The sequence below is a fragment of the Nocardioides sp. Root240 genome (genome assembly GCF_001428825.1).
In the GTDB taxonomy this organism is placed as follows: domain Bacteria; phylum Actinomycetota; class Actinomycetes; order Propionibacteriales; family Nocardioidaceae; genus Nocardioides.
The window spans coordinates 146,698-202,372 of record NZ_LMIT01000015.1 but is presented as its reverse complement, the minus strand read 5'-3'; the positions used below and the strand labels follow the sequence as shown (position 1 = coordinate 202,372).

At 72.0% G+C, this 55,675-nt stretch carries 54 protein-coding genes and 1 tRNA gene (1 of these 55 cut by a window edge); 17 read left to right on the top strand and 38 right to left on the bottom strand.

Annotation, left to right across the window (positions count from 1 at the left end; translation table 11 throughout):
• Positions 1–104 carry the final stretch of a hypothetical protein gene (locus ASE20_RS22080; RefSeq protein WP_056896739.1) on the top strand. It extends 265 nt beyond the left edge of the window, so 104 of the gene's 369 nt are visible here — the last part of the coding sequence; its start codon lies beyond the left edge, outside the window; the stop codon is at positions 102–104.
• A 4-nt stretch (positions 105–108) separates the two neighbouring features.
• On the opposite strand, the gene ASE20_RS22075 is transcribed toward ASE20_RS22080, so the two are convergent.
• Positions 109–822 carry a GntR family transcriptional regulator gene (locus tag ASE20_RS22075; protein ID WP_225868947.1) on the bottom strand — a complete coding sequence of 238 codons (714 nt, stop codon included), beginning with the start codon at positions 820–822 and terminating at the stop codon, positions 109–111.
• A 117-nt stretch (positions 823–939) separates the two neighbouring features.
• Here ASE20_RS22075 and ASE20_RS22070 point away from each other — a divergent pair, with 117 nt between their 5' ends.
• Positions 940–1,560: an alpha-ketoglutarate-dependent dioxygenase AlkB gene (locus ASE20_RS22070; RefSeq protein ID WP_056896738.1), complete on the top strand. Its 621-nt coding sequence runs from the start codon at positions 940–942 to the stop codon at positions 1,558–1,560.
• 11 nt (positions 1,561–1,571) lie between these two features.
• Here ASE20_RS22070 and ASE20_RS22065 read toward each other — a convergent pair whose 3' ends face one another.
• The 6 genes from ASE20_RS22065 to ASE20_RS22040 form a co-directional block, all read right to left on the bottom strand.
• Entirely contained in the window at positions 1,572–1,964 is a 393-nt protein-coding gene (locus ASE20_RS22065; protein ID WP_056896737.1) for a VOC family protein, read from the bottom strand.
• Positions 1,961–2,698 (bottom strand): hypothetical protein, encoded by a 738-nt coding sequence (locus tag ASE20_RS22060; RefSeq protein WP_056896736.1) that lies wholly within the window; start codon positions 2,696–2,698, stop codon positions 1,961–1,963. Before ASE20_RS22060 ends, ASE20_RS22065 begins: the two co-directional genes overlap by 4 nt.
• 10 nt (positions 2,699–2,708) lie before the next feature.
• Positions 2,709–3,500 (bottom strand): 3'(2'),5'-bisphosphate nucleotidase CysQ, encoded by a 792-nt coding sequence (locus ASE20_RS22055; protein ID WP_056896735.1) that lies wholly within the window; start codon positions 3,498–3,500, stop codon positions 2,709–2,711.
• Positions 3,501–3,619: 119 nt separating this feature from the next.
• Positions 3,620–4,213, bottom strand: coding sequence for an aminoacyl-tRNA hydrolase (pth, locus tag ASE20_RS22050; RefSeq protein WP_056896734.1), 594 nt, complete (start codon positions 4,211–4,213; stop codon positions 3,620–3,622).
• Positions 4,214–4,347: 134 nt separating this feature from the next.
• A complete protein-coding gene (locus ASE20_RS22045) occupies positions 4,348–4,980 on the bottom strand; it encodes a 50S ribosomal protein L25/general stress protein Ctc (protein WP_056896733.1) in 633 nt (210 codons plus the stop codon).
• 210 nt (positions 4,981–5,190) lie between these two features.
• Positions 5,191–5,622, bottom strand: a complete 432-nt coding sequence (locus ASE20_RS22040) for a MarR family winged helix-turn-helix transcriptional regulator (protein WP_225868948.1) — start codon at positions 5,620–5,622, stop codon at positions 5,191–5,193.
• Positions 5,623–5,699: 77 nt separating this feature from the next.
• Here ASE20_RS22040 and ASE20_RS22035 point away from each other — a divergent pair, with 77 nt between their 5' ends.
• Entirely contained in the window at positions 5,700–6,335 is a 636-nt protein-coding gene (locus ASE20_RS22035) for a maleylpyruvate isomerase family mycothiol-dependent enzyme (RefSeq protein ID WP_056896732.1), read from the top strand.
• A 71-nt stretch (positions 6,336–6,406) separates the two neighbouring features.
• Positions 6,407–7,579, top strand: a complete 1,173-nt coding sequence (locus ASE20_RS22030) for an ATP-binding protein (RefSeq protein WP_157538320.1) — start codon at positions 6,407–6,409, stop codon at positions 7,577–7,579.
• A gap of 101 nt (positions 7,580–7,680) precedes the next feature.
• Here the strand turns inward: ASE20_RS22030 and ASE20_RS22025 are convergent, their stop codons facing one another.
• From ASE20_RS22025 to ASE20_RS22000, 6 genes are all read right to left on the bottom strand, one after another.
• Positions 7,681–8,661, bottom strand: coding sequence for a ribose-phosphate diphosphokinase (locus tag ASE20_RS22025; protein WP_056896730.1), 981 nt, complete (start codon positions 8,659–8,661; stop codon positions 7,681–7,683).
• Between the two features lie 33 nt (positions 8,662–8,694).
• Complete coding sequence (gene glmU / locus ASE20_RS22020; protein WP_056896729.1) at positions 8,695–10,173, bottom strand: bifunctional UDP-N-acetylglucosamine diphosphorylase/glucosamine-1-phosphate N-acetyltransferase GlmU; 1,479 nt, start codon at positions 10,171–10,173, stop codon at positions 8,695–8,697.
• Positions 10,174–10,344: 171 nt separating this feature from the next.
• Positions 10,345–10,986 carry a LuxR C-terminal-related transcriptional regulator gene (locus tag ASE20_RS22015; protein WP_082612820.1) on the bottom strand — a complete coding sequence of 214 codons (642 nt, stop codon included), beginning with the start codon at positions 10,984–10,986 and terminating at the stop codon, positions 10,345–10,347.
• A gap of 11 nt (positions 10,987–10,997) precedes the next feature.
• The gene (locus ASE20_RS22010; protein WP_056896727.1) at positions 10,998–12,227 is read right to left on the bottom strand and encodes a sensor histidine kinase; all 1,230 of its coding nucleotides are present in this window, start codon (positions 12,225–12,227) and stop codon (positions 10,998–11,000) included.
• Complete coding sequence (locus ASE20_RS22005; RefSeq protein WP_056896726.1) at positions 12,224–13,567, bottom strand: FtsX family ABC transporter permease; 1,344 nt, start codon at positions 13,565–13,567, stop codon at positions 12,224–12,226. Before ASE20_RS22005 ends, ASE20_RS22010 begins: the two co-directional genes overlap by 4 nt.
• Positions 13,564–14,325 (bottom strand): ABC transporter ATP-binding protein, encoded by a 762-nt coding sequence (locus tag ASE20_RS22000; RefSeq protein WP_056896725.1) that lies wholly within the window; start codon positions 14,323–14,325, stop codon positions 13,564–13,566. Before ASE20_RS22000 ends, ASE20_RS22005 begins: the two co-directional genes overlap by 4 nt.
• Before the next feature lie 166 nt (positions 14,326–14,491).
• Here ASE20_RS22000 and ASE20_RS21995 point away from each other — a divergent pair, with 166 nt between their 5' ends.
• Together ASE20_RS21995 and ASE20_RS21990 are read left to right on the top strand one after the other, a co-directional pair.
• Complete coding sequence (locus ASE20_RS21995) at positions 14,492–14,719, top strand: DUF5999 family protein (protein WP_321163739.1); 228 nt, start codon at positions 14,492–14,494, stop codon at positions 14,717–14,719.
• Between the two features lie 40 nt (positions 14,720–14,759).
• A complete protein-coding gene (locus tag ASE20_RS21990) occupies positions 14,760–15,668 on the top strand; it encodes an NAD(P)H-binding protein (RefSeq protein WP_056896723.1) in 909 nt (302 codons plus the stop codon).
• Between the two features lie 4 nt (positions 15,669–15,672).
• Here ASE20_RS21990 and ASE20_RS21985 read toward each other — a convergent pair whose 3' ends face one another.
• Positions 15,673–16,368 carry a type II CAAX prenyl endopeptidase Rce1 family protein gene (locus ASE20_RS21985; RefSeq protein ID WP_056896722.1) on the bottom strand — a complete coding sequence of 232 codons (696 nt, stop codon included), beginning with the start codon at positions 16,366–16,368 and terminating at the stop codon, positions 15,673–15,675.
• A gap of 26 nt (positions 16,369–16,394) precedes the next feature.
• Entirely contained in the window at positions 16,395–17,042 is a 648-nt protein-coding gene (locus tag ASE20_RS21980; RefSeq protein ID WP_056896721.1) for an enoyl-CoA hydratase-related protein, read from the bottom strand.
• Positions 17,043–17,100: 58 nt separating this feature from the next.
• On the opposite strand from ASE20_RS21980, the gene ASE20_RS21975 reads away from it, so the two are divergent.
• Positions 17,101–18,114, top strand: a complete 1,014-nt coding sequence (locus tag ASE20_RS21975) for a hypothetical protein (protein ID WP_056896720.1) — start codon at positions 17,101–17,103, stop codon at positions 18,112–18,114.
• On the opposite strand, the gene ASE20_RS21970 is transcribed toward ASE20_RS21975, so the two are convergent.
• From ASE20_RS21970 to ASE20_RS21955, 5 genes are all read right to left on the bottom strand, one after another.
• Positions 18,073–19,434: an MFS transporter gene (locus ASE20_RS21970; RefSeq protein WP_082612773.1), complete on the bottom strand. Its 1,362-nt coding sequence runs from the start codon at positions 19,432–19,434 to the stop codon at positions 18,073–18,075. The genes ASE20_RS21975 and ASE20_RS21970 overlap by 42 nt on opposite strands.
• Positions 19,427–20,242, bottom strand: a complete 816-nt coding sequence (locus ASE20_RS21965; RefSeq protein ID WP_056896718.1) for a PEP/pyruvate-binding domain-containing protein — start codon at positions 20,240–20,242, stop codon at positions 19,427–19,429. Before ASE20_RS21965 ends, ASE20_RS21970 begins: the two co-directional genes overlap by 8 nt.
• Positions 20,242–21,987 (bottom strand): PEP-utilizing enzyme, encoded by a 1,746-nt coding sequence (locus tag ASE20_RS21960; RefSeq protein WP_056896717.1) that lies wholly within the window; start codon positions 21,985–21,987, stop codon positions 20,242–20,244. Before ASE20_RS21960 ends, ASE20_RS21965 begins: the two co-directional genes overlap by 1 nt.
• A gap of 65 nt (positions 21,988–22,052) precedes the next feature.
• On the bottom strand, positions 22,053–22,229 hold the full coding sequence (locus tag ASE20_RS24870) for a hypothetical protein (RefSeq protein WP_157538321.1): 177 nt from the start codon (positions 22,227–22,229) through the stop codon (positions 22,053–22,055).
• A 132-nt stretch (positions 22,230–22,361) separates the two neighbouring features.
• Positions 22,362–22,439, bottom strand: a tRNA-Gln gene (locus ASE20_RS21955).
• A gap of 119 nt (positions 22,440–22,558) precedes the next feature.
• Between ASE20_RS21955 and ASE20_RS21950 the strand changes: the two genes are divergently transcribed.
• Positions 22,559–23,614, top strand: a complete 1,056-nt coding sequence (locus ASE20_RS21950) for a M36 family metallopeptidase (RefSeq protein ID WP_056896716.1) — start codon at positions 22,559–22,561, stop codon at positions 23,612–23,614.
• 207 nt (positions 23,615–23,821) lie between these two features.
• Here ASE20_RS21950 and ASE20_RS21945 read toward each other — a convergent pair whose 3' ends face one another.
• The 5 genes from ASE20_RS21945 to nrdR all read right to left on the bottom strand — a co-directional run bounded on the left by ASE20_RS21945 (position 23,822) and on the right by nrdR (position 29,907).
• Complete coding sequence (locus ASE20_RS21945) at positions 23,822–24,748, bottom strand: hypothetical protein (protein WP_157538322.1); 927 nt, start codon at positions 24,746–24,748, stop codon at positions 23,822–23,824.
• Positions 24,749–24,881: 133 nt separating this feature from the next.
• Positions 24,882–25,766, bottom strand: coding sequence for a GIY-YIG nuclease family protein (locus ASE20_RS21940; RefSeq protein WP_157538323.1), 885 nt, complete (start codon positions 25,764–25,766; stop codon positions 24,882–24,884).
• 156 nt (positions 25,767–25,922) lie between these two features.
• Complete coding sequence (locus ASE20_RS21935) at positions 25,923–26,198, bottom strand: hypothetical protein (protein ID WP_056896713.1); 276 nt, start codon at positions 26,196–26,198, stop codon at positions 25,923–25,925.
• Positions 26,199–26,422: 224 nt separating this feature from the next.
• A complete protein-coding gene (locus ASE20_RS21930) occupies positions 26,423–29,296 on the bottom strand; it encodes a vitamin B12-dependent ribonucleotide reductase (RefSeq protein WP_056896712.1) in 2,874 nt (957 codons plus the stop codon).
• 128 nt (positions 29,297–29,424) lie between these two features.
• Positions 29,425–29,907 (bottom strand): transcriptional regulator NrdR, encoded by a 483-nt coding sequence (nrdR, locus tag ASE20_RS21925; protein ID WP_056896711.1) that lies wholly within the window; start codon positions 29,905–29,907, stop codon positions 29,425–29,427.
• 444 nt (positions 29,908–30,351) lie between these two features.
• Here nrdR and ASE20_RS21920 point away from each other — a divergent pair, with 444 nt between their 5' ends.
• A complete protein-coding gene (locus ASE20_RS21920) occupies positions 30,352–30,681 on the top strand; it encodes a hypothetical protein (RefSeq protein WP_157538324.1) in 330 nt (109 codons plus the stop codon).
• A gap of 77 nt (positions 30,682–30,758) precedes the next feature.
• On the opposite strand, the gene ASE20_RS21915 is transcribed toward ASE20_RS21920, so the two are convergent.
• The gene (locus tag ASE20_RS21915; protein ID WP_056896709.1) at positions 30,759–31,142 is read right to left on the bottom strand and encodes a LysM peptidoglycan-binding domain-containing protein; all 384 of its coding nucleotides are present in this window, start codon (positions 31,140–31,142) and stop codon (positions 30,759–30,761) included.
• A 281-nt stretch (positions 31,143–31,423) separates the two neighbouring features.
• Here ASE20_RS21915 and lexA point away from each other — a divergent pair, with 281 nt between their 5' ends.
• On the top strand, positions 31,424–32,149 hold the full coding sequence (lexA, locus tag ASE20_RS21910; protein WP_056896708.1) for a transcriptional repressor LexA: 726 nt from the start codon (positions 31,424–31,426) through the stop codon (positions 32,147–32,149).
• Positions 32,150–32,204: 55 nt separating this feature from the next.
• Positions 32,205–33,851, top strand: a complete 1,647-nt coding sequence (locus ASE20_RS21905; RefSeq protein WP_056896707.1) for an MXAN_6640 family putative metalloprotease — start codon at positions 32,205–32,207, stop codon at positions 33,849–33,851.
• 28 nt (positions 33,852–33,879) lie between these two features.
• Here the strand turns inward: ASE20_RS21905 and ASE20_RS21900 are convergent, their stop codons facing one another.
• The 3 genes from ASE20_RS21900 to hflX all read right to left on the bottom strand — a co-directional run bounded on the left by ASE20_RS21900 (position 33,880) and on the right by hflX (position 38,166).
• Positions 33,880–35,844, bottom strand: a complete 1,965-nt coding sequence (locus ASE20_RS21900; RefSeq protein WP_056896706.1) for an ATP-dependent DNA helicase — start codon at positions 35,842–35,844, stop codon at positions 33,880–33,882.
• Between the two features lie 55 nt (positions 35,845–35,899).
• Positions 35,900–36,577, bottom strand: a complete 678-nt coding sequence (locus ASE20_RS21895; protein WP_056896705.1) for an SGNH/GDSL hydrolase family protein — start codon at positions 36,575–36,577, stop codon at positions 35,900–35,902.
• A gap of 77 nt (positions 36,578–36,654) precedes the next feature.
• Entirely contained in the window at positions 36,655–38,166 is a 1,512-nt protein-coding gene (gene hflX / locus ASE20_RS21890; protein ID WP_056896704.1) for a GTPase HflX, read from the bottom strand.
• A gap of 138 nt (positions 38,167–38,304) precedes the next feature.
• Between hflX and ASE20_RS21885 the strand changes: the two genes are divergently transcribed.
• From ASE20_RS21885 to ASE20_RS21875, 3 genes are all read left to right on the top strand, one after another.
• Positions 38,305–38,697: a hypothetical protein gene (locus ASE20_RS21885; RefSeq protein WP_056896703.1), complete on the top strand. Its 393-nt coding sequence runs from the start codon at positions 38,305–38,307 to the stop codon at positions 38,695–38,697.
• A gap of 70 nt (positions 38,698–38,767) precedes the next feature.
• The gene (locus ASE20_RS21880; protein ID WP_056896702.1) at positions 38,768–39,421 is read left to right on the top strand and encodes a vWA domain-containing protein; all 654 of its coding nucleotides are present in this window, start codon (positions 38,768–38,770) and stop codon (positions 39,419–39,421) included.
• Between the two features lie 161 nt (positions 39,422–39,582).
• The gene (locus ASE20_RS21875; protein ID WP_056896701.1) at positions 39,583–40,125 is read left to right on the top strand and encodes a hypothetical protein; all 543 of its coding nucleotides are present in this window, start codon (positions 39,583–39,585) and stop codon (positions 40,123–40,125) included.
• Positions 40,126–40,145: 20 nt separating this feature from the next.
• Here ASE20_RS21875 and ASE20_RS21870 read toward each other — a convergent pair whose 3' ends face one another.
• From ASE20_RS21870 to ASE20_RS21830, 9 genes are all read right to left on the bottom strand, one after another.
• Positions 40,146–41,759 carry an alkaline phosphatase D family protein gene (locus ASE20_RS21870; RefSeq protein ID WP_056896700.1) on the bottom strand — a complete coding sequence of 538 codons (1,614 nt, stop codon included), beginning with the start codon at positions 41,757–41,759 and terminating at the stop codon, positions 40,146–40,148.
• A gap of 75 nt (positions 41,760–41,834) precedes the next feature.
• On the bottom strand, positions 41,835–42,611 hold the full coding sequence (locus ASE20_RS21865; protein WP_056896699.1) for an SDR family NAD(P)-dependent oxidoreductase: 777 nt from the start codon (positions 42,609–42,611) through the stop codon (positions 41,835–41,837).
• A 71-nt stretch (positions 42,612–42,682) separates the two neighbouring features.
• Entirely contained in the window at positions 42,683–43,564 is an 882-nt protein-coding gene (gene dapF, locus ASE20_RS21860) for a diaminopimelate epimerase (RefSeq protein WP_056896698.1), read from the bottom strand.
• On the bottom strand, positions 43,554–44,183 hold the full coding sequence (locus ASE20_RS21855; protein WP_056896697.1) for a pyridoxamine 5'-phosphate oxidase family protein: 630 nt from the start codon (positions 44,181–44,183) through the stop codon (positions 43,554–43,556). Before ASE20_RS21855 ends, dapF begins: the two co-directional genes overlap by 11 nt.
• Before the next feature lie 3 nt (positions 44,184–44,186).
• Positions 44,187–46,007 carry a gamma-glutamyltransferase gene (gene ggt / locus ASE20_RS21850; RefSeq protein ID WP_056896696.1) on the bottom strand — a complete coding sequence of 607 codons (1,821 nt, stop codon included), beginning with the start codon at positions 46,005–46,007 and terminating at the stop codon, positions 44,187–44,189.
• 48 nt (positions 46,008–46,055) lie between these two features.
• Complete coding sequence (locus ASE20_RS21845) at positions 46,056–46,616, bottom strand: dihydrofolate reductase family protein (protein WP_056896695.1); 561 nt, start codon at positions 46,614–46,616, stop codon at positions 46,056–46,058.
• The gene (locus tag ASE20_RS21840; protein ID WP_056896694.1) at positions 46,613–47,521 is read right to left on the bottom strand and encodes a helix-turn-helix domain-containing protein; all 909 of its coding nucleotides are present in this window, start codon (positions 47,519–47,521) and stop codon (positions 46,613–46,615) included. The genes ASE20_RS21845 and ASE20_RS21840 overlap by 4 nt, the downstream gene beginning before the upstream one ends.
• 53 nt (positions 47,522–47,574) lie before the next feature.
• Entirely contained in the window at positions 47,575–49,203 is a 1,629-nt protein-coding gene (locus tag ASE20_RS21835) for an endonuclease/exonuclease/phosphatase family protein (RefSeq protein WP_157538325.1), read from the bottom strand.
• 102 nt (positions 49,204–49,305) lie between these two features.
• Positions 49,306–50,544: a PucR family transcriptional regulator gene (locus tag ASE20_RS21830; protein WP_082612768.1), complete on the bottom strand. Its 1,239-nt coding sequence runs from the start codon at positions 50,542–50,544 to the stop codon at positions 49,306–49,308.
• A gap of 204 nt (positions 50,545–50,748) precedes the next feature.
• Here ASE20_RS21830 and ASE20_RS21825 point away from each other — a divergent pair, with 204 nt between their 5' ends.
• From ASE20_RS21825 to ASE20_RS21815, 3 genes are read left to right on the top strand one after another with little or no spacing between them, the layout of a single operon-like run.
• Positions 50,749–52,218, top strand: coding sequence for a class I adenylate-forming enzyme family protein (locus ASE20_RS21825; RefSeq protein ID WP_056896691.1), 1,470 nt, complete (start codon positions 50,749–50,751; stop codon positions 52,216–52,218).
• 1 nt (position 52,219) lies between these two features.
• Positions 52,220–54,091, top strand: coding sequence for a DUF3556 domain-containing protein (locus ASE20_RS21820; protein WP_056896690.1), 1,872 nt, complete (start codon positions 52,220–52,222; stop codon positions 54,089–54,091).
• Positions 54,088–55,512: a phytoene desaturase family protein gene (locus tag ASE20_RS21815; protein WP_056896689.1), complete on the top strand. Its 1,425-nt coding sequence runs from the start codon at positions 54,088–54,090 to the stop codon at positions 55,510–55,512. The genes ASE20_RS21820 and ASE20_RS21815 overlap by 4 nt, the downstream gene beginning before the upstream one ends.
• The last annotated feature ends 163 nt before the right edge of the window (positions 55,513–55,675 follow it).

Genomic DNA, 55,675 nt, shown 5'->3' with positions numbered 1-55,675 from the left:
ACGCGCTTCACGTCGACCCTGACCTCGGGGGCCCGGACCCGCAGTGGGTCTGCGAGGAGTCGGGCGCGACCGTCGCCCCGCTGGGCGGTCTCGCGCCGCTCTGACCCGTCAGCCGCGGAACTGCAGGTGCAGCACGTGGTCCTCGCCGCGCAGCACCGACCGGGTCAGCTCGACGACGGTCTCGTCCCACAGCGCGCGGCGGGTCAGCCGCAGGGCCGGCGACCCGGGCGCGATCTCGAGCAGCGACGCCTCGTCGTCCGACGCCGGGGCCGCCGTGACGGTGTCCTCGGCCCAGGTGGGCCGGTGGCCGCGGGCCGCCAGCTCGTCGTACAGGCTGGCGGGGAGGTGCGCCGCGAGGTCGGGGACGAGCGCCTCGGGCAGGTAGGTGTCGGACAGGCAGACCGGGCGGCCGTCACCGAGGCGCAGCCGGACCCAGCGCACCAGCAGCTCGTCCGGCCGGACGCGGAACACGCCCGCGAGCTGCTCCCCCGCGGGCACGACCTCCGCCAGCAGCGTGCGGGTCTCCACGGCGCGTCCACGCAGGGCCATGTCCTCGGTGAAGCCCACGACCCCGGTCGCGCTACGACGAGGACCGGCCACGAACGTGCCGCGTCCCGGGTGCCGCTCGAGCACCCCCTCGCCCACCAGGGCGTCGAGCGCCTGGCGCACCGTCATCCGGGCGACACCGAACCGGTCGACGAGCTCACGCTCGGACGGGGCCGGCGTCCCGGGGGCACGGTCGCGGACCAGGTCCCGCACGTACTCCCGGATGGCCACGTGCTTCAGCGACCGCCCCGTCGTACTGCTCCGAACTGCTGCCACGAGGTGAGGCTAGGGACGCGCAGGACCGGCCGTCCCGCGAATGACGAAACATTTGCACGTCCGCGACACCTCTAAAACGATGCGAACACCTGTTCGAAGGCGGCGTAGGCTGAGTCCATGTCGGTCGACTTCCAGAGCAGCCTGTTCGACGCCCCCGCCACCGACCACGCGCCGGTCGAGCGACGCCCCCTGAGCGGCGGCGCCTGGGTCGACGTCGCACGCAACTGGTTGCCGGACGCCGACGACGTGTTCGCCACGCTCGTGCGCGACGTGCCCTGGCGGGCGGAGCGACGGGCGATGTACGACCGCGTGGTCGAGGTGCCGCGACTCGTCTACACCTACATGATCGGCGAGGAGCTGCCCCACCCCCGGCTGGCCGCGGCTCGTGACGAGCTCTCCACCCGGTACGCCGACGAGCTCGGCGAGCCCTTCCGCACGGCCGGCTGCTGCTACTACCGCGACGGGCGCGACAGCGTCGCGTGGCACGGCGACACCATCGGCCGCGGCTCGACCCACGACACCATGGTCGCGATCGTCTCGCTCGGCGACCCGCGCCGGCTGCACCTGCGCCCGCGGGACCCCGAGCGGCGCGCGGAGGCCTTCGCCGTCGAGATGGGCCACGGCGACCTGGTCGTGATGGGCGGCTCGTGCCAGCGCACGTGGGAGCACGCGGTGCCGAAGGTCGCGTCGGCCGGGCCGCGGATCTCGGTGCAGTTCCGCCCGCTCAACGTGTTCTGACGACGGCGGGACTACGCCTCGAGCTCGGCGATCGAGCGGACCACGCAGAACTCGTTGCCCTCGGGGTCGGCGAAGGTGACCCAGCCGCTGCCGGGCCCGTGGATGCCGCGGTGGTCGGCGACCTCGGTGGCCCCGTACTCCAGCAGCCAGGCGATCTCCTCGTCGCGCGTGCGCTCGCGCGGGCGGAGGTCGAAGTGCACGCGGTTCTTGACCGACTTGGCCTCCGGGACCTCGATGAAGAGGACCTGGTGGCCGGTGTGGGGGTCGCGGATCATGCACTCGACGTGGCCGGGCAGGTTGGGGTCGCCGTCGATGTCGACGTAGCCGAGCACGGGCTTCCACCACTCGGAGAGCTCGTAGGCGTTGGCGCAGTCGACCGTGGTGTGGGAGATGAACGACGTCATGGCGTCACGTTGTCAGACGGCCCGGGCGTCTCGGTAGCGGTTTGTTCCTCCGTCGGCGTCGCCGTGTCGGTGACGGACGGAGTCCCGGTCGGCGTACCGGACTCGGTGGGGGTGGCCTCCGACGTGGGTGCGGTGGTCGGCTCCGTCGGGCTGACGGACTCCGTCGGCGTCGGGGTCGCGGTGTCGGTCGTCGGGGTCCGCCGGGGCTTGTCGGAGTCGTCGGTGTCGCCGCCGAGGACGCCGCCGATCGACGTCCGGTCCTTGCCGTCGGTGCCGCCGGTGATCGACGAGACGCTCTTGCCGGCGAGCAGCTCGATGAGGCTGATCGCGACGAGCGCGATCACGAAGACGACGGCGGCCAGGAGGGCGAGGCGCCGCCACGGCAGCGCCGCCCAGCGGTTGCCGGGCGCGGCGACGGGATCCGGCGCCGCGTCGTCGCCGACCCCCTCGACCTCGGTCGCCTCGACGTGGCGGTGCCCCCGGGCGGCCTCGCGCTGGAGTGCGGCGGCCTGCACCTCGGCGACCCGGCGCCGGCTGGACTCGATGCCCTGCTTGTAGAGGGCGGTGCTGACGGTCGCGACCACGCTGCCGAGCGCGGCGCCGATCAGGGTGCCGGCGGCGCCGAGGGTCGACAGCAGCAGCGCGACGGTGACGGCGGCGCCCGCACCCGCGAAGGTCGCGGGCCAGTCGATGCCTGTCCCGCGCTGCTCCTCCTGCTCGATCCCCTCAGCCATCCAAGGTCCGTCAGTCGGTGCCGTTCGCGGCGATGAACGCGAGGATCTGCTCGGAGAGCTCGGGACGGCACACGATCACGTCGGGCAGGTAGACGTCGGCCTGGTTGTAGACCAGCGCGCTGCCGTCGACCCGGGAGGTGAACAGGCCCGCGGCGCGTGCGACGGCCACCGGAGCGGCCGAGTCCCACTCGTACTGGCCGCCCGCGTGGACGTAGGCGTCCGCCACGTCACGCACGACCGACATCATCTTCACGCCGGCCGAGCCCATCGGCACCAGCTCGGCGTCGAGCTCCTTGGCCAGCGCCTCGACGAAGGCCGGCGGGCGGGTGCGCGAGACGGCGATCCGCGGGCGCTCCGACGTCCGCGCCGGCACGACCGGCGGCCGGCCGGTGTTGAACGTCTCCCCCAGCTCCGGCTGGGCCACGGCGCCGGCGACCAGGTCGCCGTCCTGCCACAGCGCCACGTGGACCGCCCAGTCGTCGCGCGGCGGCTCGGAGAACTCGCGCGTGCCGTCGAGCGGGTCGACGATCCAGACCTTGGCCGCGCTGAGCCGGGCGTCCTTGTCGGCGGCGTTCTCGAGGGCCTCCTCGGAGAGCACCGCGTCGTCGGGGCGGTACGTCGCCAGCAGCTCGGTCAGCAGCACGTGGGCCGCGCGGTCGCCGGCGTCCTTGAGCTCCTTGCCCTCGAGGCCCTCGGCGCGGACCTCCAGCAGCCGGCGTCCGGCGGCCTCGGCCAGCCAGGCGGCGAACAGGTGGTCGTCGGCGACGACGTCGGGAGCGGGGGTACCGGGCTCGAAAGTCACCGGCTCAGACTAGCGATGCGCCGCGTCCGCCGACGCAGGTCTCCCTCGGGTGACACAGGACGGTCGGGTCGGCGGAGTCGGCCGGCGCGGCGCGAGGAACGAGCGACGGGCTCGCGCCATCAGGAGTTGAAGCGCTGCTGGGTCTTCTCGAGGCCGTCGGCGATGAGCGACTCGACCGCGTCGGCGGCGGAGTCGATCTGGAAGGGCAGCTCCTTGCGCTCCGTCGTCCCGTAGTTCGACAGCACGAAGTCGGCGACGTCCTGGCGGCCCGGGGGGCGGCCGATGCCCGCGCGGACGCGGAAGAAGTCGCCGGTGCCGAGGGAGGAGCGCATCGACTTCAGGCCGTTGTGGCCGTTGTCGCCGCCACCCTTCTTGATGCGCAGGGTGCCGAAGTCGATGTCGAGCTCGTCGTGGATCGCGATGACCCGCTCGGCGGGGACCTTGTAGAAGGTCGCCAGGGCCTTCACGGGGCCGCCGGACTCGTTCATGTAGGAACGCGACTTCGCCAGCACGACCCGCGCGCTGCCCACCCCGGGGGCGCCGAGGCGGCCCTCCACCACGTCGGCGCGGCCGGTCTTGTGGGCCCGGAACCCGCTGCCCATGCGGGACGCGAGCTCGTCGACCACCAGGTAGCCGATGTTGTGGCGGTGCCCGGCGTACGACGGCCCGGGGTTGCCGAGGCCGACCACGAGCCAGACGTCGGTGTCGGTCACGTCGTCGCTCCAGTCGTCGGGTTCGGCGGATTCGGCAGATCCATCAGATTCCGCGGGAGACGCGGAACTCCCCGGCGCGGAGGACCGCGCCGGGGAGATCAGTCGGCCCAGGAACCACCTGAGCCGGCTGAGGGTCACTCGCTGTCGCCACCCTCGGCGGCCTCGCCGGCGTCAGCGGCCGGAGCCTCGGCGTCGCCCTCGGCGGACTCAGCGGCGGGCTCCTCGGCCTGCTGCTCGGTGACGTTGACGACCAGGGTCTCGGGGTCGGTCAGCAGGGTCGTGCCCGACGGCAGCTCCAGCTGGCCGGCGAGGAACTGGGTGCCGGCCTCGGCGCCGTCGAGGTTGACCTCGAACTGCTCGGGGATGTGGGTGGCCTCGGCCTCGACCTGGACCGTGGTGTTCTCGGTGACGACCAGGGTGCCGTTGGCGGCCTCGCCCACGATGACGACGGGGACGTCGACGGTGACCTTCTCGCCACGGACGACGGCGACGAAGTCGACGTGCTCGAGGACGCGGCGCACGGCGTCGACCTGGACGGCCTTGGTCAGCGCGAGCTGCGAGGTGCCGTCGATGTCGAGCTCGAGGAGCGCGTTCGCGCCACCGTGCTTGATCGCCATCATGGTGTCGTGGCCCGGGAGGGAGACGTGGATCGGGTCGTTGCCGTGGCCGTAGATGACGGCGGGGATCTTGCCCTCGCGGCGGGTACGGCGGGCGGCGCCCTTGCCGAACTCGGTGCGCAGCTCGGCGGTGATCTTCTCGGTGCTCATGGGGAAACTCCTGGCTCGTCTGTGTCGGGTACGCGGCCCCGGAGACAGGAGCGCCGCGCTTCCCTGGCCCGATGATCGGCAGGGCGCGCGGCGGTCAGAAGACGTGCCGGCCCAGTCGATCACGGAGTCACAGAAGCGGGAGCTCCCTCGCCGAGGCAACCTGAAGAGACTACTCGCGGAGCCGTCGCTCGAGGAAATCGTCGCCGAGCGTCACGCGAAGGGATCGGTGATCTCGCGCAGCGCGAGCAGGGCGTCCTGGAGTGCGGCCATCCGCTCGGGCCCCAGGTGCGCGGCCCACTCCCGCTCGATCGCGCGTTCGGTACGTCGCGCGACCTGCTGCACGGCCCTGCCCCGCGGAGCGATCACCACCAGCCGCGCGCGGGCGTCGGACGGGTCGGGGACGCGCTCGACGTACCCGGCCCGCTCGAGCTGGTCGACCAGCACACTGGCGCTCTGCTTGGTGATCCGCGCCTGCTCGGCCAGCTCGGTGACGCGGATCCCGTCGTCGCTCAGCCGGGCGGCCGCACGGCCCATCGCGGGGGTCAGGTCGTCGTAGCCGGCGGCGAGGACGGCGTCACTGACCCGCTGCTCGACGTACCGGGCGCCGATGAACATCAGCAGCCCCGGGTGCGGTCCGGCCACCGTGCCTCCTCGGGGTTGACGAACTGGTCAGGACGACTGACCATATCAGTCAGGACAGCTGACCATCTGGAGGAGTCATGGACAAGGCTGCGATCTGGGCCCACATCCACGCCGAGCGTGCCGCCCTCGCCGCCACCCTCGCCGAGCTCGACGCCGCCGACTGGGCCCACGACTCGCTCTGCCCCGGCTGGACGGTCCACGACGTCGCGGCCCACGTGATCTCGAACCCGCAGATCGGGTGGGGCCAGATGGCCGGGCTGACCGCGCGCAACCTCGGCCGCGGCTACAACACGATGATCTTCCGCGAGGTGAAGCGGCTCGGCGCACGGGAGACCCGCGAGAGCATCCTCGGCGACTTCGAGAGGTACGCCGCCAGCACCCGCCACGTGCCCACGACCACGTCGGTCGAGCCGCTGATCGACGCCCTCCTCCACCACCAGGACATCGTCCGGCCGCTCGGCCGCACCCGCGCCATGGCGCCCGAGGCCGCCGCCGTCGCCGCCGACCGGGTACGACGCCTCGCTCCCCTGATGGGGACGGGCAGGCTGGTGCGGAGCATCCGGCTGGTCGCGACCGACGTCGACTGGTCGCGCGGCACGGGGCCCGAGGTGCGCGGGCCGGTGCAGGAGCTGTTGATGCTGGCGTCGGGACGCGAGCCGGACCGCGCGCTGGTCGAGGGCGAGGGGCTCGCGGCGGTGCCGACCCGGGGCTGAGCCACGCCGATTCCGTCGGATACTTCCTTATACTTGGGCGAAGTATCAAGACGTATCACGTGGAGGCCGTCGTGCCGGACAACCCGTACACCCCCGGCCAGGTGCCGCGGATCCTGGCCGGTCGCACCGCCGAGATGCGGCGGATCGAGGACCGGCTCGCCCGGGTCCAGTCGTTCGGTGAGCTCGGGGGACCACTCCTCGTCTTCCACGCGCCCCGCGGCATCGGCAAGACCTCGCTGCTCCGGGCCGGCCAACGGCGGGCGATCGAGTCCGGCTTCGTCACCGCGTGGGTCGCCTGCTCACGCCAGCAGCCGGTGCTCGCGGAGATCGCCCACAAGGTGGGCCGCGCGCTCGAGCAGGCCGACGCGGTCCCCGCCGGCGCCGCGGGCCACCGCTGGCGCGGCCAGCTCGAGCGGCTCACGGTCGAGGTCGGGCTGCCCGGGGCGAAGGTGCAGGCCGAGCTGTCCCGCCGGGAGACCACGGCACCGCCGTACGCCGCCATCGGGGTGCTCGAGGGACTGCTCCACGACGCGGCCACGGCGGTGCGCGAGCGCGGCGGGGCCGGGCTGCTGCTCCTGCTCGACGAGCTGCACACCGCCTCGGCCGACGAGATGTCGGTGCTGCTGAACACCCTGCAGAACCTCGACGGCGAGCGCACGGAGAACCCGCTCGCCGCCGTCGCCGCCGGCCTGCCCGTCACGCCCGAGGCGCTGACCCGGGCCGCCACCTTCGGAGAGCGCAGCACCTTCGTCCCACTCGACGTCCTCAACGAGGCCGACGCCCGGGCGGTGCTCACCGCGCCGGCCGAGGCTGCCGGGGTGTCGTGGACCGACGGCGCACTGACCGCCATCGTCACCGAGGCGCGGGGCTACCCCTACCTGCTGCAGCTGATCGGCAGCAGCACCTGGGACGCCGCCCGGCCGGCTGCCGGCGACCGGCTCGGTCTGCCCGACGTACGGCGAGGCCTGCCGGCCGCGCGGGAGCAGCTCACCGCGATGCACCGCGCCCGATGGGGTGCCGCGACCCCGACCGAGCAGTCGTTCCTCGCCGCGATGGCCGCGGCCGGCACCGACAACGTGACCCGCGCGGCGATCGCGGCCGGCATGGGCCGCGACTCACGGTCGATCAGCGCGCCCCGGGAGCGCCTCATCGAGAAAGGCGTGATCGAACCCGTGGGTCACGGCCTGGTGCGGTTCACGCTGCCAGGGTTCGGCGCGTTCGTACGTTCCCTCGATGGGGCCTGAGGCGCGACCAGACCCCCGCCGATTGGGCAGGAACCGCAGCTCGCGGACCCGAAATGTTGCGGATTGGTCCCAAACCGCAACAAAACGGAACGGCGATTCCGCTACGCGTGGCCGTCGAACATCGAGGTGACGGAGCCGTCCTCGAAGACCTCGCGGATCGCCCGGGCGACCAGCGGAGCGATCGACAGCGTGGTGAGCTTGTCGAACTGCTTCTCCGGCGGGACGGGGAGCGTGTTGGTGATGACGACCTCGGTGGCGACGCTGTTCTTCAGGCGGTCGACGGCGGGGTCGGAGAGGATCGCGTGGGTCGCGGCGATGATCACCCCGGCGGCGCCCTCGGCCATCAGCGCGTCAGCGGCCTTCACGATCGTGCCGCCGGTGTCGATCATGTCGTCGGTGAGGACGCAGATCTTGCCCTTCACGTCACCGACGACGCGGTTGGCGACGACCTCGTTGGCGACGTCGGTACGACGGGTCTTGTGGATGAACGCCAGCGGCGCGCCGCCCAGGCGCGCGGCCCAGCGCTCGGCGACCTTGATGCGGCCGGCGTCCGGCGAGACGACGGCGAGCTCCTGGTCGCCGTACTTCTGCTTGATGTAGTCGGTCAGGAGCGGCAGCGCCATCAGGTGGTCGACCGGGCCGTCGAAGAAGCCCTGGAGCTGGTCGGCGTGCAGGTCGACCGTGATGATCCGGTCGGCGCCGGCCGTCTTGAACAGGTCGGCCATCAGGCGCGCCGAGATGGGCTCGCGGCCGCGGTGCTTCTTGTCCTGACGGCTGTAGCCCCAGAACGGCATGACGACCGTGATCCGCTTGGCCGAGGCGCGCTTGAGCGCGTCGACCATGATCAGGTGCTCCATGATCCACTCGTTGATCGGAGTGGTGTGGCTCTGGATGACGAAGGCGTCGCAGCCGCGGACCGACTCCTCGTAGCGGATGTAGATCTCGCCGTTGGCGAACTCCCGCGCGTCGGTCGGGACCAGCTGCTGGTCGAGGATCTCCGCGACCTCGGTCGCCAGCTCGGGGTGTGCCCGGCCGGAGAAGACCATCAGGTTCTTCTCAGTCGTCTTCTTCAGACCGCTCACGCGCGTGACTCCCCTGGTCGCCGAAGGTGCTGCCTAGGATTCTGCCTGCTCGCCGGGGTCGCCCCCAAGTCCCTGACCGTTTTCGGACTGTTCACCCGGTACGGCGCCCGCGGCCTCCGCCTGCGCAGTGCCGGCGCGACGTGACGCGACCCACCCTGCCAGGTTGCGCTGGGGACCGCCGCTGACGGCCAGCGCGCCGGCCGGGACGTCCCTCCGGACGACCGTGCCGCCGCCCGTGGAGGCGCCGTCGCCGATCGTCACCGGGGCGACGAAGGTGTTGTTGGAGCCGGTCCGGGCGTGCTTGCCGACGACCGTGCGGTGCTTGTTGACGCCGTCGTAGTTGGCGAAGATCGTGCCGGCGCCGATGTTGGTGCCCTCGCCGATCTCGGCGTCGCCGACGTACGACAGGTGCGGGACCTTGGCGCCGTCGGCGATCTTGGCGTTCTTGGTCTCGACGAAGGTGCCGATCTTGCCCTTCGCGCCGAGCTCGGTGCCGGGGCGGAGGTAGGCGAACGGGCCGACCGTCGCGGAGGCGCCGATGACGGCGAGCTGGCCGTGGGTGCGCACCACCCGCGCGCCGGCGCCGATCTCGCAGTCCTCCAGCGTGGTGTCGGGGCCGATCACCGCGTCCTCGGCGACGACGGTCGCGCCGAGCAGCTGGGTGCCGGGCAGGATCGTGACGTCCTGCGCGAGCACGACGTCGGCGTCGATCCACGTGGTGGCGGGGTCCATCACGGTGACCCCGGCCTGCATCCAGCGGGTGACGATGCGGCGGTTGAGCTCGCGGCCGAGCTCGGCGAGCTGGACCCGGTCGTTGGCGCCCTCGGTCTGCAGCGCGTCGTCGACGGCGTGGGCGGCGACGGTCAGGTCGTCGGCGCGGGCCAGGCCGATCGCGTCGGTGAGGTAGTACTCGCCCTTGGCGTTGTCGTTGCCGATCCGGCCGATGGCCTCGAGGAGGAAGGCGGCGTCGAAGGCGAGGATCCCGGAGTTGATCTCGCGGATCGCGCGCTCCTCCTCGGAGGCGTCCTTCTCCTCGACGATCGCCTGCACGACGCCCGCCTCGTCACGGACGATCCGGCCGTAGCCGTGCGGGTTCGCGACGATGCCGCTGAGGATGCTGACCGCGGCGCCGGCCGCCCGGTGGGAGGCCGCGAACGCCTGGAGCGTCTCGCCCGCGAGGAGCGGCGTGTCGCCGTACGCGATGAGGACCGTGCCCTCCCGAGGAGGTACGTCGAGCGCCTCCAGTGCGATGCGCACGGCGTGGCCGGTGCCGAGCTGCTCCTCCTGCACGGCAAGCACGGCGTCGGGACGGAGCTCGCTGACGTGCGGACCGACCAGCTCCCGCTGGTGGCCGACCACGGTGACGACGCGGGCCGGCTCGAGGGTGCCGACCGCGGTCAGCACGTGGCCGATCATGCTGCGCCCGCCGATGCGGTGGAGCACCTTGGGGGTCTTGGACTTCATCCGGGTGCCCCCGCCGGCGGCGAGGACGATGACGGTCAGTTCGGTCACGGGCCCACACTAGGACGCCGCGGTGCTCGACCGCGTCCGCGGGTCGCGCCCGGCGGCTGGCGGCTTGTAACTCGGTGTTCGTGCGTCCACCGGGGTCGAACGGCATCTGGCACGGTCTCCTGACCAGTCACCAGACCGTGGCAGACCACCCGAACACCGAGTTACAAGCCGTCACTGCCCGTCCAACCAGGCCAGCACCGCCAGGACCCGCCGGTTGTCGTCGGAGGCCTGGGGCAGGTCGAGCTTGGTGAAGATGTTGTTGGTGTGCTTGCCGACGGCCTTCTCGGTGACCACCATCCGCGCCGCGATGGCCGCGTTGGAGCGACCTTCGGCCATCAGGGTGAGCACCTCGCGCTCGCGCTCGGTCAGCCGGTCGAGCGGTCGGCTGCGTGCCGAGACGAGCGCGGCGACCACCTCCGGGTCGAGGACGGTGCCGCCTCCGGCGACCTGCTGGACCGCGGCGAGGAAGGCGTCGACGTCGGCGACCCGGTCCTTGAGGAGGTACCCGATCGAGCCCTCTCCCCCGGCGAGCAGCTGCCGGGCGTACAACGGCTCGACCCACTGGCTGAGCACCAGCACCGGGAACGCCGGGCGGGCCGCACGCACGGCCGTCGCCGCCTCGAGGCCCTCGGTGGTGTGCGTCGGGGGGAGCCGTACGTCGACCACCGCGATGTCGATGTCGTCGCGGGCCAGCGCCCGGGCGAGCGAGGGCGCGTTGTCGACCGCCTCGACCACCTCGATCCCCCCGGCCTCGAGGATCCGGGTCAGGCCGACGCGGAGCAGCGCCTGGTCCTCGGCGAGGACGGCCCGCAGGGGCTGCGTCGTCAGGGGGTTCGGCACGGGACCTCCAGCTCCACGAGGGTCGGACCGCCCGCCGGGCTGAGCACCCGGAGGTCGCCGTCGAAGGCGTCGAGGCGCCGGGCCACCCCGGACAGGCCGGACCCGTGGGCGTCGGCACCGCCGCGGCCGTCGTCGCCGACGGTGATGCGGAGGCGTTCGCCGTCGTACCGGCCGGTGACCCAGGCGCGGGTCGCGGCGGCGTGCTTGACCGTGTTGGCGAGGCACTCGGCGACGGCGAAGTAGGCCGCCGACTCGACCGGCGCCGGCAGCCGCCCGGCGTCGACCGCCACCGAGGTGGGGACCGGCAGCGCCAACGCCAGCGCCTCGATCGCGCCGGACAGGCCCTTGTCGGCGAGCACGGGCGGGTGGATCCCCCGCACCACGCTGCGCAGGTCGTCGAGGGCGTCCATCGTGGTCTCGCGGGCCTCGCGCAGCAGTGCCGCGGCGGCCTCGGGGTCGGTGTGGACGAGCTTCTCGGCGAGGCCCACGCTCATGCCGACCGAGGCGATCCGGGCCTGGGCGCCGTCGTGCAGGTCGCGCTCGATGCGGCGGACCTCGGCGGCCGAGTGGTCGAGGGTCTCGGCCCGCGACACCTCCACCCGCTCGACCCGCTCCTCGAGCCGGGCGACCCGCGAGCCACCGAGCATGGCCCGCTCGGCCAAGGCGCGGGCCCGCACCAGCGGCGGGGTGACGAACCACCACGCGACCAGCGCGGGGCCGCTGAGCACCAGCAGGACCAGCCAGATCCAGCCCGACGCCGTGACCGCGAGGACCAGCCAGGTCAGCGGCATCGTCAGCAGCGCGACCGGGAGCAGCGACATCGCGAACCCGCCCGACGCGGAGAACCACAGGAAGCCGACGTTGCGCCACCGGGCCGGGTCGCGCATCCACCGCAGGCCGCGGGCCGAGCCGGCGTAGCCCGCCCGGATCTCCGTGCCGAGCAGCCGGCCGCTGACCTCGCGGTGCGCCGCCGTCAGCCCCGCCGTCGCGGGGACCACGAGCTGGGCCAGCAGGATGCCGAGGCCGAGGGCCGGCCCGAGGGCGAGGCAGAGCACGCTCCCGATCGCGAGCACGAGGCTCGGGACGAACGAGGCGGCGTACCCGGCGGAGACCAGCGTCAGGCGCAGCCGGTCGAGGACGCCGTCGACGGTGACGTCGAGCGGCTTCCCGAGTCGGACCGGCGCGAGGATCTGCATCGTCGTGAAGTCTGTCATCGTCCGACCGCCTGGGCACGACGCTGGGTCCGCACGGAGGTGCGCGCGGCGGCGAGGGTGAGCGCCACCACCGCGGCGACGACCGTCGGGACCATCCACAGGCCACCGTCCGGTACGGCGCCCTCGTGCCGCGCGATCGCGAAGGGCACCACCGTCGTGAGCGCTGCCATCGTGCCCAGCAGCACACCGATCGCGGCCACGATGCCGGCCTCGGCGACCACGGACCGCTCGACCTGGCGCGGGGTGGCGCCGAGCAGGTGGAGACGGTGCAGCTCCTCGCGCCGGTGCGCGACGGTGGCCACGAACGCGTTGACGACCATGATCGCGGCGAACAGCGAGAGCATCCCGACGACGACGTTGTTGAGCAGGTTGATGGTGTCGCTGTCGGGCGTGCCGGCCGGCAGGGTGCGGGTGTCGATGTCCACCAGGAGCAGAGTCCCGACCGCGGCCGAGGTGAGCACGACGACCGGCGCCAGGACGCCGGCGAGCAGGTGCGCCCTCCGGGCGGTGTTGTACGACGCCAGGTGGCCGCTCGCGCCCGCCCGGCCGACCAGCAGCCCGGCCGGGGTCGCCAGCCAGCGCAGCAGCACGGGCGCCAGCACGGCCAGCCCGACACCGACGAGGATCGAGCTCGAGCCACTGGTCGACATCGCGGCGTAGGGGTCGTCGTCGTGCGCGGTCACCGCGACCGTGATCACCGCCATCGCGATGCCGTAGCCGATGAGCACCACGGCCGCGGCGACCCGCCACCAGCGCATCCGGCCCTGCTCGGCGGACGCCTCACGGACCAGCACGCCGGCCGGGCCGCGGGTCGCGCGGCGCGCGGCCAGCGACGTGGCGACCCCGGAGGCGAGCAGCACCAGCAGGGCGGCGGCGCCCACGGAGGCCGGTCCGGCGTCGTACCGGGTGTGGTCGGTGACCAGCCCGCCGGAGCGGATGAGCGCGAACAGGGCGTGGCCCGAGACGCTGGCCACCAGGGCACCGAGCACCGCCGCGAGGCCGGCCACGACGGCGGTCTCGCGGACCACCAGTCGGCGGACCTGGCGCGGCGTGGCGCCGATGGTGCGCAGCAGGCCGATCTCGCTCGCCCGATGCGTCGTGGTGATGCCGACCGTCGAGGCGACGGAGAAGAGCACGATCAGCGTGCCCCAGCCGCCGACGACCGCGCCGAGGACGACGAGGGTGTCGGCGTCGGTCCCGCTCGCCGCGAAGGACGACTCGGTGAGCGTCGCGAAGGACCCGATCAGGGTCGTGCCGAGGAGCACGGCCAGCGCGGTCGCGGTGGCCGCCAGCGGCCGGTGGCGCAGGCTGCGCCAGGCCAGGGAGGTCGTCGTGCTCATCGGGCCACCACCAGGTCGTCGAGGTGGGCCATCTGGCCGGCCACCGCGTCGGCGGTGGGGTGGCTCATCCGGCCGGCGACCCGGCCGTCGACGAGGAAGACCACCTCGTCGGCGTACGACGCCGCGACCGGGTCGTGCGTCACCATCACCACCGTCTGGCCCAGCTCCGTCACGCTGGTGCGGAGCAGGCCGAGGACCTCCCGCGCGGTGGCGGAGTCGAGGGCGCCGGTCGGCTCGTCGGCGAGCACGACCTCGGGCTCGGTCGCCAGGGCTCGAGCGATCGCGACCCGCTGTTGCTGGCCGCCCGACATGCTGCCGGGCAGGTGGTGGGTGCGGTCGCCGAGGCCGACCCGCTCGAGGAGCCCGCGGACCCGGGCCCGGTCCGGCTTCCGGCCAGCGAGACGGGCGGGGAGGGCGACGTTCTGGGCGGCGGAGAGGTACGGCAGCAGGTGGAAGCCCTGGAAGACGAAGCCGATCCGCTCCCTGCGCAGCCGGGTCCGGCGCTCCTCGTCCCAGTCGGTGACGTCCTCCCCGCCGATCAGGACCCGCCCCGACGTGGGGCGGTCGAGGCCGGCGGCGCAGGAGAGGAAGGTCGACTTCCCCGAGCCGGAGGGGCCCATCACGGCGGTGAAGCTGCCGCGTGCGAAGGCGAGGTCGATGCCGGCGAGGGCGGTGATGGTGGCGTCGCCGTCGCCGTACGTGCGGGTGAGGCCCTCGACGGCGAGGGCGGTGCTGGAGGCTGTGCGGGTGAGGTTCATCGGTGCTCCTGGGGAGTCGTTCGGGGGACGTCTCCGACGCTAGGAAGCGCGCGGCCCGGTCACGAGGGGCCTGGACTGCGGACCGGGGGTGGGGTTTTCCCCACCCCGGCAACGATCTGGCCACGCGATCTCCACAGTTCGGCGAAAGCGCGTGCGTTCCGTGCCGATGAGGCGTATCACGGAAGTGACACCGACGACCGAAGGGAGCACGACGATGTGCGACCACTCACCTGAGTGCCCGTCCGCTGGGGACACCGACTGCTGCACCGCCCACGTGACCGCCGACCACAGCGAGCAGGGCTGGTGCCGGCTCTGCAACGGCGTGATCCTGTTCGACGACGGCGCCTACCTGACGCCCGAGGGTCGACCGATGGAGCTGCGCCGTTCGGCCTGACGCGCCCGGCGTCCCCACCGTGCGCCCGTAGGCTCGGGGGATGGATGACCCCACGGTCCTCGTGACCGGAGCGACCGGCTTCATCGGGAGCCGCCTCGCCGACGCGCTGGTCGACCGCGGCACGCAGGTGCGCGCGCTCACCCGTCGGCCCGAGGCCTACGAGGGTCCGGGCACCGCGTACGGCGGCGACGTGGGCGACGAGGCGTCCCTCGCCGACGCGCTGGCCGGCGTCGACGTGGCGGTCTACCTCGTGCACTCCCTCGACCGCGAGGACTTCGAGGAGCGCGACGCGGCCGCGGCGCGCTCCTTCGGTGCCGCCGCGGCCCGTGCGGGCGTGCGCCAGATCGTCTACCTCGGCGGGCTCGGCGACGAGTCCGACGACCTGTCCGCCCACCTCCGCTCCCGCCGCGAGGTGGAGGGCCTGCTCGGCGAGGCCGGCGTACCGGTGACCGTGCTCCGCGCCGCGATCGTCGTGGGCCACGGCGGCATCTCGTGGGAGCTGACCCGCCAGCTGGTGAAGAACCTGCCCGCGATGGTGGTCCCCCGCTGGACCTCGACGCGGACCCAGCCGATCGCGATCGACGACGTGGTCCGCTACCTCGTCGGCGTGATCGGCAACGAGGACGCCCTGGGCCAGGTGTTCGAGATCGGCGGCCCCGAGGCGATGACCTACACCGACATGCTCACGATCGCGTCCGAGGTGATCAACGACCGGCCGGTGCCACTGGTGCGGGTGCCGGTCCTGACGCCCCGGCTGTCGTCGTACTGGCTGGCGTTGGTGACCGACGTCGACGTCACCACCGGACGCAACCTCATCGACTCGATGAGCACCGAGGTGGTCGTCACGGACCAACGGATCCGCGACGTCGTGCCGGGCGAGCCGCTCGACTACCGCGAGGCCGTACGACGAGCGGTCTCCGAGCGGCTGCAGGCCGGCGAGTCGGTCTGATCCCTCAGCCGAACAGCAGCGGCAGCGCGAACAGCATCGTGAGCGACCACGAGCAGTGGGTGAGGATCGGGGCGAGGATCCCGCCCGACGCGCGCCGCTCGAGCCCCACGACGACGCCCAGCACGACCGCGGCGAAGGTCAGCATCACGTTGCCCGTCGCCAAGGTGGCGAGCACGTAGGCCACCGACGTCCACGCCACCGGGTGACGCGGCAGCGCGGCGTAGGCCGCGCCCCGGAAGAACAGCTCCTCCGCGATCCCGTTGACCAGCGTGACGACGACCAGCAGCGGGACCGAGCCCTGGTCGGCGAAGTCGACGACCGAGCGCACCTGGCGGTCCAGCCAGGGGATCTCCCGCACCACCAGCCCGCCGACGACGAAGACGGCCGCCAGCGTCAGGCCGATCAGCACCGGTGGGACCACCGGGCGCACCAGCGCCTCGCTGCGCCACGACGTGATCCGTCCGAGGTGCAGCGGCCCGGCGGCGAACGCGCCGACCGTCCAGATCACCGCCATCGCGAGGGTCGCGGGGTAGAACCAGGTGCTGCCCGGCTCGATCCGCAGCGAGACGCCCAGCATCGCCGCGCCGAGGAGCACCACGACGACGGTGACCACCTGGCGCCGGCGGAGCGCGACGTCGCTCTCCCGGTGGTCGCGCGGCACGACGTCCCACAGGGACCGGCGTACCCAGCGCTGCACCATGGACCGAACCTACGTGGGGGTCGTTCCTACGCCTCGAGCAGCGCGATCGGACCGGCGAACATCGTCGCCTTGATCGCCTCGAGGGTCTCCACGCTCTTGCCCTTCAGGTGCGCCACCCGGGCCGTCGCCGCGGCCAGCAGGCCGTCCTCCGGCGCCGTGGCGTCGACGATGCCGGCCGCGGCCGCGTCGTCGCCACCGAACCGGGCCCCGGTGGTCATCGCGTCGACCGCCGCACGGGGCGAGAGCTTGGCCTGCAGCAGGGCCGCCATGCCCGGGGAGAACGGGATCTGGATGTCGACCTCCGGCAGGCAGAAGAACCCCCGGTCGGCGCGCATCACCCGCCAGTCGTGGGCGACGGCCAACATCGCACCGGCACCGAAGGCGTGGCCGTTGACCGCCGCCACGGTCGGCACCGGGAGGGCGAGCACCCGCGCCAGCAGCCGCTCGACCCGCTTGACGTAGTCGCCGAACTGGTCGGGGTGGGCCATCGCCCAGTCGAGGTCGAGACCGTTCGAGTAGAACTTGCCCGCCCCGACGGTGACCAGCGGCGTCCCGGCGGCGACGACCGCGTCGAGTGCGGCCTCCACCTCGTCCAGCCAGGCGGTACTGAAACGGTTCTCGTCGTCCCCGAGGGTGAGGACGGCGATGTCGTCGGTCGTGGTCAGCGACGGCATGTCGGTGCTCCTTCGTGCGAGGCCCGGGTCGGGCGTACGTGGAGGCTAACCTCTCGCCATGAGCTCATCCCGTGCCGAGCGCCTCCTCGACGCCCAGGTCGCCTGGCTGGTCGGCCGGCTGACCGGCGACGAGCTGCCGGCCCTGGTCGAGCGCGACCTCCGCGCGCTCCTCGACCTCGAGGCGCGGATCACCCTCGCCGACCTGGTCGACGCCGAGCAGGCCAAGCGGCAGGTCCGTGCGGTGCTGACGACCGTCCCCGCCAGCACGGGGGCGAGCACCGTCGTCACGATGCTGGCCGACGTCCTGTACGACGGCCCGGAGGCGTCGTACACGCTCGGGGACCTGGTCGCCCGCGAGGACCTCGAGCGGGTCGCGGAGGAGGCGCTGTCGCGCACCGACCTGGTCGCGCGGCTGCTGGACGACGTGAGCGCCAGCCCGATCGCGTCCACCCTGGCCTCACGCTTCGTCGGTCGGCTGGTCGGCGAGGTGATGCAGTCGAACCGCGCCGCCGCGGAGAAGATCCCCGGGCTCGGCGCACTGGTGGCCCTCGGCGTCGGAGCAGCGGGCGTCGTCGCCGGTGCCGCCGACAAGCAGCTCGAGGGCGTGCTCGGGATGGGCGCCAGCTTCGCCACCCGCCGCCTCAACCGGGTGCTCGTCGAGACCCTCAAGGACCCGGCCGCTCGGGCCGCGGTGCTCGAGGTCTACGACCTGTACGCCGACCGCCCGATCCCCCACCTGCGCGACTCCGCGAAGCGCCAGGACGTCCACCGCGCCGCCGGCCTGGCCCAGGACCTCGCCATCTCCGGCGCCGCGAGCGAGCCGGTGCTCGCGCTGGCCGACGCCGTCGTCGACGCCTTCTGGCGGATCTACGGCGAGCACCCCGCCACCGCCTTCGCGGTCGACCTGGGCCTGGACCGCGACGCCCTGGTCAGCCAGGCCACCTCCATGGCTGCCGTCGCCGTGGCCGTCGCGCACGACAACGGGGACCTCGAGCGGCTGGTGCGCGAGCGCCTCGAGCCGTTCTACGCCTCACCCGAGGTCGCGGCGATCCTCGCCGAGCCCGGGGAGTAGGCACGCGCAGCCGAGGGCCGCGACGAGCACGCCGGTGAAGACCGCCGTGACCTGGTGGTGCGACGAGAGGACGGCGGCGGCGCTCCCCTGCAGGTCCAGCATCCGTCCGAGCGTCGCGACGCCGGCCACTCCACCCAGGTAGCGCATCGTCGAGCCGACGCCGGCGGCCATGCCACTGCGCCCGGGATCGATCGCCGACAGCGAGGCGGTCTGGGCGGCCGGGCTGCACAGGCCGAGACCGACGCCGAGCAGTGCCAGCGGCAGCCGTACGTCGCCCGGCGCGCCCAGGTCGGAGGCCTGGAGGAGGACCATCCCCGCCAGGCACGCCAGCGCTCCGGTCACGGCGAGGGCGCGCGGCCCCAGCCGCTCGGTGAGCCGGCCCGCGACCAGTGACAGCAGCACCATCGCGACCATCAGCCAGAGGAGGAGCTGCCCCGTCTCGCGGGCACCCAGGTCGAAGAGCCGCTCGAGGACGAGCGGGAGCTCGAAGATCAGCGCGTACATCACGAGGTTCTGCAGGCACACCAGCAACGTGCCTGCCGTGAAGGCACGGGTCCGGAAGATCGCGAGGTCGACCACGGGATCGGCTGCCCTGCGCTCCCGCACCACGAACGCGACCAGCAGCACCAGCCCCGCACCGACCAGCACGACCCCCCGCTCGCCACCGCCGGTCCCCTCGGCTCCGAGCACGAGCGACGCCAGCGCCCCCGTGAGCAGCACCGACCCCGGCCAGTCGAAGGCGCCGTCGGCCCGGACGTCGCGCCGGCGGTCCACGCCAGCCATGAGGAGGGCTGCGACGGCGAGCACGGGGAGGTTGGCGAGGAAGACCGCTTCCCAGTCGAAGGCGTCGACCAGCGCGCCGCCGAGGATCGGGCCGAGAGCAGCCGCCGACGCCATGATCGCGCCGAACGTCCCGAACGCCCGCGCCCGGCGCGCCGGCGGCAGCTCGATCCGGAGGAGCGCCACCGTCGCCGGGACCGCGAGCGCGCCTCCGGTCGCCATCAGGATGCGCGACCCCGACAACGTCCACAGGTTCGGGGCGAGGAAGCCGACGACCGCCCCGACACCCATCGCGGCCTGCCCCAGGGCACACACCCGCCAGTGCCCCAGCCGGTCGCCGAGCTTCCCGCCGGGCCCCTGCAGCGCGATGGCCGCGATCAGGTACGTCGCGACGAGCGCCTGGGTGACGGCGGCCGGGTCGTGGTCGAAGGTCCGCGCGATGGACGGCACGGCCACCGCGATCATCGTGGAGTTCAGCGGCATCAGCGCGGCCGCGAGGAGCGCTCCCGCCAACGCGCGGGAGCGTGCCTGATCAGCCATGGGTGATCGGACGCCGCTGCAGGAGGAAGAGCCGGCTCCCCGCGAAGGCGAACTCGATGTCGTGGTCGGTGGACCCGTAGGCCTCGTCACAGGCGCTGGCGAGGTCGTGCAGGGCACGGAGCTGGTCGTCGTCGAGGCAGCGGGCCTCGACCAGGTCCGCTGCCACCTCGTGCTCCTCGACGCGACCGTCGGGCAGCAACCGCAGGGCGACGTCCTTCTCCCCGGGGCTCCAGTCCAGGGGGACGCCGTCGCACGACACCCGGTAGTTGTCCGGCGTGACCTGGCCGCTCACGACCATCTCGCCCAGGCCCCAGCTCGCCTCGATGACGCGCTCGCGGTCACCGGTCACGGGATGGCGGGTGAAGAGCACGCCGGCGACGTCGGCGGCGACCATCTCCTGCAGCACGACCGCCATCCGGCAGGGAGTCTCGATGCCGTGCTGCTCCCGGTAGGAGAGCGCGGAGCCATCCCGTGCCGAGGCGTGCACCCGTCGTACGGCGTCGGCGAGCCCGGTCGCGCCCGCCACGCCCAGCACACTCAGGTGGGCACCGGCGAACGAAGCCGCCGCGGAGTCCTCGCCGATCGCGCTCGAACGCACCGCCCACGGGCCGGGCGCCAACCCGACCAGCTCGGCCCCGAGGTCGGCGTCCCCCGCGACGGCCGTCTCGACGGCCGCCCATCCCAGCGCGTAGCCACCCGGAACGGGAAGCCCGGCCCGCAGCGCGGCCGCCAGCTGGGCACCCTTGCCGCCGAACTCCCCCTCGTCGACGGCATCGGCGAGCCGGACCAGCGCCGGACCTCCGGGCATCACTCCAGCAGCCGCACTTCGCCGGTGGTGCCGTCGACCCGGACCCGGGCGCCATCGGGGATCGTCCGGGTCGCATCGCGGGTCCCGACGATGCCCGGGATGCCGTACTCGCGCGCCACGATCGCCGCGTGGCACAGCTGCCCGCCGCGGTCGGTCACGATGGCGCCGAGCATCGGGAGGACCACGTTGAAGTACGGCGAGGTCATCCGGGTGACCAGCACGTCGCCCTGCTTGATCCGGTCGAAGTCGGCAGCGCCGTCGACGAGCCGGGCAGTGCCCTCGTAGACGCCCTCGTTGACGGACAGCCCGGAGACCACGGTGGCCGAGTTCGGCACGTCCGGGACGTCGAAGAGTGCGCCGAGGAAGACGTTCATCGCCTCGCCGGTACGCCGGGCTCGAGCCGGCAACCAGGCGCTGGGGGGCGGCGGCGCCGGCAGTGCCCGGAGGAACTGGGGGGCGTCGCTGGTCGACGTCGTGGTCCGCCACTCGAACCGGTCGGCCACCTCCGCGGCGTCCGGTCCCCCGCCGCCGAGGAGGAGGGCCCGTGCCTCGGTCGGGTCGAGCTCCACGGCGTGCTCGGCGACGTCGAGCCTGCCCACCGCGACGAGCCGTCGTCCCGCCTCGAGCAGTGCCCGGCGCGCCAGGCCGGTGGCCCAGCCGTCGGAGTAGACCCCGCGCTCGTCGCGGATCCGGTAGAGCAGGCGCACCTCGGCGAGCCGGTCGTCGAAGTCCTCGCGGTGCGCGGCCGGCACCCGGTCGCGCAGTACTGCGAGCGCCCCGTCGTCGTCCGGGGACGAGGCGCGGCTTCCGGCGAGAGCGGTGCGCAGCGACTCGACCAGCACCTCGGGCAGCTCTCCGGCGACCTGGTCGCCCACGTCGTACCCGACGCTGCGCCAGCGCACCGCCTCGAGGTACGCCGACACCTCCACCCCGACCTCCGGGTGGGCTGCGAGCTCCTCGAGGACCCCGGCCGGCGCCTCCGAGCGCGCCAACAGGCTGCGCGCCTGCTCGGAGGCCGCGATCTTCTTGGCGGCGGCGTCCAGCTCCGTGGCCGCGAATCCGCGCGAGATCTCCGAACGACCGCACAACAGGACCATCAGCTCGCCGACCGTCGCGCCGGTCCACGCCGTCGCGCCGGCCAGGAAGTCGCCGACCGGCAGGCAGGCCGTCACCGTGTACTTGTGGTGCAGGTAGGTGCTCTGCGTGGTGTGCTCGGCACACCGGTCGACGTGGTCGGCGAGTTCCGCGTCGGAGAGCCCCGCGACGTCGACGTCCTGGATCGCACGGTGCGCCGCCACGGCGGCGGGCTTGTCGACGCGGTCCCACGTCTCCAGGTCACGACGCCACAGCTTCTCCTCCATCGCCGCGGCCGCCGCGCGGTGCCGCCGCCGCATGGCCGGGTGGAGCCGGCTGAGGACCTGCAGCACAGGCTTGGGTGGTGGACCCATCGCCCCCGCCGGAGCACCCACGGCCATCGGCTGGACATAGAGGAACGACTGCACGAACGCCGGCTCGAGGTGGTCGAGGAGCACGCCGTACCGTGCGGTGCCCTCGCCGAAGCCGCGCGCGAAGCCGCCCAGGAAGGCGATCTGGGTCACCCGGGTCATCGGCCGGCAGCCGTGCGTGGACTCCAGCTCCCACGGGCCCTTGCCCGGAGGCTCGAACGGTCGGCCCTTGACCTCGACGGTCGCTGCTGCGCCCATGGCGCCCCCGATCTCGATGTGCCCCCGGAGGCAGGTGTTCACCGAGTGTCCACCCGCTGTTCACCGAGGGCAAGAGCACTCGTGGGTGCGGCCCGGGGTCGGCCCGCTCAGCCCCGCACGCGGAGGTCCGCCACGCCGACGGCACCCCGGAACCCGTGCAGCATCGCCGCGACGTGCTGCAGCACCTCGATCTCGCGCCGCGGGGCCAGGGCCGCGCGTGCCACGGCGAGCTCACGCTCGAGCCGCTTGAGCCAGTCGTCGATCAGACGGTCGTGGACAGTCATGGGTGGAGCTCTCCGAGTGCCGGACGCCGGGGGGACGCGAACGGAAGGGGGGTCGGGCCATGAAACCCCATCCGGTCCGCCGGCGCGAGCGCAACCCTGAATGTCACCCGCAGGTTCCCCCGGGTGACACGGTGGCTCCCCGGGTTGGAATCGAACCAACGACCACCAGATTCAAAGTCTGGGCGCCCGTACCAGCAGAGCAACCGGGGATAGCGGGACCAGCCTAGGACCAGAACTGACAGGCGTCGTCGTCAGGTCTGACGCCTCCGTCGCTCGGCTCGGCGAGGAGCCCCTTCACGCGAACATCATCCGGTGTTAGTTTCCCGAACGTGCAACTTCGCCCGGCTCTCGCCACCCTCGCCGTCGTCCTTACGTTCGCAGTGCCGGCCTCGCCGGCCGGCGCGAAGCCCGTCACCGGGTTCACCACCGGCAGCGGGCTGGTCTTCAAGGTCAATCCGGTGCAGTCCAGCGGCGACCAGTCGCTGGTCGACGCCAAGGACTCGGCGAGCGCCGTTCCGAGCAGCGAGTACGCCGAGGTCCCGCTGCGCAACCTGGACGGCTCCGGCTACCTGCGCGGCCGGTGGGTCACGGTCGAGTCGGCGACCGGCACGCCGGCGTACTCGGCGACGGGCGTCTTCGACTACAACCGCAAGGACGACCAGTTCGAGCAGGTGATGGCGTACTTCTGGGTCAACCAGGCGCAGGAGTACATCCAGTCCCTCGGCTTCGGCTCCACCCTGCGCCCCGTCGTGAAGCAGTCGTTCAGCGTCAAGATCGACCAGTACGGCGGCGACAACAGCTACCAGACCGACAAGCCGTACCGGATCCGCCTGGGCAAGGGCGGCGTGGACGACGCCGAGGACGCCGAGGTGATCGTGCACGAGTACGGCCACGCGGTGCACGCCTCCCAGGTGCCCGGCTACGGGACCTCCCTGGACGCCGGATCGATCGGCGAGGCGTGGGGCGACTACCTCGCCGTGTCGGTCGGGCTCGACGCTGCGGCGGAGTACGGCTGGCCCGTGCAGGCCCCCGAAGCGTGCGTCATGGACTGGGACTCCACGTCGTACACCGCCGGCCCCGTGCACTGCCTGCGTCGCCTCGACACGAACCTGACGGTCGCCGACCGCAAGAGCGAGGTCCACTACGACGGCCAGATCTGGAGCCGGGGCCTCTGGGACGCCCGCGCCGGCTACGAGTCCCTCGGCCTCACCTCCCGCGACTTCGACACCACCGTCATCGACGCCCAGTTCGACTTCGCCCCGGACACCTCCTTCGACGCGGCCGCGACCGCGATCTACCACAAGGCGTTCACCCGCGACGGCGCCGACGCTGCGGCCGTCATCGAGGACGCGTTCGCTGCTCGGGGCATCACCGTCACCCCCTGAGGGGCTACTAAGCCGCTCGAAGGAGATGATCGTGCAGTTCGCCGACTCGGTCACGTCTCCGGTCAGACGGGCTACTCCCTCTGATGGCGACGGCGCGGCGAATCCGACAGCAGCGGTTGCCGCGCAGTAGGGCGCGTCGATTCGTCCAGACTGCACCGTGCTCGAATGACTCGGGTCCGGTACGCCGGCGCGGCATCGCATCTGGGCCTAGAAGACAAGCGATGCAGACGAATGCTGCGGCTCACCGTCGGGGAAACGCCACGTAACAGTGCAGGTCAGGCCCTGCGTATTGCTCCCCATCATCAGTGTGATGCCGAAACGGGCGACCTGCCCCGGGGCCATCCGCGCGATAGCGGAATCCTCGCCCCCAAGGCGGAGACTCTCGCCGCCAGGAATCTCATGGGTCACGTCCAACACGGGACGGCCGGTCTCATTCCGAAGCTCCAAGAAGTAGCGACTTCTCGTCTTGAGATTTCCGCGGTTGTCGGTCTCTTGGTAGGTCTCGCGGACGATGTGAGGCCACACTCCGACGGATTCCGACGAAGCTTGCGGAACAGCGCGCGCATCCGCGGAGCCCTCGACCTTCCCCGCCGCACGGCTCAGCATGTTGTTTAGATGACCGACAAGTTCAGCCTGATTGAGGTACGGCAAGACGATGGCGCGCTGATACAGCGCTTCGATCGCCCGCTCAAGGCGCTCCTTCTCTTGCGTTGCAGCAGTACCCGCCAAACTCCGGGGAGCCCGATTGAGCAGTACGCACACGGGTTTGCCGGCCTCGACCAAACGATCGATCTCCTCAAGGGTTCCCGAGTCCGCCTCTCCCGTCGGTGTCCCTAGCCGGTCAGCGAACAGGGCGAGAGCCATGTCAGCATCATCGACCAACTGATCGTTCAGTACCGCCTGCGGGCGTTCCCCAAATTCCGCAACTGCGTGCTCACTCCAGGACGTCGGCAACACCGCCACGTTCGACGCACGCCCCATACTCAAGTTCCACTGGCCAACAGTGCGTTTCACAGTTGCCAAGTCTTCGTCCGGCACGTCGGAAGGTGCCGAGATGAGCATGAGGACAGCGAGCGCCGGATAAGCCACGGTTTCTCCTAAGTCGGGGATATCCGCGACCGTAGTGGCAAGCACCGACAGATTTTCGCGATGACAGCGAGTCCGGCAAGAGCGAAGGGACTCGCTGTCGCCACACCCATCATCGAGCCGCGATCTAGACGGAGCGGCCGGCAGCCGCTGCCTAGATCCGCGCCTACCGCCGCAACTGTCAGTTCAGGTTGAGGCCAACCAGACGCGCTCCGAGCTTTTCCTTCCAAAGTGACTCCACTCGTTCGACGCTCTGATCTGAGAGCCCAGGGTCGAAGGTCTGCAGCACCGCCACCGTGAACGGACCAGCGACACCCCTGAGCCCTACGTTTCCGCCCGTGCCTCCGTTCCTGTAGGCGTACCAACGACCCCAGAAGCCGTCGCCGCCCTTGGCGGAGCCGACGTAGTGCTTCCCAGCCGAGTCGGTGAGGAGGTATACCCCAGAGGCCGAACGGAGTACCTCCTGCCAGGTCCGCGGCAAGAGGTCCAGTTCATCGACCGGACTTGCGAACTCAAGCCAGCCGGGGAAGGGCTGTTCCTGCTGAGTCGCGATTTCGACAATCGGTTTCGGATTGTTCTTAGCCCACTGCCACCAGCCGGGATGCTTGCCCCCCAGGTACCACTGGACCACGAGTTTGTCCTCGTACTTTGCGAAAGCGGGCTCACGGGTGAGGTCGTATATTGACCCGCCATGTGGGACGCCGACGAGCGGGTCGATGTCGTCCGGCGCTGCAGCTGTCGAGCCGTCGACCCTGTATAGCCCCCCGAAAACCTCGGTGCCCGCGCGACTCACCAGGAAGCAGGCCGCGTGAGAAACGCCGTTGAAGAACACCGTGCCCTGTCTGCGCTGGTACTCCTCAAACAAGGCGCGGTCGGAACGCCAGATTTCCAAGATCTGCTTGCCCTTCACGACATGGCGCAGCAGCTTCACTTCGCCTGGATCGACGCCGCCCTTTAGCAGAAGGTCATTGAAGGTGATCACTACTGCTTGCTCAGCCGAGTCCTGAGCGACGGACATCCCCGTCACGCCCGGCGGGCATGAAGCGTCTTCATTCGGTTCGAACATGACCTGGATGATGCCGCGCCCAACGTGTCGATAGGAACGCCCCCCCTCCTAAGAGCAAATCGGACGGAGAACCGCCAAAGCGGCAGAACGACAAAGCGGGAACAATGCACGAACCGGTGGTTGTGCTGACATGCGTCTATCCGCCGCGTCACGGCGTCAGTCACGGGCCAAGGTCTCGGGGCTCGTCGATTTGGATTCTAGGCCGGCGACGACGTGCTCCCTCGCAGCAGCACGGACACTGCTGCCAAGGGGCGGAATCGTCGCACCCATCTGCGACAGCTTTACTCGCATCGCACGGTCGGCATCCTGCAGGCCCTTGATCGCCTTGAGGAGAAGCCAGCGTTGCTCGTCGGTGAGCGGCCTGCCCTGCTCGAGGCCTTCGAGACCATTGGCGACGAGTTGCAGGCCCTCGCGCACTTCGTCGGCTGCCATGGATCGATCGTCGGGACCACCTCCGACACTTCCGTCCCGCGTCCTACCGCCGCGACTGGGATGTAGCCACTCCTGCCTGCCGGTGACGTCCGTCGCGCGTTCCGCAGGATGGCCGGGTCAAGTGCCTGTGACAGCCACATTACGTACGCCTTGGACACGTGAATCCCAGAACGCCGACGGCCCGGCTCCTCGGATGAGGAACCGGGCCGTCGTGCGTCGATCGATCAGCTGCAGCCGGAGGTGCTGCCGCAGCCCTCGCACACGTAGCAGGAGCCGGCGGGACGCATCTTCGTGCCGCAGGTCATGCACAGCGGGCTGTCGACGGCGTGGCCGGTGATCTGCTCGAGGAGCTCGGCGGTGGTCTTGGCGACCTTGACCTCGGGGGCTCCGGCGAGGGGGTCCTCGTCGACCTCGGCCTCGACGACGTCCTCGACCACCGGGGCGCCCTTGGCGACCGGGGCGGTCTCGACGAGCTCGGAGGCCGAGCCGGTCTCCTCGACGGGCTCGTAGGAGCCGGTCTCGAGGTGGCGCTGGCGCTCGTCGGCGGAGTAGATGCCGAGGGCGGAGCGCTCGTCGAAGGACAGGTAGTCCAGGGCCAGGCGGCGGAAGACGTAGTCCATGATCGACTGCGCCATCCGGACGTCCGGGTCGTCGGTGAGGCCGGCGGGCTCGAAGCGCAGGTTGGTGAACTTCGAGACGTAGGTCTCCAGCGGGACGCCGTACTGCAGGCCGATCGAGACCGCGATCGAGAAGGCGTCCATCACACCGGCCAGGGTCGAGCCCTGCTTGCCGAGCTTGAGGAAGATCTCGCCGAGGCTGGCGTCGTCGTGGGCACCGGAGGTCATGTAGCCCTCGGCGCCGGCCACCGTGAAGGAGGTGGTGCGGGCCAGGCGCGACTTCGGGAGGCGCTTGCGGGTCGGGGCGTAGACGACCTTCTCGACGACCTTCTCGATGACCTTGGCCTCGGCGGCGGCGTCGGCAGCGTCGGCGGCGTCCTTCTTGGCCTTGCCGCCACCGTCGGCGAGGGGCTGGCCGACCTTGCAGTTGTCGCGGTAGATCGCGGTGGCCTTGAGGCCGAGCTTCCACGACTCCATGTAGATCTGCTCGATCTCCTCGACCGTCGCCGACTCCGGCAGGTTGACGGTCTTGGAGATGGCGCCGGAGAGGAACGGCTGGCAGGCGGCCATCATCTTGACGTGGCCCATGGGCTTGAGCGAGCGCTCACCCATGGCGGTGTCGAAGACCTCGTAGTGCTCCGGCTTGAGGCCGGGGGCGTCGACGACGTGGCCGTGCTCGCCGATGTAGGCGACGATCGCCTCGACCAACTCCGGCTCGTAGCCGAGCTTCTTCAGCGCGCGCGGGATGGTCTGGTTGACGATCTGCAGCGAGCCGCCGCCGACGAGCTTCTTGAACTTCACCAGGGAGAAGTCGGGCTCGATGCCGGTGGTGTCGCAGTCCATCATGAAGCCGATGGTGCCGGTGGGCGCGAGGACCGAGGCCTGGGCGTTGCGGAAGCCGTTGGTCTTGCCGAGGTCGACGACCTTGGCCCACTCCTCGGTGGCCAGCTTGTGGACCTCGGCGTCGGCGATGTGCAGCGTGCGCACGTCGTCGTTGGCGGCCTGGTGCTTGCGCATGACGCGGTTGTGCGCCTCGGCGTTGCGGGCGTAGCCGGCGTACGGGCCGACGATCGAGGCGAGCTCGGCCGAGCGACGGTACGACGTGCCGGTCATCAGCGACGTGATCGTGGCCGCCATCGCGCGACCGCCGTCGGAGTCGTAGCCCAGGCCCATCGCCATGAGCAGGGCGCCCAGGTTGGCGTAGCCGATGCCCAGCTGGCGGTAGTCGCGGGTGGTCTTGCCGATCGGCTCGGTCGGGAAGTCGGCGAAGCAGATCGAGATGTCCATCGCGGTGATGATGAACTCGACGGCCTTCGCGAAGAGCGGGGCGTCGAAGGTGTCGTCGTCGCGCAGGAACTTCAGCAGGTTGAGCGAGGCGAGGTTGCACGAGGAGTTGTCGAGCGACATGTACTCCGAGCACGGGTTGGACGCGGTGATCCGGCCGGTCTCGGGGTTGGTGTGCCAGTCGTTGATCGTGTCGTCGTACTGCAGGCCCGGGTCGGCGCAGGCCCAGGCGGCCTCGCTGATCTTGCGGAACAGGCTGCGGGCGTCGACGGTCTCGATGACCGAGCCGTCCATGCGCGAGCGCAGGCCGAACTCGGTGCCGTTCTCGACGGCGCGCATGAACTCGTCGTTGACGCGGACCGAGTTGTTGGCGTTCTGGTACTGGACCGAGGTGATGTCCTTGCCGCCGAGGTCCATGTCGAAGCCGGCGTCGCGGAGGGCGCGGATCTTGTCCTCCTCGCGCCACTTCGTCTCGACGAACTCCTCGATGTCGGGGTGGTCGACATCGAGGACGACCATCTTGGCCGCGCGGCGGGTGGCGCCACCGGACTTGATGGTGCCCGCCGAGGCGTCCGCACCGCGCATGAAGGAGACCGGGCCCGAGGCGGTGCCGCCGGAGGACAGCAGCTCCTTCGAGGAACGGATCCGGGAGAGGTTCAGGCCGGCGCCGGAGCCGCCCTTGAAGATGAAGCCCTCCTCCTTGTACCAGTTCAGGATCGAGTCCATCGAGTCATCCACCGACAGGATGAAGCAGGCCGACACCTGCTGGGGGGACTTCGTGCCGACGTTGAACCACACCGGGGAGTTGAAGGAGAAGTACTGGTTGACCAGCAGCCAGGTCAGCTCGTGCTCGAAGATCTCCGCGTCCGCCGTGGTCGCGAAGTAGTCGTGCTCGATGCCGGCCGCGACGTAGCGCGACACGACGCGGTCGATGAGCTGGCGCAGGCCGGTCTCGCGCTCCGGGGTGCCGACGGCGCCACGGAAGTACTTGGTGGTGACGATGGTCGAGGCGTTCAGCGACCAGAAGTCGGGGAACTCGACGCCGAGCTGCTCGAAGACGGTTTCGCCGGTCTTCCAGTTGGTCTGGACGACGTCGCGCCGCTCCCAGGTGATCTCGTCGTAGGGGTGCACGCCCTCGGTGCTGAAGATCCGCTCGATCTTCAGCCCGGTGGTCGGGTTGCTGGCCGTCTCGGTCATGACTCTCCTGGTGTCGGTGGTGCGTCGGTGTGATGCGCTGTCGGCGGTGCTGCGTGCCCCGGGAAGACGGGGCAGGGAAGTTGGTGGCCCGGCAGGCAGCTTCCCCACTACCTGCCGGGCGTCTGTGGTCAGCCCGTGGGGGCTGGGTCACCCTGCAACTGGCGCTCGGCGCGCAGGAGGGCGATCTCGTTCTCGAAGTCGGCCGCGGAGTCGAACCCGCGGTAGACCGAGGCGAAGCGGAGGTAGGCCACCTCGTCGAGGCGGCGCAACGGGGTCAGGATCGCCAGGCCCACCTCGTGGGCGGCGATCTCGGGGCTGCCGGCCAGCCGGAGCTGGTCCTCGACCTCCTGGCCCAGCAGGGCCAGGTCGTCCTCGCCGACCGGGCGGCCCTTGCAGGCCTTGCGGACGCCGGAGACAGCCTTCTCGCGGGTGAAGGGCTCGGTGGCGCCCGAGCGCTTGAGGACCGTCAGCTGCATCAGCTCGACGGTCGTGAACCGCTTCTCACAGCTCGCGGCCTGGCAGACCCGGCGGCGGCGGATCGAGCAGCCGTCCTCCGAGACCCGGGAGTCGAGGACCTTGGTGTCGTGGTGCTTGCAGTACGGACAGTGCATGGTTCCCCCTCTCCCGGGATGATCCGTTGTGGACAACCAGGGAGTCGGCTGTGCAGAACGGGGTGAGATCTGTGCATCCCCACCCCTCGTCCTGTGGACTAGATGTGGAGAACTACATCGTTGTAACTACTAGATGTAGTGGTAACCGTACGCCTCGACCACCACGGGTGCAAGACCGGGGTACGACGAGTTCGCAGATCGCCTGCTCGCCGTCACGTTTGCGCAGGTCACCACGGCAAACCCGACTTCTCGACCCGGTCCGCGCACCGGCGTGTCACCGGTCCCGCGGGCTCCTCGCACCTCCACGAGGTACCCGCACAGCCGCTCTCCACAGCCCCGACCGGACGCGTCCGGCGCGAGCCCGTGGCGTGGCAGCGTGATTCGTCGGGCCTGTCAGCGGGGTTACCGGCGCGTCGCAACCAGGCATCGGACACAATGACCGCCGTGACGGGAGGAAAGCGCGCAGGAGATCGCAGCCGGAGGCGGTTCCGCCCTGACCTCCTCGCGCTCGCCCTCGGCATCACCTTCGCGCTGGTCGCGTGGGGGTACCTCGTGCTGGCCGCCATCGACTTCGGCGCCACCGCCCGCCACGACGGCAAGGGCAGCGCCTGGCTGTTCCTGGCCGTGGCCGCCCTGGGTGGCGTGCTGTGCCTCTTCCTGGCGTTCATGCTCGCCGTGCGCCTCTCCCGGGCCGTCGGCCTGACCACCTCGCCGGAGCCCAAACCCCAGCGGGACCCGAATGCGCCGAAGGGTGGCAAGCGCGCGGCTCGATGAGCCTGCTGCTTGCCACCCCTCGTCTTTCCCCCACTCCGCTGGGGTCGAGGCAGCGGAGTGAACCGTGGGCGGTCGCGCTACTGCGCGGCCGGGACGCGGAGCTGCTGACCGGCGTACAGCGTGCTCCCGTCGAGGGTGTTGAGGTCCTGGATGTCGGCGATCGCGCCGCGCACGTCGCCACCGGTCGGGGCGGCGACGTCGCTGGCGATCTGCCACAGGGTCTCGCCCGGGGCGACGGTCACGACGTCGATCGAGCCGCCGGCGCCCTCCTCGCGGGTGGCGGCCGAGCCGGAGGCCAGCCACACGGCGGCGGTGACCACGACGGCCAGCGCGAAGAGGAACACGACGAGCCGGCCCCGACGGGTCAGGCGGACCGGGCCGGCCTGGCGGCGTGGCTGCGCGGCGACCCGGACGGGGCGCGGGGCGGCGACGCGGTGGGGGGCGATGCTGATCGTGCTCATGATGACCTCCGGGGAAGTGGACGGACCATGTCTAGTGACAGGGTCCGACGGAAGCTGTTCGACCAGACGTTCGATCGAACATGTGTACGAGACTAGATCACACGTTCGAACAAATCCAGCACCTGTTCGAAATCCTGTTCGACCGCGTGTCGGCGACACGCGGTTCGAACAGATGTTTGAAATCGACCGTCGGGATCGGTTAGCGTCGGCGACTGAAGCACTGGGACGACCCGGCCGCCCCGCACGTGGTGGTCGGGACAGAGCGAACTGGAGGCATCCCCATGGCGGAGCGCAAGGCAGGCCGCGGAGTCACCGAGCTGCCGGACGGCCCCCCGGACGCCACCGGGCTCACGCCGCGCCAGCAGCGGGTCCTGGCCCACATCAAGGACAGCATCGAGAAGCGCGGCTACCCGCCGAGCATGCGCGAGATCGGCCAGGCCGTCGGCCTGACCAGCACCTCGAGCGTGGCCCACCAGCTGCGCGTGCTGGAGGAGAAGGGCTACCTCAAGCGCGACCCGAACCGTCCGCGCGCCCTCGAGGTGTTCCTGCCCGAGGTGATGGCCGCCCGCCGCGCGATGGGCAGCGCCGAGGAGACCACCTACGACGAGACCGGGATCGGCGACGCCGCCCCCGTGCCCGCCAACGTGCCGGTCGTCGGCCGGATCGCCGCCGGTGGCCCGATCCTCGCCGAGGAGCGCGTCACCGACGTCTTCCCGCTCCCCCGCCAGCTCGTCGGCGACGGCCAGCTGTTCCTGCTCGAGGTCAGCGGCGAGTCCATGATCGAGGCCGCGATCTGCGACGGCGACTACGTCGTGATCCGCCAGCAGCCCACCGCCGAGAACGGCGAGATCGTCGCCGCGATGATCGACGGCGAGGCGACGGTCAAGACCTTCCAGCGCACCGGTGGCCAGGTCTGGCTGCTGCCCCACAACCCCGCGTTCGAGCCGATCGACGGCACCCACGCCACGATCCTTGGCAAGGTGACCGCGGTCCTTCGTCGCATGTGAGGACGCTGACGTATGGTCGACGGGTCCCCGTCGTACCACCGTGAGGTCCCGCCCCATGACTGCTCGCCGCGCCCGCTGGGTCTCCCTGCTCGCGGGGTTGCTGGTCGTCCCCGTTCTCGGTACGTCGGCCTCCGCCGACACTCCCGGTCCGGGCGACCCGACCCCCGACACCTCCGCGCAGGAGGTCGCCGAGCAGGCGCTCGAGGTGGTCGAGGAGATCGTCGACGCCCCGCCGCCGGCACCGGACGCGCCGGTGACCCCGGAGGAGGTCGGCGGACGCGACCTCACCCTCGCGCTGCACGACCTCGCCGCCGGCTACGCCGACCTGCCGAAGGCCCAGAGGGCCCGCGCGGCCCGGTTGCTGGCCCGCCCCACGGACGACCTGTCGACCTGCCAGGACCCGATCGACGGTGACCTCATCTGCTACGGCTCGCGCCCGGTGCAGACCACGTGCAACAGCCTGATCTGCATCCACTGGGTGACGACCGGTGCCGACGCCATCCCCGCCGAGAACGACGGCCCCGGCGGACGGTTCCCCGGCACGGCCGGCGGCGCCCCCGACTACGCCGAGTTCACCCTGGCCACGGTGACCCGCGTCGCGCAGACCTACACCGCCGCCGGCTACCGCCCGGTCGTCGGCGACGGCACGGCGGGCGGCGACGCACGTCCCGACATCTACCTGGGCGAGCTCAGCGACGACGGCGCCTACGGCTACTGCGCGGCCGACGACTACTCGGTCACGGCGCACGTCCCGGCGCCGAGCTACTGCGCCCTCGATGACGACTACGCCGAGTTCGGCATCGCCCCCGTCGCCGCGCTGCGGGTGACCGCGGCCCACGAGTGGTTCCACGCGGTCCAGATGTCCTACGACCTCAACGCCGACCGCTGGATGATGGAGGCGACCGCGACCTGGATCGAGGACGAGGTCTTCGACGCCATCAACGACAACCGCAACTACCTGCCCTACGGCCCGCTCGCGCGGCCCAGCCAGGCGCTGGACCTGTTCTCCGGGGCCGCGCCGTACGGCGAGTGGATCTTCTTCCGCTTCCTCAGCGAGCGCTACCCCGCCGAGGCCGGCGGGCTGCCCGTCATCGTGCGCGACATGTGGCGCCGGATGGCCCACGACGGCGGCGAGGGCGCGGCGAACATGTACTCCGTGCAGGCGATCAGCTCGGTGCTGTCGGCCCGGCACACCAACCTGGCCGACCAGCTGGCGTGGTTCACGGTCTGGAACCGGCGCCCCAGCGTCTTCTACGACGAGGGCTCGGCCTACCGCGCCTCCCCCGCCCGGTCGACCTTCTCGCTCAGGCCGGGCGGGCTGAGCCGGCTCGCCAAGTTCCGTCTCAACCACCTCGCGGCGGCGACCGTGCGGTTCCAGAAGACAAGCGCGATGCGCGGCTTCTGGCGCCTCCACGTCCACGTGAACCTGAACGACAAGGCAGTCGGCAGCCGCGCCGTGCTGACCGTCAAGCGCAAGGGCCAGCCGGCCCGCGCCCGGCTGGTCTGGCTCAACGCCTTCGGCAACCGCGAGTTCGCGCTCGCCTTCGGCCCCGAGGTCCAGTGGGTCGACGTGACCGGTCTCAACACGAGCAGCCGCTACCGCAACTGCGACGCCCCCACCGGCGACGGTTCGACGACCTGCCACGGCACGCCCGTCGACGACGGGCGCGTCCAGGTCATCGCGGGCCGGGCAACGAGGTAACGCGGGTAGGTGCCGCCACATACCCGCGTCACCTCGGCGAAGAACTGAGCCGGGTCAGGGCCTGACGGACGACGGCCGGATCGGTCGTCGGCCACATCGGCGGCAGGCTCGCCTTGAGGAACGAGCCGTAGCGGGCCGTGGCGAGGCGCGGGTCGAGCACCGCGACGACGCCGCGGTCGCTGGTCGTACGGATCAGGCGTCCCGCGCCCTGCGCGAGCAGGAGCGCGGCGTGGGTCGCGGCGACCTGCATGAAGCCGTTGCCGCCGGCCTGGTCGGCGGCCTTCTGGCGCGCGCTCATCAGCGGGTCGTCGGGCCGCGGGAACGGGATCCGGTCGATCAGCACCAGCTGGCAGGTGTCGCCGGGCACGTCGAGGCCCTGCCACAGGCCGAGCGTGCCGAACAGGCAGGTGTGCGGGTCCTCGAGGAACTGCCGCGCGAGCTCGGGCAGCTGGGCCTCGCCCTGCGCGAGCGTGGTCAGGTGGGGCAACGCCTTGCGGACGTGCTCGGCGGCGGCCTCGGCGGCACGGCGGCTGGAGAACAGGCCGAGGGTACGGCCGTCAGCGGCGTCGACGAGCTCGGTGATCTCGTCGAGCTGCGCCTTCACCAGACCGTCGCGTCCGGGCGGGGGCAGGTGGCGGGCGACGTAGAGGATGCCCTGCTTGCCGTAGTCGAACGGGCTGCCGACGTCGATGCCGCGCCACGGCTGCTCGGCGTCGGGCATCGGCTTGAGCCCGACCGAGCGGGCCACGGAGTTGAAGTCCCCGCCGAGCATGAGCGTCGCGGACGTCATCACGACGGTGTTGTCGGCGAGCAGCTTGTCGCGCATCTGCCCCCAGACCTGGAGCGGCGCGATCGCCAGGGTCGGGGGCAACCGGTCGGTGCCCTCGGTGCGCCAGAGGACGTCGTGCTCGGAGTTGGCGGCCATCCGCTCGGCGGTGGCGAACACCTCCTGGACCATCCCCTTGGCCTGGGTCATCGCGGCGTCGGGCTCCTGGCCCGACTTGGCATCGCCCTTGGGGAAGGCGGAGATGCAGGCGCGGGCGGCGTCGCGGACCAGGGCGAGCGCGTCGGCGAGGTCCTCGGGCAGGCGCTCGAAGCGGCCGGCCGGGGCCTCGCTCACGGCGGCGCGCAGCGCGTCGGCGGCGTCGGCCAGGTCGTCGGCCTCGTTGCCCTCGACGTGGCGCACGCTGCGCCGCGCGGCGCGCTCGACCTCGGCGGCCCACAGCTCGTCGGTGGCGGCCTGGGTGACCCGGGCGGCCAGCTCGTGGGCCTCGTCGATCACGACCGCGTCGTAGTCGGGGATCATCGGGATGCCCTCGATCGCGTCGATCGCGAGCAGGGAGTGGTTGGTGACGATGAGGTGCGACTTGTGGGCCTTCTCCTTGGCCCGCTCGGCGAAGCACTCCTGCCCGAATTGGCACTTGCTCGCGCTCAGGCACTCGCGTGCGGAGACGCTGACCGTGCGCCACTCCTTCTCGGTGTGGCGGGGAGCGTCGTCACGCTCGCCGCTGCCGCCGTCCTCGGCCGCCGACTCGGCCCACTTGCGCAGCTCGATCACCTTGGCGCCCATCGAGCCCTCGGGGATCTGGATGAGCTCGCCCTGGTCGTCGGGCGCACCCTCGCGGATCCGGTGGAGGCAGGCGTAGTTGGAGCGCCCCTTGAGCACGGCGTACGACGCATCGAGGCCCGGGATCGAGCCGACCGCCTTGACCAGGCGCGGGAGGTCGCGTTCGACGAGCTGGTGCTGCAGGGCGAGGGTCGCGGTCGCGATCACGACGCGCTTGTCGTGGAGCAGCGCGGGCACGAGGTAGCCGAGCGACTTGCCCGTGCCGGTGCCGGCCTGGACGAGCAGGTGCTCGCGGTCGGCGAACGCCTGCGCGACGGCCTCCGCCATCGCGACCTGGCCCGACCGCTCCTGACCGCCGAGCGCAGCCACGGCCGTCGCGAGCAGGTCGCGGACAGGCGTGGAGTCGACGGCGGATTCGGTGCTCACCGGAGCACCCTAGAGGGTGGGACCGACGCTGCCGCGCGCCCCTCCACAGGAGGGCTCACCGAAGGTGAAGCAGGTCTCGGACGCGGGTCGCGACGAGGTCGCCGAACACCCGGTGGCCGGCCGGGTCGGGGTGCAGGTCGTCGTCCAGGTAGGTCAGCTCGGCGTCCACCGTCGAGAGGTACGACGCCCCGAGCTCCGCTGCGAGACGGGCCAGGGTCGCGTCGACCCGCTCCACGTCGGCCCGCGGGCGGTCGGGGGCAGCCGGGGGCCCGACCACCAGGACCGGCGTACCGGCGAGCTCCCTCATCAGCAGGCGGAAGCCGCCCTCGAGGTCGGCGGCGGGCTGGTCGGTGTCGTTGAGGCCGCCCTCGACCACGACGAGGTCGGTGCCCGGGCGCAGCGAGCGCGGCGCGCGGGAGGCGTAGGAGACGTCACCGCACCCGCTCGCGCCGATGCTGAAGCCGCTGCCCGAGAAGCCGTCGACCCGCACCCGGCCGGGCAGCCGGACCGGCCAGGACTGCTCGGGGCGCACGCCGGCACCCACCGAGTACGAGTCGCCGATCACGAGGACCGACGCCCCGGTGCCGGTCACCAGCTGGCTGCGCTCGCGCGCGGTGTCGGCCCGCTGGGCGCACCGGTCCGGGCCGGCGCCCGCGCGGGTCCATGCGGTCGTCGTCACCACCGTGGCGAGGAGCACCACGAGGGCAGCGAGGACGAAGGGGCGCCGAGTCACCCCGGGATCATCCGTCGTAGCGGACGGAACTGCTGCGGAATCGACGAATTCGCGACCGTTTCGTCCGGTGCGGCGCGTCACACGGCGTAGGCGGCGAGCTCGCCGGCGAGGGCCTCCGTGGCCCGGCCGGAGACCTGGGTGCCGTCGGCGGTGTGCTCGAGGGTGGTGATCTCGCCGTCCTTGTGGATCCGGTCGATCAGGTCGCCGCGGGCGTAGGGCACGAGCGCGGTGAACTCCACCCGCGGGCGCGGGAGGTCGGCCTCGATGGCGGCGATCGCGCGGTCGATGCCCTCGCCGGTGTGGGCCGAGACCGCGATAGCGTGCGGCTCGCGCCGCAGCACGCGGTCGACGACGAGCGGGTCGGCAGCGTCGACCTTGTTGATGATCACGAGCTCGGGGATGTCGCCGGCCTCGATCTCGGCGAGCACCTCGCGCACGGCGGTGAGCTGGCCCTCGGGGTCGGGGTGCGAGCCGTCGACGACGTGGACGATCAGGTCGGCGTCGGCGACCTCCTCCAGCGTCGAGCGGAAGGCCTCGACGAGCTGGTGCGGGAGGTGCCGGACAAAGCCGACGGTGTCGCTCATCGTGAAGACGCGTCCGTCGGACGTGGTCGTACGACGGGTGGTCGGGTCGAGCGTGGCGAACAGCGCGTCCTCGACGAGCACGCCCGCACCGGTGAGCCGGTTGAGCAGCGAGGACTTGCCGGCGTTGGTGTAGCCGGCGATCGCGACGGAGGGGATCTCGTTGCGACGGCGCTCCTGGCGCTTGGTGTCGCGCGTGCCCTTCATGACCTTCAGCTCGCGGCGCAGCTTGGCGATCTTGTCGTTGATGCGGCGCCGGTCGGTCTCGATCTTGGTCTCACCGGGACCACGGCCACCGATGCCGCCGCCGTCGGCGCCGACGCGGCCACCCGCTTGGCGGGAGAGGTTGCCACCCCAGCCACGCAGGCGCTGCTTCATGTAGCTCAGCTGGGCCAGCTCGACCTGGGCCTGGCCCTCCTTGGACTTCGCGTGCTGGGCGAAGATGTCGAGGATCAGCGCGGTCCGGTCGACGACCTTGACCTTGACCTTGTCCTCGAGGTTGCGCAGCTGGGAGGGGGCGAGCTCACCGTCGCAGATCACGGTGTCGGCGCCGGTCGCCTGCACGATCTCGCGCAGGCCCTCGACCTTGCCGCGGCCGATGTAGGTCGCCGGGTCGGGCGACTGGCGACGCTGGTAGATCGCGTCCAGCACCTCGGAGCCCGCCGTCTCGGCGAGCAGGGCGAGCTCGGCCATGGCGTTCTCGATGTCGGCGATGGACCCCTCGGTCCACACGCCGACGAGCACGACCCGCTCGAGGCGCAGCTGGCGGTACTCGACCTCGGTGATGTCCTCGAGCTCGGTGCGCAGGCCGGCGACCCGGCGCAGCTCGTGGCGCTCGACCAGGTCGAGGTCGCCGGTGGTGGGGTCGTCGGCGTACCCGGACACGAAGCCGGTGTCGGCGGACTCGTCGTCCGCCTCGAGCTCGTCGACCAGGTCTTCGGGGTCGTCCCAGCCCTCGGTGGCTCGGAGTGCGGCAGCGAGGGAGAAGTCTTCGGCATGGTTCGTCATAGGCGTCGTCCAGCGTAACGACGGGTACCGCGCGATGCTTCCCGTTTTCACGGTCCCGGACGCCGGAGCCTCCTCGGGCGCAGGTTGTGCGGATACGCACTTCTTGCGTATCCGCAGTTTCTGCGGCACCATGGAGCCATGAGCGAACCGAAGCAGGACGACCGGCCGAGCACCCTCGCCGCCGTCCGCGAGGCCCTCGACGAAGCGGAGGGGAAGGATTGCGTCGGAGCCCTCCCCTACCTTCGGGAAGCCGCCGACCGCCTCACCGACCTGATCGACGAGGCGATGGCGACGGCGGTGCTGACCGGCCAGGCGTCCCTGCGTGGGGCGGGGGCGCAGGCCGGTCTCACCGAGAACGCGGTCGGCCCCCGGCTGGCCCGCACCCGCACCCTCGGCGCGTACGCCGATGACCGAGGACGGGTGACGGCCGCCGGGGTCGAGCGCGCGAAGTACGACCTCGAGACAGGTCAACCGCGGCAACCCGGCGCAGCACCGGCGCCGATGCGGTTCAAGCCGCGCCGGCCCAGCTAGGGCGTGTCTCCCAAGCCCACGCCTGCTGCACGACGTTTCCGACGTGAGAGACACACCCCAGGAGAAGACCATGACCCGAGCCGACCTGACCCACCTGTACTTCCTGCTCGACCGCAGCGGGTCGATGCAGTCCATCAAGACCGACACCGAGGGCGGCTTCGCCGCCTTCATCGCCGAGCAGCGTGCCCACGCCGGCGAGTGCCGGGTCACCCTGGCCCAGTTCGACAACGTCTACGAGGTGGTCCACGCCGGCGTACCGGTGGCCGAGGTGCCGCCGCTCGACCTGCAGCCGCGCGGATCCACCGCGCTGCTCGACGCGATGGGCCGACTGGTCACCACGGCCGGCGCCGAGCTGGACGCACTCCCCGAGGACGAGCGTCCCGGCACGGTCATCGTCGCGATCATGACCGACGGCCACGAGAACGCCAGCCAGGAGTGGACCCACCCGGCGATCAAGGCGCTGGTCGAGCAGCAGACCAACGACTACGCCTGGCAGTTCCTCTACATGGGCGCCGACCAGGACGCCATCGAGGTCGGCACCAGCCTCGGCGTCGCGGCCGGTGCCTCGGTCACCTACGGCCGCGGCAGGAGCCGCGACGTGCTGGCGATGACCTCGCAGAAGCTCGGCAAGCTGCGCGGCGACCGGATGGCGGCGCCCGCGAGTGCCCCCGCGCCGATGATGGACGACTACAGTGAGGAGGACCGGCGGTTCGTGCGCGAGTGAGCTCCCGCGCGCGGCACGGGTGCCTCTCTCCGTTACATCGGGGGCCCGTGAAATCAGCCACAGGAGCCGGGGCCTAGCCGGGACGCACCCACCGTCGTTGACCCGGTGTGAGTGCCTTGGGTCTGGGGGGCGACCGGAAGCGTGCCTTCATCGTCCTAGCCGTGTCGATCGCCGTGGTGGTGATCGCCTTCGTGATGCGCCCGCACGACTCGGACCACCCGTCACGGGTTGCCGACCCGACGACGAGCGCCGAGCCGACCGACACCGTCTCGCCGAGCCCCGGTACGACGGCGCGCGCCGCGGGCAAGCGCAAGCCGAAGCCCTCCCCCGAGGCCCAGGACCCGACCAGCCAGCAGGGCTTCACCGTCCCGATGCCCTCCCTCGCGATGCCCGGCCTGTCCGGGAACGGCGCGTCCTACTCGGCCGAGAAGCACACGCTGACCATCCGCTGGTCCAGCCCCCATCCCCTCGGACTGATCGCCTACGTCATCCCGACCAGCCAGGAGCACCGCAGGGGCAGCCGGATGGAGCGCGTGCAGCACACCGCGAGCCTGACCACCACGGTCTACGGCCGGCCCGACTACGCGGTCGCCTACGTCCAGGCGGGCGGCTCACCGGCCACGTGCGAGATCTTCGTCGACGGCCGGCGCACGGCCCACCGCACCACCGAGGGGCCCTACGGCGCCGTGTGGTGCCAGGGCTGAGCTGACCTCCCGCCCCCGGCTCAGGCCGGCACGCCCTCGGGCTCGAGGGACTTCTGCCAGAGCACGGTGCCGCCGCCGTCGTACAGGCTGACGGTGAGCAGACCGGTCGCGGCGATCGCCAGGTGCCCGACGTGCTGGTTGTCGGGGCGCGGCGCGATCTTGACGGGCAGCGCCTCGTCCTTGCCGTGGGTGAAGTGCACGAGCGGGCCGAAGGTGCGGTCGAGCTGGTCCGGCTTCGCCGTGAACGGCGAGCAGTGCAGCGGACCGGAGATGAACTCCCAGAACGGGTCGAAGTCGGTGAAGCTCGCGCGCTCGGGGCTGTAGTGGTTGGCCGCGGTGTAGTGCACGTCGGCGGTGATCCACACGACGTTGCGGATGCGGTGCCGCTTGATGGCCGAGAGGATCCGGCCGATCTCGGGCTCGCGCCCCAGCGGCGGGCCGTCGTCGCCGTTCGAGACCCCGTCGAGGTCCTGGGTGTGGCTGGCCGGCGAGGAGAGCGGCTGGTCGATCGAGATCACCTTCCAGGTCGCGGTCGAGCGCCGAAGGCCCTCGATCAGCCACGCCTCCTGGGTCGGGCCGAGCAGGCCGGCCTCGCCGCGCTGCGCCGCGACGGCGGGGTCCGCGTCCGGGTTGGGCCCGCGCCAGCTGCGCATGTCGAGCAGGAACAGGTCGAGGTGCTGGCCCCGCGGGACCTTGCGGTAGATCCGCCGCGGCGCGAAACCGTTGCCGTCGGCCGCGACCAGTCGCCCCACGGGGACCGGCTGGTACTCCTGCCACGCCCGCCGCCCGCGCAGCGCCAGCACGTCCGCGCGGCGCTCGGTGTAGCCGTCGGCGTCGATGGTCTCGCCGGGGTACCAGTTGTTGCAGGTCTCGTGGTCGTCCCACTGCACGACCGACGGTACGGCGGCGTGGAACGCGCGCACGTTGTCGTCGCGCAGCGAGTACCGGTGCCGGCCGCGGAAGTCAGCGAGCGTCTCGGCCGGCGCGAGCACCTCCTCGGTCAGCTCGTTGCGCCAGGTCGTGCCGTTCTCGAGGAGCAACCTGGTCTCGGGCATCGGCTCGTCGGCGTAGATCGTGTCGCCGACGTGGACGAACAGGTCGGGGCGCAGGTCGAGCATCATCCGGAAGGTCGTCATGCCGCCGCGCCCCTTGTCGATCCCCCAACCCTGGCCGTTGGCGTCCCCGGACCACACGATCGACTGCGCGGCGGCGTGCACGGGCGCCGTACGGAAGGACAGGCGCTGGGGAGCGCTGCGCTCCCCCTCGGGCGTCTCGAACCAGACCTCGGCGTCGTACTCACGGCCGGGAGCCAGGTCGGTGAGGTGCATCCGCGCCGTGAAGTCGGTGCGCGGATCGGCCCAGCGGCCTCGGACCACGCGGACCCGCGGCCCGCTCCCGAGGCGGACCATCATCCGGCTCGGCTCGACGGCCCGCGACCACAGCACGGCGGAGCTGGTGGTCACCTCGCCGCTGCGGACGCCGGACGTGAGGTCCCGTCTCCGCTCGACGAGGCTGGGGAAGCGCAGCATCCCCAGCGCCGGGATCGAAGCACCGGTCAACCCGGCGACGATCGAGGTACGGCGGCCCACGCGGAGCTCGCCGAGCCGGTTCCGGTCGTCCCAGAGCAGCGTCACGGCGACCAGAAAAGCGCCGCGCGCCGACCAGCGAGGAGTCGCCGGTCGACGCGCGGGTGAAGTCCGTGCGAAGAACTACTTCGGGGGCATCCGGATGCCGCCGTCGACGCGGATGACCTCGCCGTTCATGTAGGAGTTGGTGAGGCACTCGACCACCATCGACGCGAGCTCGGCACCGGTGCCGAGGCGCTTCGGGAAGAGCACGTTCTGGCCGAGGTTGGCCTTGAACGCCTCGGAGGCCTCGCCCTCGCCGTAGATCGGGGTGTCGATCAGGCCGGGGGCGACGGTGTTGAGCCGGATGCCGGCCGCGGACAGGTCGCGAGCGACCGGCAGGGTCATGCCGACGACGCCACCCTTCGACGCCGAGTACGACGCCTGGCCGATCTGCCCGTCGAAGGCGGCCACGCTCGCGAGGTTGACGATGGCGCCGCGGCAGCCGTCCTCGTCGGGCTCGTTGAGGCTCATCACGGTGGCGGCCTGGCGGACCATGTCGAAGGTGCCGATCAGGTTGATCGCGATGACCTTGGTGAAGGCCTCGAGCGAGTGGGCCGACTCGAGCTGGCCGTCGCGACCGATGGTGCGCTGCGCCCAGCCGATGCCGGCGGAGTTCACGACCGCGCGGAGCGGGGCGATCTCGGCGGCGGCCTTGACGGCGGCAGCGATCTGCTCGGTGTCGGTGACGTCGACCTGGGCGAAGACGCCGTTGATCTCGGCAGCAAGGGCCTCACCCTTGTCGGCCTGCAGGTCGGCGACGACGACGGTCGCACCCTTGGCGGCGAGCGCACGGGCGGCAGCGGCGCCGATGCCCGAGGCGCCGCCGGTGACGATGGCGGAGGATCCGTTGAGTTCCATGGTCGGAGCATAGGGCGGCCCGGCCGACCGTGACACCGGTGGTGTCACTGTCAGAGATCAACGGTCAGGGATCAGAGCTCGGTCGTGCCCTCGGCGACGACCAGTGCCGGACCGGTCATCAGGATCCGGTCGTCGGCGGTCCAGGTGATCCGCAGGGTGCCGCCGGGCAGGTCGACGCGGTACTCGGTGTCCCGGGCGGCGTCGTCGGCCAGCGCGGTCGCGACCATGACGGCGCAGGCGCCGGTGCCGCAGGACCGGGTCTCGCCGGAGCCGCGCTCGTGGACCCGCATCGCGACGTGCTGCGGCGCGCGTCGTACGACGAACTCGACGTTGACGCCCGCGGGGTAGGCCGCCGGGTCGTGGTCCGGCGCGTCGAGGAGCGGTCCGGCGTCGGCCAGGTCGTCGACGAAGGCCACCGCGTGCGGGTTGCCCATGTCGACGTGCAGCGCGTCCCAGCGCCGCTCGCCGACGGCGACCGTGGTCTGCTCGAGCACCTTCGGGATGCCCATGTCGACGGTGATCTCGCCGTCCGGCGTACCGCCGGCGAAGGTGAGCACCTTGACCCCCGCCCGGGTCGCGACGGGCACCGGCCGGGTCGGGTCGGCCAGGCCCTCGAGGGCGAGGTGGCGGCCGAAGACGCGCACGCCGTTGCCGCACATCTCCGAGACCGAGCCGTCGGCGTTGCGGTAGTCCATGAACCACTCGGCGTCCTCCTGCCCCACTCCGGCCGCACCGATCGCGGCTGTGCGGATCACGCGGAGCACGCCGTCACCGCCGATGCCGGCGCGGCGGTCGCAGAGCGCGCGGACCCGGTCCTCGCTCAGCGCTCCGTGGACGGCACCGTCGTGGTCGGGCAGCAGCACGAAGTCGTTCTCCGTGCCGTGGCCCTTGAGGAAGCGGTAGGTCTCGAGACGGCCGCGGGCGGCCTCCTCGACCCGGCGGTCACTGGACATAGAGGCGCTCCTCGTAGCTCGGGCCGTAGTAGGCGTCGAGCTCCTCGATGCTGTCGTCGGGCCGCTCCAGCTGCTGGGCGAGGACCGCGCGGCGCGGCACCTTCTCCTCAGGCGTCCAGGTCTCCGGCTTCCACAGCTGCGAGCGCAGGAACGCCTTCGCGCAGTGGAAGAAGACGGTCTCGACGTCGACGACCACGGCGAGCAGCGGACGGTGCCCCTTGACGACCATCGCGTCGAAGAAGGGCGCGTCGCTGACCAGGCGCGCACGCCCGTTGACGCGCAGGGTGTCGCCACGGCCCGGGATCAGGAAGTTCAGCCCGACCTGCGGGTTGGCGAGGATGTTGCGGTAGCCGTCGGCACGGCGGTTGCCCGGCCGTTCGGCGATCGCGATGGTGCGCTCGTCGACGACGTGGACCAGCTGCCCGGCGGGGTCGCCCTTCGGGGAGACGTCGCAGCGCCCCTCGGCGTCGGCCGTGCCCATCACACAGAACGGCGTGGCCGCCAGCCAGGCCCGGTCGACGTCGGTCAGCGTCGTCCGCTCCTTGTCGCGGGCGGCCGCGGTGGGCTCACCGAGGAGCGCGCTGAGCGCGGCGTCGTCGGTGATCTCGGTCCAGGTCACCCCTCAAGGGTAGGACCGGGCCGGTCGCACCACACCGGCCGCGCCTCCTCCACGGCGCGTGGGCTCCGCCACGGCCGTCAGCGTCCCGTCCGGACCGAGCTCGATCGCGGCCACCGCACCGATCTCGGACGCGCTCGACCCGGGCGGGCCGGCGACGGCGAACCGGTGTCCGTAGCCGCCGAGCGCGGCGCCGTACCTGTCGAGGAAGGGCTGCTCCGCGGTCACGTTGGCCGTGTTGCGCTGGGAGGCGCGGGGCGCGGCGACCGCGTCGGCGAGGGTCATGCCGCCGTCGAGCCGGTTGAGCAGCACCTGCAGGACCGTCGTGATGATGGTCGACCCGCCCGGTGAGCCCAGGGCCAGGACCGGACGGCCGTCGGCGAGGACGAGCGTGGGCGACATGGAGCTGCGCGGGCGCTTGCCGGGCTGGATCCGGTTCGGGTCCGCGGGGTCGTAGACCGTGCTGAAGTCGGTCAGCTCGTTGTTGAGCAGGAAGCCCCTGCTCGGGACCACGATCCCCGAGCCGCCCGTCTGCTCGATGGTGAGCGTGTAGGCCACGACATTGCCCCAGCGGTCCGCGGTGGTCAGGTGGGTGGTCGACAGGTTCTCGGTGTCCTGGTCCTCACTCGCCGACAGGGCCGGCGCGGCGCAGATGCCGTCGTACGACGCCACGTCGCCGGGCGGCACCGGCTTGGTCGCGGCCAGCTCCGGGTCGACCTGGCACGCGCGCTCGGCGGCGAAGGTGTCGTCGAGCAGGGAGCCGACCGGTACGTCGACGTAGGCCGGGTCGCCGACGTAGCGACCGCGGTCGGCGAAGGCGAGGGCACTCGCCTCGAGGTACTGGTGCAGCGCCGCCACGTCGTCGGCCGGGGCGTCGAGGTGCTCGAGGATGTTCAGCGCCTCGCCGACCGTGGTGCCGCCCGACGAGGACGGTGCCATGCCGTAGACGTCGTAGCCGCGGTAGCGGGTCTCGGTCGGCGCCTGGACGAGCGCGCGGTAGCGGGCGAGGTCGGCGCGGGTCATCGAGCCGACCGGGACGGGCAGGTCGGTGGCCCCGCTCAGCGGCGGGCCCTGCACCGTGCGCGCCACCTCGGCGCCGAGCGACCCGTCGTAGAGCCAGCCGGTCCCCCGGGCGCCGAGCTGCCGGTAGGTCCGGGCCAGGTCGGGGTTGCGGAAGGTGCTCCCCACGGCAGGCACCCCTTCGCGCAGGAAGAGGTCGCGCGAGCTGGTGAAGGTCCGGAAGCGCTCGGCGTTCTCGCGGGTCTGCAGGGCGAAGGTGTCGTCGACCCGGAAGCCCTCCTGCGCCAGCCGCGCCGCCGGCCGCAGCGCGTCGGCGAGGGACAGGCTGCCCCACCGGTCGAGCGCCGTCTGCCACGTCGCCGCGGTGCCCGGCACACCGACCGCGACGCCGCTGGTCACCAGGTCCGGGGTGAACGGGTACGGCGCACCGGTCGCCGGGTCGATGAACGCGTCCGGGGTGATGGCGGCCGGTGCGGTCTCGCGGCCGTCGATCGTCGACACCTCGCCGGTGGCGGCGTCGTAGTGGACGAAGTAGCCGCCCCCGCCGATGCCGGCGCTGTAGGGCTCGGTCACGCCGAGGGCGGCCGCGGTCGCCACGGCGGCGTCGACCGCGTTGCCACCGAGGCGCAGTACCTCGAGTCCGACGGCGGTGGCGTCGGCATCGACCGAGCTGACCGCTCCGCCGTGGCCGGTCGCGGTCGCGGCCTTCGGCGGCGGGTGGTGCCCGGGCTCAGCCGGGGCGGGCGCCGTGCTGACGAGCGCGGTGGCGGTCGTGGCGACCAGGACGAGGGTGAGGGTACGGCGCACGATGTCCTCCCGAGACAGCGATCCGATCCCTCCACCATGCCTCGCCTGTCAAGCCTCGCGGTCCTCCAGCAGCGGGCCGTCGAGCTCGTACCGCGCCGTCACGAACGCACCGTTGCGCGCGGTCTCGACCAGTCGCAGGTCCAGCCGGCGCGGCAGCAGGGGGCGCCCCGCACCGAGCACGACGGGCGCGATGGACACGATCACCTCGTCGAGCAGCCCGGCCTCGGCGAGCTGGCCGGCGAGGTCGCCGCCGCCCACGACCCAGATGTCCTTGTCGCCGGCGGCGGCGCGCAGCTCGTCGTGCAGCGCCGCCACGTCGCCCTGGGCGAACCGGACGTCCGCACCCTCGGGCACCGGGAGCTCGCGGGTGGTCATCACCCACGAGGGCTGCTGGTAGTACCAGGGCTCGCCGGTCTCCTCGAGGTGGGCGAGCACCCACTCGTAGGTCGTCGAGCCCATCACCAGCGCGCCCACGGTGGTGATGAACGCGCCGTAGTTCTGTGGTCCCGACTCGTCGAGGTCCTGGCGCAGCAGCCAGGCCAGGGAGTCGTCGGGGTCGGCGAGGAAGCCGTCGAGGGTGGTGGCGGTGTAGTAGACGACGCGGGTCATGGTTTCTCTCCGTTCTCGGCGCGCAGCCAGTTGATGGGGTCGCCGTCGTCGAGGTCGACGCCGGCGCCGCGCAGCCAGACGCGGGCGAGCTGGCGCCGGTAGGCGCCGAAGGTCAGCACGTGGGTGACGATGCTGCTGAGGACGAAGGACTCGGGTGGTTCGCAGAGCGCATCGACGATCCGGTCGTCCCACCCGCCGCGCCGGTCGGTGTCGCGCACGACGGCCAGCCAGCGCGCGGCGACGGCCTCGTGCCGGGCGAGCAGGGCGACCGGGTCGGGCTCCCGGTCGACGTCCGGGAAGTCGGTGCCCTCGACCGCGGCCAGCCAGACCTCCTTGGCGAACACGGCGCGTTCCAGCACGGTCGCGATCGACTCCTCCGGCCCCTCCCAGGTCGCGACCTGGTGGCCGGGGACGCGGACCGCCGTCCAGTCCTCCGGCGACAGCGCCTTCGCATGGGTGATCAGCTCGCGGACGTCGTCGAGGTCGTGACGGACCAGCTGGTCGGTGACGGGGTTCATGGGCTGCTCCGTGCTGTGCACCCACAGGTTCATGGGCGGGTGGAAGTGGATGCCGTTGGGCGCGGGCAGCCAGACGTCGCTGCCGGCGGCCTCGCTCGGCGGGTGGCCGTACGCCCGGGCGAACGCGCGGCTGAAGCCCTCGAGCGACTCGTAGCCCGCCTCCCACGCGGCGTCGGTGACGCTGCCGCCCCCGCGGATGCGCCAGGCAGCGCGCTCGAGCATGACCCGGCGCCGCATCGCCACCGGCGCCTCGCCGACGTCCCGCGAGAGCACCCGGCTGAAGTGGTATGGCGACGCGAAGGCCCCGTCCGCCATGTCGCCCAGTGTCCGGTTGTCCTCGTCCAGCACCGCGTCCAGCAGCTCGCGGAGGCGGTCACGTCCCGTCATGCGTCCAGTCTGGCCGGAGCGGCGACCGGCTGCTTGACCGTCCTTGCGCAGGTTCAGGGGGTCTCCGGCAGGCGCGGCACCATCACCCGGGCGAACAGCAGGTTGTGGTCCGACTGCTGCGCGCTCGACGCGTCGCCGTAGGTCTTGACCACGTTGCGGTAGTAGGTGAAGCCACCGGCCCCACGGGCGAGGATGAAGTCGGGACGACCCGCGACGCCGGTGGCGGCCTCCGGCTGCGGCGCGACGTGCTTGTTGACGGTGCTGAAGGCGATCCCGACCTTCTCCACGGCGGTCTGGGCGTCCCAGTAGCCGGCCCGGACGAAGGTGGGTTGCCCCTCGCCGACGCAGCCGTTGTTCTCGTCGCAGTAGCCCGCGGAGACGGGGAAGCTGCCGCCGCCGAAGTTGCCCTTGAAGTCACCTGCGGCCAGTACCGGCACGTCGTCGGGGTTGGCCGAGGCGATCTCGTCGAGCAGGATCCCGGCGGCCAGGTGGGCGTCGCGCTTGCGCTCCGCGGGCGTCGCGCCGCTGTCCCAGCGGGCGCCGTCCTCGAGGTGGATCGAGGCGACGAAGACGTCCTGCCGCCCGGGCTCGGGGACGGCGGGCGTGAGCCGGATGCCGGGCGTCGGCAGCGGTGTGGCGGCGGTCCCGTCCCCGGGCCGGCCCAGGTTCGAGCCGGTGCCGGCGACGGCCTGCCAGGCCGACGTGCGCCAGATGACCTGCTGGGCGCCGACGCCGAAGGAGTCCCATCCCGGCTGGGACTCCGCGTTCTCCAGGCGTGCGATCACGTCGGCCGCGCTCTGGGCGTCGGCCTCCTGCAGGGCGACGACGTCGAGGTTGCGGGCCGCGATGTTGTCGGCGATGTTCGCGATCTTGGTCGACTCCGACCCGTGGTGCGGCGTGTTCTCGAGGTTGTAGGAGCCGATGGAGACGAGGTCGCCGTCCCCCGGGTCGCGCGGCTTCGGGAAGGCCGCGAAGTACGTCGAGAGGCGCGGGGTCTGCGTGCAGCCGTTGTCGTACTGCAGCTGCGCGAAGACCGGGTTGCCGTAGGCGGGCGCGAGGAAGCGGTCCTTGGGCGCCGGGTTCGCCGGGACCGTGACCGAGGTGCCGCGCGCCGCGGCCGCCAGCCACGGGGTGTAGTTGTGGGCGAACCCGGCCCACGCGCCGTAGGGCGCGGCCGACCAGTCGAGGCGGTAGCGGGCGGCGTAGGCCGTCCCCGTCCACCGGACCTGCGCAGCGGCCGGGTTGGTCTGGGTGGTGACGTCGATCGTCGGCGGGGCCGGGGTGCCGCGGGTGAAGCGCACCGACCGGGCGCGCGACCACGGGCCGACCCGGCCGCTGCGGACCGCGCGCACCTGGGCGTACCACGGGACGCAGCGGGTGCTCAGCGTCGGCGAGGTCGCGGCGTTGGTCCTCGCCACGTAGGCCTTCGCGCGCGACAGTCGAGCCGTGCTCGTCGCCCACCGGACCTGGTACGTCGCCCCGCTGATCCGCGTCCAGCGGACCTTCAGCCGCGCGTTCGCCCAGTCCTGGCCCGCCGGCGTCACGCCGGTCACCGTCGGCGTACCCGCGGCGGTGGCGCCGGGAACCGGTCCGGCGACCAGCAGCGCGGCGACCAGCACGGCGACGACGCCGAGGACGAGACCGGGCACGGGACGGGTCACGGGACGGGGACGGGACGACACGACGGATCCTTTGCCTGGGGGATCCACCAGCCTAGGCAGGCGCCGCCGTCCCTGACCGGGGAACCGGGCTCTCGAACGGACGGACTCCCTGGTCCCGACGGGCTACCCGCGCAGCACCTCGGGGCCCAACCAGCGGCACGCGACGAGGGCGAGCTCGAGGTCGAGGCGCTCCTCGCCGAGCGGCTTGCCCCGCGCCTCGATCGCCCGGTCGACGCGGTACTTCACCGTGTTCTTGTGCAGGTGCAGCCGGGCGGCCGTCGCGACGTAGCTCTCGCGGTCCTCGACGAAGGCGAGCAGGGTCTCGCGCATCCGCGCGGCCGGCTCGGTGTCGGCGGCGAGCTCGCCGAGGGTGCGCGCGACCATCCGACGGGTGGCGTCGAGGTCGTTGGCGAGCAGCGCCGCGGCGCGGATCGTCGGGTCGGCGTACGACACGACCGGGGCGCCCTGCTGCCCCAACAGGGCGACCTGGTGGGCCGCGGCGGCCGCGAGGTGGGTGGTGCGGAAGCCCGGCTCCCCCGCCTCCGGTACGCCGACCGCGACCCTGATCCCGTCGGCCGCCTCGGCCAGCACCTCGGCCACGACGTCGAGGTCGATCTCGGCGGAGCGACCGATCGGCAGCCATCCCCAGGCGGTGTCGCGGTCGCGCGGCACGAAGAGCGCGTGGCCCCCCGCGCCGACGCGCTGCCCGAGCCTGGTCAGCAGCCGCTCGGACTCGGCGAGACCGGCCTCGGCACCGGTGGTCCACAGCACCAGGCCGAGGTGGTGCTGGCGCAGCCGGTAGCCCAGCGTGGCCTCGGTCGCCGTCAGGTCCAGCCGCTCGCCGCGCAGCAGCGCGTCGACCGTCTCGCGCTGCACCGCGCTGCGGTTGGCGAGCCAGCGCTCGCGCTCGTCCTGGTAGGCGACGATCACGTCCTCGGAGACCGCGTCGACGTACTCGAAGGAGGTCTCGGTGAGCAGTTGCGTGGTCTGCAGCGCGAGGGCCGGGTCGGCCACCCGGCGGGCGATCTCGTCGTAGGCCCAGCGCAGGATCAGCTGCTGGCCGAGCCGGTAGGCGCGCAGCAGCGCGCTCGGCGGCGTGCCCCGCTGGGCGAGGCGACGGGCGTACTCCACCGCCGCGGCCGGCGCCTGCACCTCGCTGATCGGCATGTGCCCGCGCAACAGGTGGGCGAGGTTCTCCAGGTTGGCGCCGGAGCTGCCGTCGAGCAGCTCGACCAGCGTCGGGTCCTTGGGCAGCTCCGGGATCCGCTCCCCGAACTGCCCGACGAGGTACGCCGTCAGCTCGACCCGCCGCTCGGCGAGCAGCCCGGCGACACCCCGGAGCTCGGTCTCGGCTGCGGACATCGGCACGGTCCTCCTGGGGCGGTTTGGGCCGTCGAACCAAGGGGTGACGGCCGTCACGCCATGCTGCCAGACTGAACCACCGGCTCGCCTTGGCTCCCCAGCGCCGAATCTCGCCCCCGAGTTCGTGGTGGGGAACCAAGAACCTCGGCACGGCCCGGTCCTAGCGTCGGAGCGTCACCTCCCGAGCCCCTGCAGGAGCCCACCATGAGCCTCGACCACCTCCCCTGGCACCGCCCGTCGTCGTACGACGACCGACCGTGCGTCCGCGACGACCGCACCGAGCTGACCTACGCCCAGCTCGCCGCGCGGGTCGACGCGGTGGCCGAGCAGCTCGCCGGCCTCGGCGTGGGCCACGGCGACGTGGTCGCCGTGATGCTCCCCAACCGGGTCGAGCTGCTGCTGACGATCCTGGCGGCGTGGCGGCTCGGGGCGGCAGCGACGCCGATCAACCCCACCTTCACCGCGACCGAGGCCGACCACCAGATCGGCGACTCGGGCGCGGTCGTCGTGGTCACCACCGACCCGGCCGCGGTCCTCGGCGACGCCGTCGTCCTCGGCGTCGAGGACCTCGCGACGAGCTCCGCCGGCACGCTCCCCACCCCGGCCACGGCGCCCGAGGACCTGGCCCTGCTCGTCTACACGAGCGGCTCGACAGGCCGGCCCAAGGGCGTGATGCTCGACCACGGCAACGTCAGCGCGATGATCGAGAGCATGGGCGAGGCGATCGCCATCCGGCCCGACGACCACTGCCTGCTGGTGCTCCCGCTCTTCCACGTCAACGCGATCTGCGTCAGCTGGCTGACCCCGATGTCGGTGGGCGGCCAGCTGTCGGTGCTGCAGCGCTTCCACCCGGTGGAGTTCGTGCAGGCGATCGAGCGGCTGCGCCCGACGTACTTCTCGGCCGTGCCGACGATCTACTCCCACCTGGTCGCCCTGCCGGCCGAGGTGCAGCCGGACGTGAGCTCGGTCCGGTTCGCCGTCTGCGGTGCGGCGCCCGCGCCGCCGGAGCTGTTCGCCGCCGTGGAGAAGCGCTTCGGGTTCCCGCTCGTCGAGGGCTACGGCCTCTCCGAGGGCACCTGCGCCTCGACCTGCAACCCCGTCGAGGGCGTGCGCAAGCCGGGCACCGTCGGCCCGGCGCTGCCCGGCCAGCTGGTCGCGATCATGGCGCCCGACGGCTCGGTGGTGCCGACCGGCGAGCGCGGCGAGGTCGTCATCAAGGGCGCCAACGTGATGCGCGGCTACCTCAACCGCCCCGAGGCCACGGCCGAGACGCTCGGCGACGGCTGGCTGCACACCGGCGACGTCGGGATCCTCGACGAGGACGGCTACCTCCGGATCGTCGACCGGATCAAGGACATGATCATCCGCGGCGGCGAGAACATCTACCCCAAGGAGATCGAGAACGTCCTGCACGGCGACCCCTCGGTCCTCGAGGCGGCCGTCGTCGGTGCTCCCGACCCCGTGTACGGCGAGGTGGTCGTCGCCTTCGTCTCCTCCGCTCCCGACAGCCCCGACGGTGCCGTCGACGTCGACGACCTCCTCGCCCGCTGCCGCGCCGAGCTGGCCAAGGTCAAGGTGCCGGTCGCGATCCACGTGCTCGACGCCCTCCCCAAGAACCCCGTGGGCAAGATCGACAAGCCCGCCCTGCGGGCGCAACTGGCGAAGGAGTCCTGACATGGGATTCATCAAGCCCGAGCCGGAGCCGATGGAGCCGGACGACTTCCTGGTGCTGCCGTTCCAGGAGCGGATCAAGGTGCTCAGCACCAACTGGGTCACCGCCGGCTTCAACACCCCGCGGATGCTGCACGTCGTCTACATCCTCAAGATGCTGGGCCTCTACTTCGCCGTGGGTCTCGCCATCACGTCGTGGACCACCGACTACGTCCACTTCACCGACCCGGGCACCTGGTTCGACAACGTGGTCGTCTACCAGAAGCTCGCCGTGTGGCTGATGCTGCTCGAGGTGATCGGCCTCGGCGGCGCGTTCGGACCGTTGTGCGGCCACTTCGTGCCGATGCTCGGCAACATCCGCTACTGGCTGCGGCCGGGCACGATCAGGATGGCGCCGTGGGGACGCCACGTCCCCCTCACCGGCGGTGACGAGCGCACCGTCGCCGACGTCGTGCTGTACGTCGGCGTGCTGGCCGCACTCGTCGTACCGCTCGTGGCGCACGCCGACACCGTCGACATCCTGCCGGCCGGTACCGGCCCGCAGGAGCTGGTCCCGCCGCTCGCCTTCGTCCCGATCCTCGTGCTGATGCCGCTGATGGGCCTGCGCGACAAGGTGGTCTTCCTGGCCGCGCGGTCCGAGCAGTACCTGCCGATCATGCTGTTCTCGGCGACCCTCGGCGCGCTCGTGTTCAGCGACGCCGCCGATGCGGGCGACTTCGTCAACCTGGTCGTCGCGTTCAAGGTCATCATCTGCGTCGTGTGGATCGGCGCCGGCACCTCGAAGATCGGCGAGCACTTCATCAACGTGGTGCCGCCGATGGTGTCGAACTCCCCCGGCCAGCTGAACGTGATCAAGCGGCTGCACTACCGCAACGCTCCCGACGACATCCGGCCCTCGCGGCTGGCCTGGTTCATGGCCCACGTCGGCGGCACGACCGTCGAGATCATCATCCCGGTCGTGCTGCTGCTGACGACCAACGACACGATCGCGATGCTCGGCGCGATCGCGATGCTGGTGTTCCACATCTTCATCACCTCGACCTTCCCGCTCGCGGTGCCGCTGGAGTGGAACGTCTACTTCGGCTACATCGCGCTCGTGCTCTGGGGCGGCACCGACCTCGGCGCCGGGTTCGACGCGTCGACGTACAACATCTGGGACTTCTCCGAGCCGCTCCTGCTCCTGCCGATCTTCGGGCTGCTGCTGTTCGGCCCGGTCCTGGGCAACTTCCGCCCCGACCTGGTGTCCTTCCTGCCGTCCATGCGCCAGTACGCCGGCAACTGGGCCTCGGCCGTGTGGGCCATGAAGCCGGGTGTCGAGCAGCGGCTCAACGAGCTGCCGGTCGTCGAGGTGCAGAACGACCAGCTGCAGCGGATGGCGCCGATGCCCTACACCGCCGACGAGGCGGAGATGACCATCCAGAAGGCGCTCGCCTGGCGGTCGATGCACAGCCAGGGCCGCGGCCTGTTCTCCGTCCTGCTCGAGCACCTCGACGACATCGAGACCCGCGACGTCCGCGAGGGCGAGTTCATGTGCAACATCCTCGTGGGCTGGAACTTCGGCGACGGGCACCTGCACGACGAGCGGCTGATCGCGGCCGTCCAGAAGCGCCTCAACCTCGCGCCCGGCGACCTGGTCGTCGCCTACTGCGAGTCGCAGGCGACGCCGTGGCGGACCTCGCGACCCCAGCAGTACCGGGTGATCGACGCGGCGCTGGGCATCGTGGAGCGCGGCGGCTGGGACGTCCGCGACTGCGTGAAGGAGCAGCCCTGGCTGCCCAACGGACCGGTCCCGCTCCAGGTCGGCTGGACGGCCGACGGCTACCGTCGCAAGCAGACCCTGACCACACCCGTCACCGGGAAGGACCCTGTCGCTTGAGCACTGCCGTCGTCGTGGGCAGCGGCCCCAACGGACTGGCCGGAGCGATCCGGCTGGCCCAGGCCGGGCTGTCGGTGACCGTCGTCGAGGCGCACGAGCGCCCCGGCGGCGGCACCCGCACGAGCGAGCTCACCCTGCCGGGACTGCTCCACGACGACTGCGCCGCCTTCCACCCGACCGGAGTGGCGTCGCCCTTCTTCCGCTCGCTCGACCTCGAGCAGCACGGGCTGCGGTGGCTCTGGCCCGAGGTCGACCTCGCGCACCCCCTCGACGACGGCCGGGCCGGGCTGGCGGCCCGCGACCTGGCGTCGTCGGTGCAGTCCCTCGGCGTCGACAGCGCCCGCTGGGAGCGGATGTTCGCCCCGATCGTGCGCACCTTCGACGCGCTGATGGACGAGGTGCTGCAACCCGTCGCACACCTGCCGCGGCACCCCGTCACCCTCGGCCGCTTCGGCCTCAAGGCCGCCCTGCCCGCCACGGTGCTGGCCCGCCGGTTCCGCGACGAGCCCGCGCGGGCGCTGTTCACCGGCGTCGCCGCCCACAAGTTCGGCCGGCTCGACGGCGTCCTCAGTGCATCCGTGGGCCTGATGCTCGCGGGCAGCGCGCACGCCGTCGGGTGGCCGGTCGCCCAAGGAGGCACGGAGGCGATCACCCGCGCGCTGCTGGCCTCGCTGGCGTCGTACGGCGGGCGGGTGGTGACGGGCGTCCGGGTCACCTCGCTCGACCAGCTCCGCGAGCTCACCGGCTCCGCACCCGACGTCGTCCTCCTCGACACCGCACCGGCCGGAGCGCTGGAGATCCTCGGCTCCCGGCTGCCCGCACGGGTCCGGCGCGGCCTGACCCGCTTCTCCTACGGCCCGTCCGCGTTCAAGGTCGACCTCGCGATCGAGGGCGACATCCCCTGGACGAACCCCGGCTGCCGCCGGGCCGGCACCCTCCACCTCGGCGGTTCGGCGCGTGAGATCGCCGCGATCGAGGCCGCCACGGTCCGCGGCGAGATGCCGGAGCGGCCGTTCGTGCTGCTCGGCCAGCAGTACCTCGTCGACCCGTCCCGGTCGGCGGGCGGCCTGAACCCCGTCTACGCCTACGCCCACGTCCCGCACGGCTACGGCGGCGACGCGACGGACGCGATCATCGGCCAGATCGAGCGCTTCGCCCCGGGCTTCCGCGACCGGATCCGGGCCGTCGCCACCCGCGGCCCGGCCGCGCTCGAGGAGCACAACGCCAACTACGTCGGAGGTGACATCTCCGCCGGCGCCAACACCGCCCGCCAGATCGTGTTCCGGCCGCGCGTCGCGGCGGACCCGTACTCGCTGGGGATCGACGGGGTGTACCTCTGCTCGTCGGCCACGCCGCCCGGGGGCGGGGTGCACGGGATGGGTGGGTTCAACGCGGCGGAGGCGGCGCTGCGGCGCCTCTGAGCCTGCGGATGGCAGGTCGGAGGTCTCCACGCACCTGTGGGTCATTCGGCGATGCGCCCGGGTGAGGGGGCGCCGCGTGGTGACCCCCTCGAGTGGGCACGAACCGCAGATTCCGCGCCGGTTTTTTTGCGGTTTGTGACCAAACGACGGGGTCACCGACACC

Bases quoted from the DNA above. Each gene is read 5' to 3' on its own strand.
- ASE20_RS21930 (WP_056896712.1), bottom strand. From the start codon at position 29,296: ATGACCGAGACGGCCAGCAACCCGACCACCGGGCTGAAGATCGAGCGG.
- ASE20_RS22010 (WP_056896727.1), bottom strand. From the start codon at position 12,227: ATGACAGACTTCACGACGATGCAGATCCTCGCGCCGGTCCGACTCGGG.
- ASE20_RS21990 (WP_056896723.1), top strand. From the start codon at position 14,760: ATGGATGACCCCACGGTCCTCGTGACCGGAGCGACCGGCTTCATCGGG.
- ASE20_RS21905 (WP_056896707.1), top strand. From the start codon at position 32,205: ATGACTGCTCGCCGCGCCCGCTGGGTCTCCCTGCTCGCGGGGTTGCTG.
- lexA (WP_056896708.1), top strand. From the start codon at position 31,424: ATGGCGGAGCGCAAGGCAGGCCGCGGAGTCACCGAGCTGCCGGACGGC.
- ASE20_RS22065 (WP_056896737.1), bottom strand. From the start codon at position 1,964: ATGACGTCGTTCATCTCCCACACCACGGTCGACTGCGCCAACGCCTAC.
- ASE20_RS21880 (WP_056896702.1), top strand. From the start codon at position 38,768: ATGACCCGAGCCGACCTGACCCACCTGTACTTCCTGCTCGACCGCAGC.
- ASE20_RS24870 (WP_157538321.1), bottom strand. From the start codon at position 22,229: ATGACTGTCCACGACCGTCTGATCGACGACTGGCTCAAGCGGCTCGAG.
- ASE20_RS21825 (WP_056896691.1), top strand. From the start codon at position 50,749: ATGAGCCTCGACCACCTCCCCTGGCACCGCCCGTCGTCGTACGACGAC.
- ASE20_RS22045 (WP_056896733.1), bottom strand. From the start codon at position 4,980: ATGAGCACCGAGAAGATCACCGCCGAGCTGCGCACCGAGTTCGGCAAG.
- ASE20_RS21935 (WP_056896713.1), bottom strand. From the start codon at position 26,198: ATGGCAGCCGACGAAGTGCGCGAGGGCCTGCAACTCGTCGCCAATGGT.
- ASE20_RS21840 (WP_056896694.1), bottom strand. From the start codon at position 47,521: ATGACGGGACGTGACCGCCTCCGCGAGCTGCTGGACGCGGTGCTGGAC.
- dapF (WP_056896698.1), bottom strand. From the start codon at position 43,564: ATGTCCAGTGACCGCCGGGTCGAGGAGGCCGCCCGCGGCCGTCTCGAG.
- ASE20_RS21820 (WP_056896690.1), top strand. From the start codon at position 52,220: ATGGGATTCATCAAGCCCGAGCCGGAGCCGATGGAGCCGGACGACTTC.
- ASE20_RS21885 (WP_056896703.1), top strand. From the start codon at position 38,305: ATGAGCGAACCGAAGCAGGACGACCGGCCGAGCACCCTCGCCGCCGTC.
- ASE20_RS21995 (WP_321163739.1), top strand. From the start codon at position 14,492: ATGAGGCGTATCACGGAAGTGACACCGACGACCGAAGGGAGCACGACG.
- ASE20_RS22005 (WP_056896726.1), bottom strand. From the start codon at position 13,567: ATGAGCACGACGACCTCCCTGGCCTGGCGCAGCCTGCGCCACCGGCCG.
- ASE20_RS21830 (WP_082612768.1), bottom strand. From the start codon at position 50,544: ATGTCCGCAGCCGAGACCGAGCTCCGGGGTGTCGCCGGGCTGCTCGCC.
- ASE20_RS21980 (WP_056896721.1), bottom strand. From the start codon at position 17,042: ATGCCGTCGCTGACCACGACCGACGACATCGCCGTCCTCACCCTCGGG.
- ASE20_RS21915 (WP_056896709.1), bottom strand. From the start codon at position 31,142: ATGAGCACGATCAGCATCGCCCCCCACCGCGTCGCCGCCCCGCGCCCC.
- ASE20_RS21985 (WP_056896722.1), bottom strand. From the start codon at position 16,368: ATGGTGCAGCGCTGGGTACGCCGGTCCCTGTGGGACGTCGTGCCGCGC.
- ASE20_RS21965 (WP_056896718.1), bottom strand. From the start codon at position 20,242: ATGCCCGGAGGTCCGGCGCTGGTCCGGCTCGCCGATGCCGTCGACGAG.
- ASE20_RS22000 (WP_056896725.1), bottom strand. From the start codon at position 14,325: ATGAACCTCACCCGCACAGCCTCCAGCACCGCCCTCGCCGTCGAGGGC.
- ASE20_RS21865 (WP_056896699.1), bottom strand. From the start codon at position 42,611: ATGGAACTCAACGGATCCTCCGCCATCGTCACCGGCGGCGCCTCGGGC.
- ASE20_RS21970 (WP_082612773.1), bottom strand. From the start codon at position 19,434: ATGGCTGATCAGGCACGCTCCCGCGCGTTGGCGGGAGCGCTCCTCGCG.
- hflX (WP_056896704.1), bottom strand. From the start codon at position 38,166: ATGACGAACCATGCCGAAGACTTCTCCCTCGCTGCCGCACTCCGAGCC.
- ASE20_RS21975 (WP_056896720.1), top strand. From the start codon at position 17,101: ATGAGCTCATCCCGTGCCGAGCGCCTCCTCGACGCCCAGGTCGCCTGG.
- ASE20_RS22060 (WP_056896736.1), bottom strand. From the start codon at position 2,698: ATGGCTGAGGGGATCGAGCAGGAGGAGCAGCGCGGGACAGGCATCGAC.
- ASE20_RS21940 (WP_157538323.1), bottom strand. From the start codon at position 25,766: ATGTTCGAACCGAATGAAGACGCTTCATGCCCGCCGGGCGTGACGGGG.
- ASE20_RS21845 (WP_056896695.1), bottom strand. From the start codon at position 46,616: ATGACCCGCGTCGTCTACTACACCGCCACCACCCTCGACGGCTTCCTC.
- ASE20_RS22035 (WP_056896732.1), top strand. From the start codon at position 5,700: ATGGACAAGGCTGCGATCTGGGCCCACATCCACGCCGAGCGTGCCGCC.
- ASE20_RS22070 (WP_056896738.1), top strand. From the start codon at position 940: ATGTCGGTCGACTTCCAGAGCAGCCTGTTCGACGCCCCCGCCACCGAC.
- nrdR (WP_056896711.1), bottom strand. From the start codon at position 29,907: ATGCACTGTCCGTACTGCAAGCACCACGACACCAAGGTCCTCGACTCC.